This is a genomic window from Dehalococcoidia bacterium, assembly GCA_041649635.1.
Taxonomy (GTDB): domain Bacteria; phylum Chloroflexota; class Dehalococcoidia; order E44-bin15; family E44-bin15; genus JAYEHL01.
In genome coordinates this window covers 1-56,585 of record JBAZMV010000007.1, presented here as the reverse complement: position 1 = coordinate 56,585, position 56,585 = coordinate 1, and the positions used below count along the sequence as shown (strand labels likewise).

Here is a 56,585-nt window from a genome sequence, read left to right as displayed (position 1 = left end):
TATCGGTTACTTCAATCACGGCTATATCCGTAACCAGCAAGGATACACTTTCTATAGCTGTGATGGGATAGGTGCATTGTTTAACTACTCTTGGTTTGCCGTCTTTGGTGACATGGTTCATGACTACTATCAATTTCTTGGCTCCTACAGCCAGATCCATGGCACCTCCGATAGTGCCTATCTTCCTCTCGGGGACCATATAGTTTGCTAGGTCGCCCTTCTCCGAGACCTGGAAGCCTCCCATGACGCTGATGTCAAGGTGCCCGCCGCGGATCATAGTGAACGATTCGGCGTGGTCGAAGCAGCTCATGCCGGGCTGGACTCTGACGGTCTGTCCTCCGGCATTCTGCAAGTCCTGATCGCCTTCTCCAACATTGGTGATCTCGCCGAAGCCGAGTACGCCGTTCTCGCTCTGGAAGATGACTTCCCTGCCGGCGGGTATATAGTTCGCAGCCAGCACAGGTATCCCGATCCCTAGGTTGACATAGTTGCCATCCTGGAATTCCTTGGCTACGCGGAGGGCCATGGTCTCTCTATCAAGTTTGAATTTCTCTTCCATAACTTCCCTCCTTACGCGCTCTTTCTTTCCATGAACCTATCGTGGGACTCCTGGGCTTCCTTACTGATCTCTCCTCCGTCCGCTTCCACGTACTCCGCTGGCCTCTTAACCACTCGATCCACATAGATGCCGGGAGTATGTATCTCGTCCGGCTTCAGCTCGCCCAGCTCTACGATCTCGTCAACCTCCGCTATGGTGACCTTGGCCGCGCCGGCCATTGTGCCGTTGAAGGTTCGCGAGGTGTATCTATATGTCAGATTACCCCAGCGATCGCCCTTGTGCGCTTTGATTACGGCGAAGTCGGCCTTTATCGGCAGTTCCAGTACATATTTCCTGCCGTCGATTGTTTTTACTTCTTTGCCTGTCTCGACAACCGTACCTACTCCTACCGGCGTGTAAATTCCTCCGAGTCCCGCTTTGGCTGCCCTGATGCGTTCCGCCAGTGTGCCCTGCGGAACCATCTCCAACTCGACTTCCCCGGCGCGGAGTTTCTTCTCAAAGTTGTTCTGGTATACAGCGCTGACCGGGGCCGAGGCTATCGCTTTCTTTATGCAGTTGTTGCGCACAAGAACGTCGATATCCTCCGGGAACTTGTATCCCAGCAGCTTCCAGACATCCTTGCCGAAACCGCAGGAGTTGGATACGGTAGTGAGGTTCTTGACTCCCTTGCGGGCCAAAGCCTCCAGGAGCATGGTAGGAGTGCTTGATACGGTGCCGAAGCCGCCTATCATTACTGTAGCGCCGTCCGGTATATCGGCTACCGCCTTATCGAAGCTAGACACTATCTTATTTACAGGCATGTCTTACCTCTTCTACTTCTTTGCCAGGGGGCTTGTAAGCCCGGATTCTTTCGTCTTCTTAAGTACCTCCAGCCAGGTCTGGTACAGCGTATCAGCATCTTCGCCTTGCTGCCACGGTCCGGGCAGTCCGAGGTCCTTGGCTATGATCTGATAGCAGTTGTAGGACTCGGTAGCGCCTGAGTTTGCGCCCAGGTGCCACGCAGCGCCGGTGGCGTAGAGGTTCTTTATCGGGGTCCTGTGGTTGGCCAGCTCCGGTATCGGCCGCTTGTCGTCGCACTGGTGCGATACTCGGTCGATAAGGGACATGGTGCCGTTGGGTCCCGTGTTCTTCATCCTAAGGTTATCGTAAGGCGTATTCATGTCAACGCCTATTATATTGTCCCAGTTCATATTGGGGGCATGTTTCTCCCATATCTTAATCAGTTCCTCGGCGTACCACTTCTTGATATCCAGCCATTCGTCCTCGGTATGAGCGGTAGCCGGCGGGCCAAGCTGCTCGTTATTGGCGATGTGCTTGCCGGGCGCCGCGTAGAGCGGGTCCACCATGCTGTGGCTCCAGACAGTCGGACACCAGTCCTTGGTCGGCGGCCACATGCCCAGTCTTCCGTAATAAGCCTCACGCACCACGTGGTATGGATCGGGATCTTCGGCGAGACCGAGCCAGAATGAGTCGTTGATATCGGGGTTGAACGAGGCCACGTTATACTTCGGCGCCTCATGACAAGCGAATGTGTACCACATAAGACAGCCGAACTCCGTTTCAATCAGCTTGATCCGCTTCTTGAAAGCCGGGTCCAGGTATTCCTCGCCGATGAGGTCGAAGGCCAACTGCATCGGGCTCAACGTACTGACGACGAACTTGTTGGCCTTGATCTTGGTGCCGTCTACAAGCTCGATACCCTTGCACTCGGCGTTCTCTATGATGCACTTCTTGACCTCCTGTCCGAGGAAGAATTTGCATCCGTCGCGGCAGAGTATCTTATGCGCCGCGTGCGCTACCTGATGCGTGCCGCCTGGTATAAACGCAATCGACGGCTGCATGGCGGCGAATCCGAACGTCCATGCGCCGGCGCCCGGCTGGCTCGGGTCCATAGCCGCTGACAGCACGAATCTGATGTTACAGTACTGCATCTCCGGGCTCTCCCAGAGCTCCTGAACATTGTGAATATGAGGAGCAGCAAGGATCAGCGCGTCCGGGTTCACGCCCTGCCCTACTTCTATCATAAAGGGATACTGTGTCAGCTGTCTCTCAAATACCTTGGGGTCGGCGGCTCTGATCTCGGCAGGCTTGTACATCATATCGATCTGTACGGCCTGTGCCGCCGGATTCATCCAGTACTTCCTCAGTCTGAGCCACTTCTCCGCATCCTCTTTTGAGAAACGGGCGATTTGTTCGGCGGTCCTGGTCTGGTCGGGATCGTACTTCTCGCTATAAATAGCGAGACAGTTCTGATCCTTCAAGAACGATCCGCCGCTGGCCACCAGGTGTTGTTCCAGCCTGCAGCCGTACTCCCATATCTCAGGGAAGTCGCGCCACAGCGGCGTGTAGTAGAACGGCAGCTGGATTGTTGCATGTGTGTTGCCGCGGAAACCCGGCGCGGAGATCTCCTCCGTAGCCAGACACCCGCCGATCTCATGCCGCCTTTCATAGATTCCTACGCTCAGGTTAGCGTACTTGATGAGGTACATGGCGAGGAACAGCGCCTTGTTACCTCCTCCTACGATTACAACATCAAACGTCTCTTCAGCCATTATTACCTCCTTGATTTTTTATGTAGCAGGCTTAGAGTGTTAGAACTTTATTACGCTGCGAATTACCTCTCCCTTTTTCATCGCTTCAAAGGCCTCGTTGATCTGATCCAGCTTGTAGGTCTTTGTTATCAGCTTATCTATGGGGAGTTTGCCATTCATGTAAAGGTCAACATACTTTGGTATGTCGATCTGCGGGATGATATCGCCCTGAACCGCGCCGGTTATCGTCTTGCCCAGTAAGAATTCGAACGGTGCGATGGTCAGCATGCTGGTAATAGGAGCCATGCCTGAAACGACGAACACACCGCCGGGGCGGATTGAGCCGAGTGCTTTTACCATTATATCTACATTACCGATGAACTCGAGAGCGTAGTCAACTCCTCCGCCGTTGATTTCAAAAATCTTTAACTGGGGATCGTCGTTCTTTGCGTTGATAACATGGTCGGCACCGAGTTGTTTAGCCATCTCAAGTTTGTTATCCAGGGCGTCGATTGCTATTACTTTAGCTCCGGCAAGCTTGGCGCCCATGACAGCGGCGAGTCCCACACCTCCGCAGCCGAAAATAGCTATTGTCTCTCCGGCTTTCACTTTTGTGGTGTTGATCGCAGTGCCGATACCGGTGCTTGCGCCGCATCCGAGCAGACACACTACATCAAGGGGCGCATCGTCTCTGACCTTCACCGCCGATCTCTCGTGCACTACCACTTTCTCGGCGTAGCAGGCCAGTCCGAACAGGTGGTGAATCTGCTGGTCTCCCTTGCGTGCGCGCATCTGGCCGTACGGCAGTGTGGCCATCATTTGAATAGGCAGATTCTCCACGCACATCGTGGGCCGGCCCTCATAACAGAAACGACATTTGCCGCAGCTGAAAGCGACCATCATGATGACATGATCGCCCGGCTTTACGGTCGTTACGCCCGGCCCCACCTTCTCTACAACGCCTGCTCCCTCGTGTCCGGGAATCACGGGCATGGCCGCGGGCATCTCGCCCTTCATGAAGTGGAGGTCTGAATGGCAGACTCCCGTCGCTTCAAGCTTGACGAGTATCTCGTTTGCCCCGGGCTCATCGAGCGTCACATCCTCAATCTTCAATGGAGCTCCGGCCTCATACAAAACAGCAGCCTTCATTAGTTCAACTCCTTTCCTAATTTTATTTTGGTTGGATGTCTGGACTTTCCAGTACACCCTCTTTCTTGAGATTCTCTATATCACCGTCGCTCATGTGAAGAAGTTCGCGACAAATCTCATCCGTATGTTGTCCCAGCAATGGAGCGGGAGTGCTGGCTAGCGCTGGCGTCCCTGACAGCTTTAGAGCTACGTTGGGATACAACCGTTTCCCTACAATGGGATGGTCCAGCTCAACCAAGGCATTGTCGTGCAGGATTTGCGGGTCTTTCATCGTATCAGGCGCTCGTTGTACGACACCAGCCGGTACACCGGCTTTCTGCAACAATTCCTGTACATCCCACGCATCGAGAGGGGTTGTCCATTCTGCGACGAGCTTATCCAGCTCGTCGACGTTTTTAAGCCTCTCCAATAGTGTTGCGAATTTAGGGTCTTCGTCCCATTCCTGATGCCCTATCGCTTTTGTGAAACTGTGCCACTCCTCGTCGGTGAAAACGCTTATAGCAACCCAGTTGTCCATGCCGGTGCAGGGATAAGCTCCGTGAGGGGCTGCATAGGGACAGCGGTTGCCCTTCGGTTCAGGTACGCGTTTGTTGATAGTGTAGTCGAGATACGATTCGCCGATAAGGGATGCGGCTACTTCCGTCTGCGCCATATCTATATACTGTCCTTTGCCGGTGCGGCGTCTGTAATCGAGAGCCGCCATTATTCCTATGGCGCACTGCTTGCTCGCCATGTGGTCTGGCAGAGGGGAGTTGGAACCGACGGGATACGGGTCGTCGGGATGCTTCCAGATAGAGAGCATGCCTGAGCCTGCCGACAGCATAGGGCCGTATGCCGGGTAGTCGCTGTGCGGCCCGCCTCCGCCGAATCCCTGGCTGCTTAAATATATGATGTCGGGCTTTATCTTGCGTACCGATTCGTAATCGAAGCCCAGGCTCTTGGCTACCCCGCCGCGCTGGTTCTCCGCGAAGACGTCCGCCTTCTCTATCAGTTTTTTTAAAATATCCTTACCCTTCGCGGTTTGCAGGTCCAGGCCTATGCTAAGTTTGTTTCGGTTGGTTTCATTAAAGCCGGCGCTGCTGTTCTTCTCCGCCGCTATTGTCCTCACGAAATCGAGGTTCTTGCTCGATTCGATTTTAATAACTTTCGCACCGAGTTCCGCGAGTAACCTGATGCCGTCCGGGACGGCCACGCCGGTGCCGAAGTCGAGAACTAATATGTCTTGTAAAGCGGTTTGTGCCATATTCATATCCTCCCTATATCACTCCGGCACCCTTGAGTATTACCAAATCCTCTTTTGATAAGCCCAGTTCATTACAGTATATCTCCTCATTGTGCTGTCCCAGAAGAGGGGCACATGATTGTATCTTTGGTTGAGTTGCCGTCCATCTGTAGGGCGGTCCCGGGTAGAGACCTTCGCCGATAACCGGATGTGTGACCTTGGTGAAATAATTTCTGGCATTGGCATCCGGGCTGTTTATGAACGTGGGTATATCATATATCGGAGCGATAGGAACTCCCTCCTGGAATCCTTTTTCCCAGATCTCCATCTGAGTGAACTGTGTTGTAAACTCAAGCATTATGGCCAATAAGTCCTGGGAGTTACCGATACGGTAGATAAAACTTTCCCATTCAGGAAGCGACAGTACCTCGGGGCTGCCGAGCACTTTCACCAGGGCCTGCCATTGCCGCGGCGTAAGTGCGATTACTCGAATGTGCCCATCCTTGGTCGGGTATACCGGATAAATCGAGTCGCCTAATCGAGACTCCGGCATGGGCAACGGGCCTCCCGGGGTTAGAGAGTGAGAATAAATCGGAACCGACCAGGGGTAGAGGCCGGTGCGCGCGATCTCGTGTACCGAAGCATCTATCTTCTGCCCGCCGCCTATCACCGGGCGGGCGTACAGCGCTGCTATTATCTCAACAACGGCTATCAGCGATGCGGCGTCGTAGGCGGGCATGCCGGGCAGCAGTGTCGGCGCTTTGCCGGGATAGCCGCTTGTTATCATCACGCCGCTGAGAGCGAAGTCGACGATGTTCGAACCCTTATAATTTTTATACGGGCCGTCCGTGCCAAATTCCGTGAAGCTGGCCATGACGATATTTGGATTAATCTTCTTAATGTCTTCGTATCCAAGCCCAAGGTCGTCCATGTAAGCCGGGCCGAAGTTCTCTACAACCACGTCGGCTTTCTCAGCCAGCTTTTTGAAGAGATTTATACCTTGTTCGGTTTCGATATTAAGGGTGATGCCGCGTTTGCTTGCGTTGCGGTATATGTAGAAGAAGCTTTTCTCGGGATGGGGATCGTCGTTGAAAAACGGAGGGATAGAACGTCCCGTGTCTCCTTGAGGGCTCTCAATTTTAATTACGTCTGCTCCAAGGTCTCCCATTGTCCTTGCGCAGTAAGCACCTTTGCTGTCGGTCAAATCCAGTATTCGATATCCTGTCAGCGCGCCTTCCTGATGACTTGTCAATGTATCACCTCTTTCGTGACTTAGATACCGGTTTGAAATAATTGATATCGAGGATGTTGCCGGTGCGTTCATCCTCTCTGAATACCGCCTTAACCCGCATGCCTATCTTGATATTGTCCAGGTCGATCTCGCCCAACATATGCACAAAGCCGGTGTCGGCGCCGTCCAGCTTTATTATGCCGTAGGCGACGGGAAGCTGTCTCTTTAATACGTCCTTCTCGGCGTCGCGGGGAACGCGAAGAACGGTATAGGTGAGCAATTTGCCTTCACTGCCGACCTCAACCCACTTATCAAGCTGTGAGAAGCACTCTTTGCAAGTCGATCTTGGTGGAACATGGACTTTGTTACAGTTGGGGCATTTCAATCCCATTATCTTCTTACCGTCGCGCAGCTCTCTGAGAAATCTGCTCCCGGTCCTGCCAGCCTCAAACTTGTGGGTATATACCATGTGCCCCGAAAAAATAACCGGTGTAGTTGGCTTCATTGGTGTTGTAGTCATCACTTCTTCTCCTCAATAGCGCGGAAATACATGATGTCTTCATATCCACGGCCGCGTCCCTGCTCGCGCCATACAGCCTTGACCCTCATGCCGAGGTGCAGCTTCTCCATGTCCTTTTCCTCCAGCCAGTGCATGATGTAAGGTCCCGTATCGAATTGTATATTGGCCAGAGGGCGCTCGGAAAACGCGAAAGTTCCTTTGCGGATATCGAAGATGGGCATCCCAGCCTTAGTGAACTGCACTACAGTTCCTTCGTCCCCGATCTCCTCCCAGTTATCATGAGTGAACTCGGTGAAGCAGTAGCCGCACATCGCCTCGGGCGGGAACAGCAGCTTTTTGCAGTTGGGGCACCTGATGCCCCATATCCTCTTATTTTCTTTCATCTCCGTAAAGACGGTGCCGACGTACGGGCCCATGGACCAGTTATACGGTATCTTGGAGAAGAACTCTACACCGATCAATTCCTCTTTTTTCTCTTCTGCCATGCGCATTTCTCCTTGACTTAGAGTGATCTCTTGAGTAGAACCAGCGTTGTCCAGTTTGTTCCTCCAAGGCCTGAAGACAACGTGGTTTTGATATCCTTTGTGCATTGGTGCTCTCCGGCGTCTCCGCGGATCTGGAGGGCGGCCTCTCCGATGCGCAGCATGGCTGTAGCGCCGATGGCGTTAGTGGCCAGCACGCCGCCTGATGGATTCACTGGTATTGGTCCTTCCAGTTCGGTCATGCCTTTTTCTATCAGTTTCCATCCCGTGTTATGCTCGGTTATAAAGAAATGCTCGTACAGGTACATTTCTTCCCAACTGCTGGGCTCGTATACTTCAAAGCAGTCTATATCTTTAGCCGGGTTGGTGATACCGTTTCGCTTATATATATGTCTGGCCGCTATCTGCTGCGATTTCTCCTCAGCTCCGCCGAATACCACCTCGCTTTGCAGCTCGTGAACGGTCTCGTGGTCCGCAACCCAAACCGGCTTCTTGGATATCTTTTTAGCTACCTTCTCGGAGGCCACTATGAGCGCGGCTGCGCCGCATGATTGCGGGCAGAAGTCTAGAAGACGCAAAGGCCAGATAAGTATCGGCGACTTCGCTACGTCTTCTATCGACTTGAGGCCAAGACGCAGATGCGCGTACGGGTTGCGGCAGGCATTTTTATCAGCCTTCAGGCGCACCATTGCCGCGTGCTCCAGTTTGGCGTCAGTATTTTGCATATATTCAACTGCGGCCTGCGCGAACGCTCCGATGGCTCCCTGTACGTACTCGCGCACCTCGCCCGGGGCGGCGGCGCAGAGCGTGCCCATCGAGTTGCCGCGTTCCTGTTTCTGATGGCCTATGGTAAGGACTATATCGAACATACCTGAAGCTACCATGTTAAACGCAGCTATAGCGCCGGTGGAGCCGACCGTGCCTCCGGTGTGTAACTTCATGCCGGATTTCATATACGCTCCGCTTCCATCGACAAGGAGGCAGTCGCCAAGATAAAAATTATCGAAACCATCTATGCTGTTGGTAAGAACTGCCTGTACTTTCTTAATATCGATCTGAGCGTCTTCAAGCGCCGCTCTTACGGCTTCATTGATCATCTCCGCGTCGTTGACCTCAGGCCGCCTGGCCGCCTGTGTCGACCGACCTACACCTACTATCGCCACTCTATTGGCCATATCTTAAATACCTCCGATTAGCTGTTGCTCAGGATCATTACGGTCTGTAGTTGTCCGCAGATGCCCGTTGTACCGTGGGCTAATGCGACTTTAGCGTCCGGTACTTGCCTGGAGCCTGCCTCGCCGCGCAACTGGAGAACCGCCTCGACGACGCGGGTCATGCCTGCCACCTCTGTGGGATTGCCGGAAAGGCATCCGCCCGATGGGTTGACCGGCAGTTTGCCGTCCATCTTGGTCGCGCCGCTGTCTATCATCTTACCGCCGCCGCCGCGCTCGCATAAGCCGAGCCCCTCCAGCCACAGTAACTCTTCGTAGGAGTATTTCTCTGAAATCTCCGCTACGTCTATTTCTTGTAAAGGATTGTTGATACCAGCCATCTTGTAGGCTTGTTTCGCCGCTTTCGTCAGTGCTTTGCAGTCAGCCAGATCGCGGTCTCCCAGATAGTGGGCTTCGTAGCAGTTACTGACGCCGGTTATCCAGACGGGATTCTTACAGAGCTTCTTGGCCTTTTCCTCACGAGCCATAATCATAACACATGCTCCGTCGGATACCGGCTTTGCATCCAGTTCATGGATAGGGTCGGCCAGCATCCTAGAGTTCAGCACATCTTTAACAGTGAGGCTCATGGGTGCCTGCGCGTAGGGGTTGTTCTTTGCGTTGCCGCGGTTCTTGACGACAACCTTGGCGCATTGTTCCGGAGTGATCTTGTATTTGTTCATATAACGATTGGCCTGGAGCGCCGCTGCGCCGAGGAAATCCAATCCAAGTCCTCTCATTAATACCGGCTCGAAGGAGTGATTCTCGATTATACTCGGTGAAGTCTGTGATTCCTTGCAGTGGGTTGTGACGATTAGAGTATCATGTTCTCCCGAGAGTATGTGCATCATGGCATAGAACACTGCGTTTATGCCGTCCGATGCCACCTTCTCTTCGCAGCGGAAGTGCGTGCCTACGAATGATGCTACATTGAGGCTGGATATGGTTCTGCCGTCCCAGAAGTCCTGGGAACAAGTAACGGCAGCGTCGATGCCGCTGCCGTCGTTGACATACTTTAGACCTGTTTCCTGGAGAACCTGCTTGATGGCCTCATAGGCCATCTCCCCTTCCTTTACCTCGGCCCTGTTGGGATGATATTTGGTCTGCGCTACAGCCACAATCCCTATTCTTTCAGGCATGAAACATCCCCCTTCAGTCGAACAAGTGTTTTTAATTGTTAGTCTTTAGTCCAATATTCAGCGGAATTCAGTTTAGCTATTCCGTCTTCGCATAAAGACGCGAAGCGCGCCTTAATACTTTTTTCCGCGACGGAATATATTTTAATACTTTTTTCCGCAAAATGGGAGCCCGCAATTGGATAATTTTTGAAAGTCATTGCGGGCTCCCTTGGTTTATTCGTATTGTAAAAGGTTACTTTTCAAGGTAGGTTTTAGTAAACTTCTCCATTTCAGCGGTAGGCTTCCACCATTTTTTAACTCCCATGTCCTCGGCTACCCTGTTGGCCGCGAGGTAACCCGGACCGCCCAGCAGGGTGCCTCCCGGGTAGACTGAGGCGCCGCACAGGTAGAGCCCTTCTATCGGGGTCTTATGGGCCGAGCAATCCGGATGCGGGCGGTTGGTAAGCATCTGTGTTGGGATATAGTCTCCGTGCTTAATGGAGCCCTTGCGCATGTTCGGGAAGCGTATTTCGATATCCTCCGGAGTCTCTCCGTTCGTTTTTTGTATATTATTGTTCTTGGTGAAGCCCGGAGCCACCTTTTCCCACTTATCGAGTATGGCCTGGTTGAGTTCCGGCTCGCGCTTGGCCCAGCCGCCCTCGATATTATAAGGGGCGTGCATCTGGAAGAAAGACACGTGTCTGCCCGGCCATCTGGTCAGGTGGGGATCGAAGATGGTTTCGCAAGTGGCATGTCCGCAGAAGTTCTTCAGGTCGATCTTACCTGCGACCACGTTATCCCAGTGCGCCAGCAACTGGTCTTCGCCCTCGACGCCGAAGATCGTCATAAAGGCTTCGTTGACCCACGGGTCATAGCCCCTGACCGGCTTGCCGTCCTTATCCAGTTTCTTGTAGACGGGAGGCTGCATGGAAGCAACGTGCAGGGTATGGAAGCTCCACTTGTCCCAGACCCAGCCCTTGAAGGCTTCAGCCAGCGTTCCCGGCAGGTTCTTCTCTCCGACAAAGTCGAGGAAGGTGGTCTGCGGGTCGAGGCTGGAGATAACGACCTTGGCCTTGAGCGTGCGTCCTTCTTGCAGTTCTATGCCGGCAGCCTTGCCGTTTTCCATGATGATCTTGGTGGCGGCGGCGGCTTCCAGGACGAGGCCGCCGTTTTCCACTATAACGCGCTCGAAGGCGCCGGCGAGCTTATGGGAGCTGCCGTAGCAGTAGCACTTATTAATGCCCCGGGACATCTGCAGGGCTACATACCAGCCCATGCCGCTCTCGCGGGGATCGCAGCCCCACATGCAGGTCATGTACAGGAGCATTGCGCGGATCTTGTCGTTCTCGAAGTGCTCGTTGATGATATCGATCGGAGCCATCTCCATCATCTCGAGCATTTCACTGCCGACCTCGGTTTTTTCCAGGATTATCTGCGAGTCGATGGGTGAGATGGCCGGCAGGTAGGTGCAAGGGACCAGGATCTCGTTAGTGATCTTGTTCCACTTACGAATCATGTGGCCGTAGGTATTGGAGTCCTTCTGCGAGAATTTACTCATTGAGTCCTTGGTATCGGCAGCCATGTTGGACATCAGGAGAGAGGAGCCGTCATCGAAGACCATAGCGGTCTGGGAGTTTGGTTTAACCCAGCTGATGGCGTGCTTATCGAGATTGAAATCCTTGATGGCCGGCATGTAGTCGACCATCATATGATATATGATATGCACGTTGGAGTAGTAGCATGGGAAAAGGATCTCTTCGGTGCTGAGGCCGCCGCCGACTTCCCACCTGCGCTCGACGAGGCAGACCTTCATGCCCGCCTTGGCCAGGTATGCGGCGCAGATAAGGCCGTTGGGTCCGCCGCCGATGATGACGGCGTCCCATTCGCTTACATCCGGGAACTCTTGAAACGGTCCTGATATTCTAGTGTTGATATCGGTTGACATTATTTCATCCCTCCTTAATTGTTATAGGTCGGTTGATTCATTATTAAGTTGCCTTGGCCTGTCCCGGTACAGCCGATGTTTTGCCCGTTAACGATGATGATGCTAAAGCGCGCATCTTCGGCTATAAGACTTCCGTTCCATATATCCTAGAACTCCAGACCGGGCAGACTGCCCTGGATGTCCAAGAGGGTGGTCATACCTGTCATATTAGCTATCAAGGCTGTCATATCACCCTCTATGCGCATCGAGCCAAGGGCTGCAAGCATCGGCAGCTTCTTGGTGGATACTTGCACCATTACTTCATATGGTCCGACTACTTTGGCTGCGTATGCTTTGTCAAGCGTTTCAGTTCTTAGATCACTGGGGGCAGGTTTGATAACAAGGGTATTTTCCACTAGTTTTCCGTTATCGAAACCTATCTTCATTTGGCGATCTTCATTGCCGGGGCAATCGGTTACGAGTAGGATGAATTTGAGGGTTACACCTTTAAGCTTGGCCTTGATCGCGGCGTCAGTGTTGATCATCTGCTCGGTCTGGTCTGACATTTCCTTGGTGAAAAACTTTACCATAGAACCTCCCTTTAATTCTGCTTAAATTTGCCTATTTTATGACACGCTGCGAGGAAAAGTATCACATCTAGAAATGAAAATCAAGTCTTATTTTAATCCACAAAAGATATACAACTTAGGACATTATATGAATAATCAAAAATGGTGGCCGCAGAAAGCATTTTTACCACTTTCTCATGCCAAAGTCAACAGTCCAGTCGCTTCACTGTTCAAACTATGTTCTGGTTGGTGGATTATCGTTATATCCATAAATGTCGATAATGTTATTCAAAATGTATTCAGGAATCATTTGTAATGGTCTGAGTGTGATTTGTATTGAAAAAGGGCCGTATTTCTAAAATCAAAGACTATTTATGAAATATATATTTTTTGCCTTGACATCAACTAAAAATAGATGATATATTTGCTTTCTGGCAGGGCATCTAGCGGAATTAAGTCTCGATCCTCACGTAGTTTCATTTAAATGAAAGGAGAGCATGATGGCAGGTTTTGAGGGTAAAATGCTGGAAATCGATCTCAGTAAAGGTTCTATTTCAAATTCCACAGTAAGCAAGGATATCATTCGTAAATTTATCGGGGGCAGCGGGTTAGGCGCAAAGCTTATGTTCGACAGGGTTGATCCTAAGGTCGATTCACTATCTCCCCAAAATACCCTTTTCATATTAACAGGGCCAACAAGCGGACTGAGCGTGCCGGGCGGGGCTCGATTTTCAATCTGTGCCAAGTCGCCTCTCACCAATATGTTTGGGGAAAGCAACAGCGGAGGTACTTTTGCAACGGAACTTAAACAGGCCGGATGGGATGGCATTATAGTTGAAGGAGCTTCGGACAAGCCTGTATATATATTAATAGAAGACGGTAAAGTCGAGATTAAAGATGCCTCGGATTTGTGGGGCAAGAATACGCAGGAAATAGATGATATTTTAAAGAAACGGCATGAGCGGCAGGAAGCGAAAAAACCGGTTAAGGTGTTATCGATTGGTGTGGCCGGAGAGAAGCTCGTCAGATTTGCCTGCGTCTGCAACGACAAGAAGGATTTTGCCGGCAGATGCGGCATGGGTGCGGTGATGGGATCTAAGAAGCTCAAGGCCGTGGTTGTACGCGGAAGCGGCAAGATAGGCTTAGTCGATCAGGAGAAATTCAACGAGTTGCGAAAAGAAGCCCTCCAAAAGGCGAAGGATAGCATTATCTGTCAGGTCCTCGGCGCGCAGGGCACAAACGCCGCTCTTGGTATCAGCGCTATGATGGGAGACCTGCCGGCGAAGAACTGGGCTCAAGGCGATAACATGGCTATTGCCTCGCAAATCGATGGAGGAAAACTGAGCGGGCCGCCGTTCTATATTGGTAACACTTCATGCCATGGCTGTATGGTGGGCTGTAAACGGCATGTGACTATTCCTGAAGGGCCCTATCAGGGGGAAGTAGCGGAGGGACCTGAATATGAAGGGGCGGCTATATTGGGCAGCTCATTGATGATCGGGGACATGGCTGCAGTTATTAGGATGAATGATCTGTGTAATAACTATGGTATGGATGTCATATCATGTGGCAGTACTATAGCGATGGTCATGGACTGTTTTGAACAGGGCATCCTGACTGCGGCAGATACGGGAGGCGTTGAGTTCAAGTGGGGAGATCATGTAACGGTTGTCAAAGTGATAGAAATGATCGCGAATCGTCAGGGCTTTGGTGATCTGCTGGCTGAAGGTTCAAAGAGAGCTGCGGAGAAAATCGGGAAGGGTGCTTCAGAATTTGCCATTGAAGTAAAAGGCATGGAAGTTCCCGCACACGATCCCAGGGCTAATTATCTGCTTGGTCTTGCGTATGCAACGGGGTCCAGAGGCGCCTGCCATACCAGCGATCCCTCTTACAGTATCGGCACAGGGATTTTTGCCTGGCCGGATGTCGATATCAATTTCGGGGTCAACACAAAGCAGAATGAGGGCGCGGCGATTATTGTGAAGAACGGTCAGGACTTGGGCGCTATCTATAACGCAATGACCATCTGCTATATGGTGGTTGAGACGCTCAATGGAGAAAGTATAGCCGGTATCTTAAATGCCGTGACAGGGTTCGATTATGCTTTCAAGGAAATAAGGGAATGCGGAGAGCGGATCTGGCATATGAAGAGGGGATTATGCAATCTTATGGGTATTACAGCTGCTGATGATATGTTACCCAAGCGGTTACTTACTCCGAATACTGACGGTGGTGCAGCCGGCTCGGCGCCGAATCTGGAACTGATGTTAAAGGAATTCTATCCTGCTAGAGGGCTTGCTGCCGATGGGCGTCCTACTAAGGAGACGTTGAGCAGGCTGGGACTTGGTGATCTCGCGGGCAAGCTTTATCAATAGCATGGTGATTTATAGGCTTAGTAACAAATCTTGTGTTTAGGAGGGCGTTACGAAAGTGCTTATAACAGGCGGAACAGGATTGCTTGGCGGACATCTTGTCGAGCGAATGGCGCAGCAGGGACATCAGGTGCGTGCCATGGTGCGCAAGACGTCTAACATAGAGCATCTGAAGACAACTAGTGCCGAAATCGTTTACGGTGATGTGGAGGATTACGATAGTCTGGTAGCTGCAGCCGAAGGCATGGACGTAGTCATTCATGCTGCAGCCAGGGTCTTGCCGGGGTGGGGCCAGTGGAAGGATTTTCAATCATGTATCGTTGAAGGAACTGAGAACATACTTAATGCCAGCATTGCGGCAGGGGTTAAGAAGTTTGTTTACGTCAGTTCCGGCACTGTTGTGGGTGATGCTGCAATAGGTGTTGAAAAACCTGCGGATGAAAGCGCTCCTTACCTGAATATCGAAAAGCCCAGCCGCGAGATGTTCTACGATTGTGCAAAGGCCAGGGCAGAGCAAACTGTGCTTGATTACCATAAGCAGGGTAAGATAAACGCTACGGTGGTCAGGCCTTGTATGGTATACGGCCCTCGCTGCAGACTCCTTACCGACCGGATATATCGCTATGTGAAGATGTTCCCTGTATTGCCGGGCAATGCTATGGCCAAGACGGCATTAGTACACGTACACGATGTTGCGGATTGCGTCATACTGGCGGCGATAAACGAAAAGGCCGGGGGGCAAATATACAATATTTCACCTGAGGGCGTAGTAACCTATCGTGATTTTGTTAATGCTATGGCTAAGGCTGCGGGGAAATCCGAATTAAAGATAGTTATTCCGCTTGGTCTTGTGTACGCTTCGGCTGCGGTTATGGAGATGTGGGGGAGGTTGATTAGATCCGAGGATGCCCCGTTCCTTACGCGTTCCGACATTAAATTTGTCAGGGATGGCATGTATATCGACAGCACTAAAGCACGGAAAGAGCTGGGATGGCAACCCAAGATATCGATCGAGGAGGGCTGCCGGCAGTATATTGAGTGGCGGAAAGCGGAGAAGAAAAAGAAACGGCAGTAAGCAGACCGTTGGAAAATTGAAGAAAATAATGTAAACTGGATAACGGGGAAGATAATCGCCCCGTTATCTTTGTGAAAAGGGGGAAATTATGGATCCAGTAACAAAGGCCCTCTACGATTCCTATCCCATGGAGAACAAAAGTGACTTCTTTTCAGCCTATGTCTACATGAAGTACATCGATGATTTTCTTTATCACGCCATTAAAATAGCCGGGCAGGCTCCCAAGGATCGCACCGAGTTGCCGGAAGCCGGCATAGATGAGTTGATTGAGGCCGGTGTTCAGCGCATCGCAGAAACAGCTCTTTCATTGGAGACCAGCTTTTATCACGGTAAGGTGGTGAAAATTCAAGACGCGGTCAAGCTGGTTACTCAGAAAGAGCCGTTGAATATATGCCCCCCAGAACAGGTTATTCCGTACAAAGTTGCAAGGGATATAGTACTGGAAAACCCGGAGTCGATAGCGGTGGGGGTATGCGCCTGCCGCGCGGCCTCGCCCAATCCATGCCTTCCCCCTGGGAAGCAGGATGTTTGTCTCTTCATCGGCGATCCTTTCGCTTCATTCATAGGAGAGAAGAATCCGTTGTTCCGCAAGATTACGCAGGAGGAGGCGGTTAAGGTTATCGAGGATGCGCACAAACGCGGCGATGTGCATTGCGCGTATTTCAAAAAGGATGTAGGAAACAAGTTCTTTGCAATATGTAACTGCTGTGACTGCTGTTGCCTAGGGATAAAAATGTGGAACATGCTCGGCGGGATGGTTCCTATAATCGCATCCTCGGGCTATATCGCCACTGTCAGTGATGATTGTAACGGTTGTGGCAGCTGCGATGGCACTTGCCGTTTCAGCGCTATTACGCTGGGTGATCAGGTAGCTGAGATTAATGTGGAAAAGTGTATGGGCTGCGGTGTCTGTGAGGATGTTTGTCCGATCGGCGCTATTAAACTGGTGCGGGACCCGTCTAAAGGCGACCCGCTTGATCTTGATGAATTAAAGAAGCTGAATACAGCTAAATAGTATATTCGGCAGATTAGCTTAATTTTAAAGGGGAATTACGATGTCGCCTCAAGCGCTTGAAGGTATAAAGATACTCGATCTGGCATGGCTTGGCCCGGGCCCTTTCTGCTCGTTTATGCTGGGAGATCTGGGCGCCGATATCATCAAGGTTTTCGATGCCAATCCGGCGAAACGTGGCGGGCCGGTAATGATGCTCTTCGACTCCTCGCGTCCCGGCTTGAGGAATTGTCGTAATATGGGACTCGATCTTAAGTCGGATACCGGCAAACAGGTCTTCAGGGACATGGTAAAGTCCGCCGATGTGGTCATGGAAGGTTTCAGGCCCGGCGTAGTCAAGCGTCTCGGTGTCGATTACGAAACATTAAAGCAGATAAATCCTAAGATCGTCTACGCCTCGTTGTCCGGCTACGGCCAGGACGGGCCGTATCGCGATATGGTCGGGCATGATATCAATTATATATCTTACAGCGGCTTGCTCGGACTCACAGGGCAGGCAGGCGGCAAGCCGGCGCTGCCGGGGTCCGTCATCGGTGATTTCACCGGCGGTATGTCGGCGGCGATCGGCATCCTGGCTGCTCTGGTGTCGAGGGGGGTTACTGGTAAAGGCCAGTACATCGATATGTCGATGACGGATGCCGTTGTGGAGCTGACGTCCATGCAGATCAACCCGTACATATTCAGTCATAGCGGTGCGCCTAAACGCGGTGACACCATGTTCACCGGGCATTTCCCCTGGTACAACGTTTATGAGACCAAGGACGGCAAGTATATCAGCATCGGCGCGCTCGAACCGTGGTTCTTCGGCAATCTCTGTCAGTTGCTCGGATTAGATGAATTTATTCCGTACGAGTTCGATGAGGGCGAGAAGCGCAAGGAGATGTTTGAAGCCTTCCGTAAGAAGTTCCTGACCAAGACGCGTGATGAGTGGGTGTCCATCCTTAAGCAGAAGGATACGTGTGTAGCGCCCATACTTGATGTTGAGGAACTGGAGAATGATCCGCACCTCATCGCGCGTAAAATGATAATGGAAAGCGACCATCCGGTGCACGGCAAGGTGAAGCAGGTCGGCTCGATGCATAAGCTGTCGGATTCACCGATGAAAGTTCGGAATTGGAGCACAAAGTTCGGCGAGCACACCGATGAGATAATGCGCGAGCTTGGATACGATGATGCGAAGATCGCGGAGTTGCGCAAGGCGGAGGTAATCGGCTAAGGGCCGATTTTTTTATAATTGGGCACAGTGTTTATGCAGGCATGGTCGAAATGCCTCTTAAACTGAAATATGCTGTTAGTCAAATAAAAAAGGAGGTGTATTGATGGTAGGGATAATTTCATATGGCGCTTATATCCCGTATCATCGAGTGAGTCGGGAGGAATTCTACAAGGCATGGGGAGGATTCCCGATTCCCGGAGAGAAAGCGGTTGCCAGCTACGATGAGGATGCGGTAACTATGGCCTGGGACGCAGCGAATGATTGCCTGGCCGGTGCCGATCCCAAGAAGATCGACGGCTTGTTCTTAGGCACCACTTGCTCTCCGTATAAAGAGAAGCAATGCTCCACTATCATTGCTACGGCACTTGATATGAAGGAGGCTGTCCGCACCGCTGACTTCACCAACTCGCTGAGGGCCGGCACGTCGGCTCTCATGGCGGCGGCTGATGCGGTCAAGGCGGGTTCGGTAAAGAACATGCTGGTAGTGGCATCCGATTGTCGCATGGGCGCTCCCGCGGGACAGGGCGAGGCCATGTACGGCGACGGTTCCGCTTGTTTGCTGCTGGGCGATAAAGACCCGATCGCTATCATAAAAGAGAGCTACACTGTTTCGGACGAATACGCAGGCGAATGGCGGGCTGATGTCGATCATTACGTTCGCACATGGGAGGACCGCCAGGTGCTTGACGAAGGATATTCGGATCAGCTTCCGAAGGCGATCAAGGGACTCTTGCAAAAAGCAAAGCTTGAGCCTAAGGACATTACAAAGGCCGTTATCAACTCGCCCATGGACGTGAGAAGGCACGGTAAGGTCCTGGTAGAATGCGGTTTCGGCTTCGGTCAGGTACAGGACTGCTTCTTCATGACTGTCGGCACCTGCGGCGCCGCTATGGGCATGATGATGCTGGTTGCCGCACTGGAGGATGCCAAACCGGGCGACAAGATTCTGCTCGCCCAGTACGGCAACGGTGCCGATGCGTTCCTGATTGAATGCACCGAGGCAATCGGTAAGAAAAAGGCCAAAGCGCATCGCGGCATCAAGTCTAATATGGCCTCGAAGAGGATGCTTCCGTATTACAGCTATCTGCGCTGGCGCGGTATCGTGACCATCGAGCGCGCGAGACGGCCGGAGATACCTTTCGCGTCGCTGACGGCTCTGAAACGCAGTCGCAAAGAAGTGCTGTGTCTCTACGGTAAGAAGTGTCTTACCTGCGGCCATGTAATGTGGCAGCTGCCGTTCGGCATCGGCGGCATGACCCCGATACGCGTTTGCTACTATTGCCAGACGAAGGACAATTTCGAAGATTACAAGTTCTCCGATAAGAAGGCTAAGCTATTCTCATACTCGCTTGACCTGCTGGCTGATGTTATCGATCCGCCGGCAACTCCGGTATGTTTAGACTTCGATGGCGGCGGCCGCGGCATGTTCGATCTGACGGACCGCGATCCTGAGAAAGTCGAAGTCGGGATGCCTGTGGAGATGGTGTTCAGAAAACTGTACTATGACCGCGGTATCCATAACTACCACTGGAAAGCAAGACCGGTGAGGGGATAAGAAAGGAGGACGAAATGGCACAGAGTATTAAAGATAGAGTAGCCATAATTGGAATGGGCTGCACCAAGTTCGGTGAGCTATGGGGCAAGAGCGTCTCCGATCTTATGGTGGATGCCGCTTACGATGCGTATGCGGATGCCGGCATCGAGCCCAAAGATATAGATGCGGCCTGGATCGGTAACTGGCAGGAAGTCTCCGGCATGTCGGGTCTCGGCCTTGCCGGCCTCCGGCTGCAATACAAACCGATAACCAGGGTGGAGAATATGTGCTGCACAGGCACCGATGCCCTGCGCAACTGCGCGTATGCCGTTGCCTCCGGCGTGATCGATGTCGGACTGGCGATAGGCGCCGAAAAATTAAAGGACATGGGATTTGCCGGACTGGTCTCCGTATCGCCTCCAGGCACAGCCGGCGTCGGCGGAATCACTACAACCGCGCCGGCGATCTTCGCCATGCTGGCCACGAGATACTTCAATCACTATAACATCAAACCCGATGACGGCAGGAAGATGCTGGCCCATGTCTCAATGAAGAGCCACCATAATGGCAACATGAATCCGAAGGCGCATTTCCATAAGGAGATAACCATTGAGCAGGCAATCAATGCGCCAATCATCGCCTGGCCGTTAGGACTTTTCGACTGTTGCGGCGTCAGCGATGGAAGCGCTGCGGCTATCGTGGTCAGGGCTGAGGATGCCAAGAAGTTCAAGAAGAACAGAGATTACATCACCATCAAAGGTATCCAGATGTGCGTCGGCCCCGCCGAGGGCGTGGTGAAGCCGGAGTATGACTTCCTTCATACCGAGGAAACCACACGCGCGGCGATAAACGTCTACAAAGAGGCCGGGATTAAGAATGCCCGCGAGGAGATCGACATGGCTGAAGTGCACGACTGTTTCTCCATTACCGAGGCCATCGTGATGGAGGACCTCCAGTTCAGCAAGCGCGGACATATGAAAGAGGATATCGAGAGTGGCTTCTTCGATCTGGATGGAGGCTTGCCGGTTCAACCCGATGGCGGACTGAAGTGTTTCGGTCACCCGGTTGGCGCCACAGGTCTGCGTATGATGTACGAGATGTATCTGCAGCTGCTTGGCAAGGCTGGTAAACGCCAGATCAAGAACCCGAAGCTTGGTTTGACCCACAACCTTGGCTCCATGCCGATGGCGTGCGTCATTTCCTGCTCTATTGTTGGATTACCTGAGTAATCGACTAAAGCAAGTTAAAGAGCGGCCTAGCTGGAAAGCAGGCCGCTCTTTTTTGTTAACAAAAACAGCAAAACGCCACATACCTCATGGGCTATGGCGCTTTGTTGTTTGATAAAGCTGTTTTTGATGGAGTAGGAATTACTTGCCGATTCGGAATACTTTTGTGCCGCAGCTTCCGCATGTCCCCTGTGTAGCAGGACGACCGTTCTTCATCTTGATCTGTCTGGGGTTCTTGATCTCTACCTTTTTCCGGCACTTCATACAATAAGCCTGCATCTCTACCTCCTATTGGAATTTGCCAAGAGACTAGCACGTACAAATGAAACTGTCAATAGGTTTACACGCTACTTTCGGTTTTTCCGTATTTGAAGTACTCTTCAGAGGCACTATAAAAACCCGATAAATCATTATATTCTACGATTGGATTGCTTTAGGTATTGCTTTGCCATGGGCCTCCTGAAGCCTTGCGACTTTAACCTTGATCGAGTTGTTGATAACTAGTGAGTCTCCCTTGACCTCTCCGATAGCAATGCATGGTGCATGGAACTTCTTGCATATAGTTTTGATCTTCTCCTGATTCTTACGGGCGGTACTGATAACGATTCTGGACTGCGATTCACCGAAAAGAAGAGCGTCGGTTCGCATCTTGTCCTTTATTGTGATTACGGCACCGTTTCCGCCAAGGATACAGCATTCTGCCAAAGCAACGGCCAGTCCTCCGTCGGAGCAATCATGTGCGCTGGATGCCAGACGCTGTCCGATTATTTCCAGCACAGCATCCTGCGCACTCTTTTCTCTGTTCAAATCCAAGGTCGGAGGCGTGCCTTTCCGGAGATCATGTATAATGCTGAGGTATTGCGACCCGCCGATTTCCTCCTTGTTCCGACCGATAAGTAGAATTACGTCTCCCTCTTTCTTGAAATCGCTGCTGGTGACGTTCTTAACATTGTCGACGATTCCTACCATGCCGATGACGGGTGTAGGATATACGGCACCTTTTGGATTTTCATTATTGAAGCTCACATTGCCGCTAATGACGGGCAGTCCAAAATACTTGCAGGCTTTGGTGATGCCTTCTACTGACTTTACAAATTGCCAGTAAATCTCGGGATTAAAGGGGTCGCCGAAATTCAAACCATCCGTCACCGCCAGCGGCCGCGCTCCACAGCAGACGAGATTGCGAGACGCTTCCGCGACGGCGATCTGGGCACCCATAAAGGGATCGAGGTAACAATATAGCCCATTGCAGTCGATGGTGGCCGCGATAGCCTTGTTCATTTGCTTACAGTAGTAGACGCCGGCATCATTGCCGCCTTTTACACATAGTGACGAAGTCAGTTTTGGATCCACCTTCTCTGCGATGTATTTTTTGGAAGCTAGGGTTGGTGAAGAGAGCAGCGTCAGGAGGGTCTTATTGTAGTCCTTAGGTTCCTTTATTTTAGATAGAGACAGCGTTCTGATTTGTTTCAAGTACCTGGGTTCGCTTGATTCCCTGTCGTATCTGGGCCCGTTGGCCAGGGCTTCGGCCGGCACCTCAGCTACAACCTTGCCATCCTCTTTTACTCTCAGGACACCGCCTTTTATCACTTTGCCTATCACACTGAACTCAACGTTCCACTTTTTAAAAACAGCCTTGACAGCATTTAGTTTCTTTGGCGCTACGATGAGCAGCATTCTTTCCTGGGATTCGGAAAGCATGATCTCGTACGGATTCATTCCCTTTTCTTTGCGGGGGACAAGCGCTATGTCTATCTCAATGCCGGTACCTGCCTTATAAGCGGTCTCAGCCGTTGAACATACGATGCCTGCCGCACCCATGTCCTGCATGCCGACGACAAGTTTCTTTTCGGCGATCTCAAGGCATGCCTCACGTATCTTCTTGCCTATCTTGGGGTCACCGATTGCTACGGCGCCCTTCCTCTCTTTTGCGCTCTCATCCAGACCCGATGATGCAAAGCTGGCTCCTTCGACGCCGTCCCGCCCGGTACGGCCGCCGGCGATGATAACCAGATTGCCAATGCCTGACGCTCGTGCTTTTACGATGTTTTCCTTCTTCAGCAGGCCGACAACCATAGCATTTACCAGAGGATTTCCCTGGTACGATGGATCGAAATATACCTCGCCTGCTATGGCGGGCAGGTCGACCGCGTTGGCATAATCGGTAAAACCGCGGGCTATCTCCTTAAACAGATACTTAGTTCGCTTATCGCTCAGCATGCCGAATCGCAGAGAACTTAAAAGAAACAGTGGGCGGGCGCCGACGGTAAAGATATCCCGTATGCATCCGCCTCCGCCCGTGGCGCTGGCTTCATAAGGTTCAACCGCTGAGGGATGATTATGAGACTCAACCTTGAACACCACGGCATAATCGTCGTCGATAGATACTCCGCCCGAGTTTTCACCTGCGGTGAGAAATACGCCCTTGCCGGTGGTGGGGAGCTTCTTCAGTACCTTGATTGAATTCTTATATGAACAATGCTCGGACCACATCGCAGAGAACATGCCGAGTTCCGTATAGTTGGGATTCCGACCCAATAGCGTCTGAATCTGCTTATACTCATCAGCACTAAGGCCCAGTTCTTTTGCCAGTTTCAAGTTCATTTTTTTCTCTGCCACTCTTTTCTCCTTATCTTAGCTTCTTTCCCGATCATCCTCGTTTCGCGGTTACTCTATATCATAAGATGATACAGCAGGCCGAGGACACTAGCAATACGGAAAGGCGCAAGGGGGATTTTGCCTATGCTGACTTTATTATTCTATCGCGATACCCAGGGCCATTATCGCAGTATATATTTGTCATATGGAGGGCGCGGCTGTTTTTATCGAGGCAGGTGTTTTGTCGACTCCAGCAGCCGTTTTCATTGTGATGTTCGTATTCAACATACAGCATACTTGTGCTATTATTTAGGGGAGGAATATGGCTGTTTCGATTCTTGAAGGATAAGTTATGAAAATCTCGACCGGACTATTAAGAGCTATGGCGGTTTTTGCTGTCGCTGGGCTGCTTCAGGGCCTCGTTGCCTTGAGGTACATCGGCAGGATGTCCGATGACCGCTCTGTGATTATATGGTACTTTATCGTATTAATTTTATATGCGGTTGTAGCAGTATTTTTCTACGTTAAATGGGTTAAGGAGAGACGGAAGGAAGCAGGGGAATGTACAGAGAAAAAATAAAGGTGCTTGATTGCACGATACGTGACGGCGGGCTTATAAATGATCATGACTTTGATGTAGAGTTCGTGCGCGGGGTTTACAAGGCGGTCTCCGATGCGGGGGTCGATTACATGGAGATAGGGTATAAGAATTCCAAGGAGCTTTTCTCGACAGAGAAATTCGGACTGTGGAAGTTCTGCGATGATGATGTTATCAAGCGCGCCGTCGATGGGATAGAATCCAAGACCAAGATCGCGACGATGGTGGATGTCGGCCGGGTGAATCCGGATGAGGTGACGCCGGCTGCCGAGTCGCCGGTGGACATGATCAGGGTAGCTACGTACGTGAAGGATATCGACAAGGCGATATATCTGGTTAATCATTTCGCCGATAAAGGCTATGAGACCACTATGAATATTATGGCGATTTCAAGGGATCGCGGCCCGGAGCTGGACGAGGCGTTGCAACAGGTTGAGGAGGAGAGCAAGGTTCAGGTGGTCTATATCGTTGACAGCTTCGGCTCGCTGTATCAGGAAACAGTGGAGGAGCTGGTCAAGCGATGTAAGAAGTATCTGAAAAACAAGGAGGTCGGGTTTCACGGCCACAATAACCAGCAGCTTGCCTTCGGCAACACCATCGAAGCGATAATCCACGATGCCAATTTCCTGGACGCCACGGTGTACGGTATCGGCAGGGCTGCGGGCAACTGCCCGCTGGAACTACTTCTGGGGTTTCTAAACAATCCTAAATTCGATATACGTCCTGTGCTGGATCTTATCTCTACGCAGTTCATCCCATTAAGGCAAAAGATCGAGTGGGGGTATATCATTCCTCATGCCATAGCAGGCATGCTTAACGAGCATCCCCGGGCGGCTATCGCGCTACGAAACAGCGATGAGAAAGAAAACTATCGTCAGTTCTACGACAGCTTGACCAGCAGCCTGCAGGTTGAATAGGCGGTAAGAAATGATGGACCTCGACAGATTCCGCGCTCTGCCCTTGATGGGGATATTGCGCGGCGTGCAGCCTGACTCCATTGATTCGATTGTGGAAACGGCTGTATCGTCAGGTTTACAGACCATCGAGGTCACCATGAACACACCGGGCGCCCCCGATCTGATAAGGTGTGCCGTTAAGTGTGCCCATGGTCGATTGATGATAGGCGCGGGAACAGTCGTCACTTCCGAGCATATGAAACTAGCCCTCGATGCAGGCGCCGGATTCATCGTTTCACCCATGCTTATATACGATGTCGTAGAATACTGCCGCGATAATGAGATACCGGTGTTCCCCGGCGCGCTAACTCCGCAGGAGATATACAACGCGTGGGTTGCCGGGGCTACCATGGTCAAGGTCTTCCCGTCGAATCTGCTCGGTCCCGAGTATATAAGAGAGATCAAGGGGCCATTCAACAGCATCGAATTAATGGCGTGCGGCGGCGTCACGCCGGAAAACATCCGCTCTTACTTCGATTGCGGCGTCTCGGCTGTGGCCTTCGGCGGCAGCGTGTTCCGCGAGGAATGGCTCAAGGCGGGTGATTTTGATTCCATCGGCAGGAGTATCAAGGCCCTTATCTCCGCATATCACGGAGGCCGCTGAACGGCCTCGTTCGTTTCTTAATCGGGTTTGTGGTATCGAACCGGAGACTGTATGAAGAATCTGCGGACCTACGGCGCAGCCCCTTACGGTATAGCCGTCATCCACGGCGGCCCCGGCGCGCCCGGGCAGATGGCGCCGGTGGCCCGCGAGCTCTCGCGCGACCGCGGCGTGCTCGAGCCGCTCCAGACCGCGGCTACGCTCAACGGGCAGGTCGCGGAGCTGCATGACATAATCGAAACGCATGGAAATCCTCCCATCGTTCTCATCGGCTCGTCATGGGGCGCTATGCTCAGCTATATCTTCACCGCTCGGTATCCGGCGCTGGTGAAAAAGCTAATCATGGTGGGCAGCGCTGTGTTCGATGACCGCTATGCCGCCGGCATACAGAAGACACGACTGAGCCGTCTGGATGCGGAAGCCAAGCGTGAGGTGTATTCGCTGGTGAAAGAGTTAAACGATGACACTGTTGGTGACAAGGACAGATTGCTGAAACGTCTAGGCGAGTTGTTTACCAGAGGCGATGCGTATGACCCGATAACGCTCGATACTGAGATTCTGGAGGTGCGGTTCGATATTCACGAAGGCGTGTGGCGCGATGCCTTGAACCTCCGGAGGAGCGGCGAGCTTCTGAAGATGGGAAAGAGGATCAAATGCCCCGTCATCGCCATCCACGGCGACCATGATCCCCACCCCGCCCAGGGCGTGCGCGAGCCCCTCTCAAAGGTGCTCAGGGATTTCCGCTTCATCATGCTTGAGCATTGCGGTCACCTGCCGTGGATCGAGCGAGAGGCCATGGGGAGGTTCTACGAGCTGGTGAGGGGGGAGCTAGGGTAATCTAACTTTGTATTCAATCGTTATTGGTATTCTTAATTCTAACACCAAATAACTCTAGCCATGAATTTATGGAATATATTAAAAACCAAGCAAACCCAATGTATACGATAATAGCTCTTCCGGTTGAGTTGATGTCAGTCAATATTAAAAACCAAGATGCAATAAAAAGGGCTCCGTAGATGATTTTCAAAGAGGGAGAAGTCAAATGGTGTATATAGTCATTCCATTTTCCTACCATTTCTCGGAACTTTATAATGAAGCTTTGAGGATTTAATTTATTAGGAAAGAACCTGCCTATACAGTGTAGTCCTTTGTCTATGTAGTTCAGTCCTACCGTAACTAGTAAGCAAAGCGATAATCCTAGGGTTAGTCCCTCCATTGGTCGAATCCACCAAGAAGCTTGATCACCTATACTAATTATCGTTATTGAGAAAAGGAAAAAACTCATACCAGTTTCAAGTGGTTCAAATGGGCCTATGTCATTTTGTTTTTTGTCTGGCTGTCTAATTTGTCGTGGCACCAGCGCTGATGTCTTCTTCATATGCTCCGCGTACTCCGGCCTTCGCTCAAGGCTGCGCTTGTCCATCATGGGTATGCTGATGAACAGGAACAGCATAGTTATCGCGACCGGCCCCGCTATGGTCCACCAGTAGGATGGGTTGGCGGCCAGACCGAAGAAGTAGAGCCCCCACCAGAATGATATCTCGCCGAAGTAGTTGGGATGGCGGGAGTATCTCCACAGCCCTTTATCCATAATCTGGCCGGGCTTCCTGGTTTTAACAAATCGCAGCATCTGCTCGTCGGCCATGGTCTCAATTAGTATAGCGGCAGCGGTGACTATAGCTGCGATGTAGTCCGGCCACCATAGCGTTCTCGTCGCATCGGCGAGTACGGGATATAGGGAAAGGCATCCGAGAAAAACTACCAGCGTTGGCACTAGCTCAATGCCTACCAACTCGACCATCCAGAAGCGTTTTTTCGGGCTGTATTTAGCCCGCATGTCGGCGTAGCGCCAGTCCTCGTGCTGCAGGCCGCGCCAGCCGCGCGCCCAGTTCCAGGTGAGGCGCAGGCTCCATAAAACTACAAGTGCGATTACTATCCATGGGCGGCAGGAGGATACCGTCGCGGCAGAGGTTGTTACCCAGAACACCGCTATAGCTACCGGCGCGACGCTCCAGTACGGGTCGTAGAAGCTGGCGTTGCGGAAGAGCCGGGCCAATGCATAGATAGTTAGTGTAGCCGCGATATCGGCGGTGAAGGCGATGAGGATGGGATGCCTGTCGCCTGTAGCCCATCCGATGAGGAAGGCGGCGATGGCGGCATCAATGTAGGCCAGCGTTACCAGGAGAAAGGCGATTCCAAGGTTCTTATTTTTTATTAGCGGGTTATCCATATGCTTGTTGGCGTATATTATCAGCAAAACCGGGATCAGTCAATAAAAGAAGGGGCAGTTTGCACAACTGCCCCTCTATCGTTTGTAGATGAATCGTTACATCGTCGACGACGTAACGGATTCGCTTACTAGGGTTTCCACACCTTCCAGACCTTACCTACCAGGTCCGGCCCCGGTTTCAGAGTCTTCTGACCGGGCTCCCATCCTGAAGGCATCACCTCGCCGGTGGCGCGCACGTGCTGAAACGCTTTTATCTGCCTTATCTGCTCCTTGGGATTGCGTCCCACCTCGGGCGTGAGCACCTCCATGGCCTTTATCTTAAAATCCGGATCTATTATGAAACGGCCCCTGATATTCACACCGGCGGACTCATCGTAGACCCCGTATATTGTGCCGACTCTGCCGCCCGCATCAGTCAGCATGGGGAAGGGCACGCCGCCCTTAACCATCTTCGACAGCTCCTCCTCCTGCCACATCTTGTGCACGAAGCGGCTGTCCGTGCTCATCGAAAGGACTTCTACATCGAGCTTCTTAAGCTCCTTGTACATGGCGGCGACCGCCGCCAGTTCCGTCGGTCAAACAAAGGTGAAATCTCCCGGGTAGAAACAGAGGATTATCCACTTGCCCTTATAATCGGAGAGTTTGACCGGTTTGAAGCCCTTGCCCTCGATAAAGGCGCTGGCCTCGAAATCAATGGCTTCTCCGCCAACACGTACCTGCATCTTGTTAACCTCCTTCACCGGTGCTGCTTGCGCTCCACTTGTGGATTCGGCTGAGGGCAGGAGCGGCCCCTTCACAGGTTTGACACAGCCGTCTTTTTCTGCCATAATCTCCTCCTTTCGTTATTTTTGTTCTAGTGCCATTATATTCTACTTATAACGATAACGACGCTGTCCTAATATCTTCGGATTTATTGCGATCAGGAGAGATCGAAGCGGTCAAGGTTCATCAACTTATTCCAGGCCGCTACAAAGTCGTGCAGGAACTTCTCCTGAGAGTCCTTGCACGCATAGACCTCGGCTATGGCCCGGAGTTGTGAGTTAGAACCGAAGATCAGATCGACGCGGGTGCCGGTCCACTTGACCTTATCCGTCTTGCGATCGCGCCCCTCGAATACGTCAGCTTCCTTGGAGACCGGCTTCCACTCCGTACCCATATCGAGCAGGTTCACGAAGAAGTCGTTGGTAAGCGTTCCCGGCTTCCTGGTGAATACGCCATGCTTGGACTGTTTAAAGTTGGCGTTCAGCACACGTATGCCGCCGATGAGCGCCGTCATCTCCGGCGCAGTCAGCGTCAGCAGTTGCGCCCTGTCAACCAGCAACTCCTCCGCCGATACGGCGTATTTAGCCTTGAGATAGTTGCGGAAGCCGTCCGCCTTAGGCTCGAGCACTGAGAAGGAGGCCGCATCGGTCTGCTTTTGCGAGGCATCCATGCGCCCCGGCGTGAAGGGAACCGTCACCTTGTGGCCGGCTTTCTTGGCAGCCTGCTCGATAGCCGCGCATCCGCCTAAGACGATCAGATCGGCGAGCGAGACCTTCTTGCCGCCGGAGGCCGTGCTATTGAACTCCTTCCGGATACCTTCGAGAGTTTTCAGCACCTTCGCCAGCTGGGCCGGCTGGTTTACTTCCCAGTCCTTCTGCGGCGCGAGGCGGATACGAGCCCCGTTGGCGCCGCCGCGCATGTCGGAGCCGCGGAAGGTGGACGCCGACGCCCAGGCTGTCGAAACTAGATCCGACACAGACAGCCCCGAAGCCAGTATCTTGCCCTTGAGGGAGGCGATGTCTTGCTTGCCGATCAACTTGTGATTGACCGCGGGGATGGGGTCTTGCCATATAAGCTCTTCGGTAGGGACCTCCGGACCGAGATAGCGCGAGCGGGGGCCCATGTCGCGGTGGGTCAGCTTGAACCAGGCGCGGGCGAATGCGTCGGCAAATTCGTCTGGATTTGCCAGATAGCGTCGAGCAATTTTTTTGTAAACAGGATCAAACTTGAGAGAAAGGTCCGCCGTGGTCATCATCGGCCGGTGCTTCTTTGACGGATCGTGCGCGTCAACCACCATATCTTTTTCGGCGACGTCCTTGGCCAGCCACTGATGCGCGCCGGCCGGGCTCTTGACCAACTCCCACTCGTATTTGAACAGCACTCTCAGATAGCCCATGTCCCATTTGGTCGGACGCGGCTTCCAGGCTCCTTCGAGGCCGCTGCTGATCGTGTCGCCGCCCTTGCCTTTGCGGAAGCTGCTCTTCCAGCCGAGGCCCTGCTCCTCGATGGGGGTGGCCTCGGGCTCCGGGCCCACATGGGACGCGGGGCCGGCGCCATGACATTTGCCGAAGGTGTGCCCGCCAGCGACGAGCGCGACGGTCTCTTCATCGTTCATGGCCATGCGGGCAAATGTTTCTCGAACGTCGCGTCCGGAGGCGACCGGGTCCGGTTTGCCGTTGGGCCCTTCCGGATTGACGTAGATCAGGCCCATCTGTACGGCGGCGAGCGGATTTTCGAGATCGCGCTTGCCGGAATAGCGCTTGTCGCCGAGCCATTTGTCCTCGCTGCCCCAGTAGATGTCCTCTTGCGGCTCCCAGACATCCACGCGCCCGCCGGCGAAGCCGAAGGTCTTGAGTCCCATAGATTCAATGGCGACGTTGCCGGCAAGGATCATCAGATCGGCCCAGGAGATTTTTCGACCATACTTCTGCTTGATCGGCCAGAGCAGGCGGCGCGCCTTGTCCAGGTTCACGTTGTCGGGCCAGCTGTTGAGGGGCGCCAGGCGCTGGGAGCCGGACCCCGCGCCGCCGCGGCCGTCGCCCATGCGGTAGGTGCCGGCGCTGTGCCAGGCCATCCGTATAAATAGCGGTCCGTAGTGACCCCAGTCGGCCGGCCACCAGTCCTGCGAGTCGGTCATCAGCGCCTTCAGGTCCTTCTTCACGGCCGCAAGGTCAAGTTTCTTGAATTCCTCGGCGTAGTTGAAATCCTCGCCCATCGGATTGCTCTTGTGAGAGTGCTGATGAAGAATCTTGAGGTTCAACTGGTTCGGCCACCAGTCACGGTTGGACGTACCGCCGCCGGAGATGGGTTTACTCATCCTGCCCGTTACCGGACACTTGCTGTTTTCCGTCATCGACTTACCTCCTATTCTGGTCTGATTTTTCTATCGTCTTTATGTACTAAATGCTCCTGTAGGGCTTGTATTGTACTATACAAATGTGGGGGTATCAAGTATGTGACTTTTATCTCAGTTACTAAGTTATGTCGTTAGAATATTGTAGCTGCTGCTTGGTGTCGGGTATGATTAGCATAGCGTAGGAAGCCATATGATACAGACGAATGCCGATCAGATAATACACTCAAAGCGAAATACGTTTTGCGTCGAGATAAAGCGGGATGGCAGTCTGGTGGTGCGGGTGCCGCAAGGGTCTTCGATTGAGGCGATACAGAGCGCCATCGACAGCAAGACGCGCTGGATTCTGAAGAAGAGGGCGGAGATATATAAGATGGATATCCCCGCCGAGCCCAAGAAGTTCGTGGATGGAGAGAAGTTCCTGTATCTTGGAGTGATCTATCCGCTATCCGTCGATGGAATCGAGAGTGCACGGCTCCTTTTCGATGGAAGCAAGTTCGTATTGTCGAAGGAACACCGATCGAACGCGAGGTATGTTTTTGTGGAGTGGTACCGGGAGTACGCACGTAGATATATATCGAAGAGGGTGCGGGAATATTCGTCGCTTTACAATATTCCGTACAGCAAGATATGCATAACCAATGCGGAAAAACGCTGGGGCTCGTGCAACAACAGAGGCAGCCTGCGTTTCAGTTGGCGTCTGGCGATGGCGCCCCGGGACGTCATCGACTACGTCGTCGTACACGAGATGGCTCATATAAAGCACCTGAACCACTCGCGCGCTTACTGGCAGGAGGTCATCTCCATGATGCCCGATTTCAAGGAGAAAAAGCGCTGGCTGTACAGGAACGGGAACAGGCTCGTCATCTAATGTCGCTAAACCCTCCTGGCTTTATACTGACACTACCTCTTTGACCTCTGGCAGTCTCCTTCTTATGAATCTTTCAACGCCGTTCTTGAGCGTTACCGCAGACAGTGGACAATGACCGCAAGCACCAACCAACCTCACGGAGACGACGCCGTCATTTACGCCTATGAATTCAATGTCGCCGCCGTCAGCCTGTAATCCCGGCCTTATCTCATCTATCAGCAATCTTAGTTCCTCTTCCATGTCGCACCTCCTGATGTAACGACGGTCTGCTTTCACTTATATATGTTAAATGTGATTAGAGATTATGTATGCGACTTAAGTCTCTAATCGTCAATTGTCAGGATGCAATGCTGTTGAAGGTGTTCTTCACCTTCAACAACCAATATCGGTACCGGCGCGGTGAAGAACACCACGCCAAGCGAGTAAACAGGGGACACCTCTTTTAGAATCGGTGTAGGGGCGGTTCGCGAACCGCCCCTACGGGAGTCGATGGATTAGGGCGCATACGTCCAATGGCATAAAAACAAAAGGCGTGTCCCCGGGGACACGCCTTTATCGTTTGCGATTGTTAAGAGATTACATGCCCAGGTCGCGGGCGATGATCATGCGCTGGATCTGGGTTGTGCCGCCGCCGATGCAGAACATCTTAGACAGCCTCCAGTGGCGCTCGATGTCAGACTCGGGAAGGAATGAGTATCCGCCGAAGGTCTGCATCGATGCCGTTGTCACCGCATAGAAAACCTCTCCGGCCATCATCTTGGCCATGGAAACCTCTTTGCGGCATGGTATCTTCTGGTCTATCATCCACGCCGCGCGGTAGGTGAGCAGGCGCACGGCGTCGAGCTGGGCCTGGAGATCGGCCAGCATATGGCTGATACCCTGGTTCTTGCAGATGGGTTTGCCGAACTGCACACGCTCCTTGGCGTAGTTGATGGCATCGTCGAGACAGCACTGCGCCTCGCCTACGTTGGGCGCGGCGCCGGCAAGACGCTCAAGCTCCAGGTGGCCGACGAGAACTTGCCATCCTCCATTTAACTCGCCAACAAGATTCTTCTTAGGAATCTTGGCGTCGCCGCAGAATATAGAGCAGGTGCCGATAGCACGCCTGACGATTAGAGGCAATCTTTTTACTTCTATGCCCGGGGCGTCATTGGGTACCAGCAGCACGCTGATGCCGTTTCGGGCGGGCTTGGCGTTCTTATCGGTCTTCACTGCCATGAAGACGATGTTGCCTGGCAGGTGCGCCGCGGTGGAGAACTGTTTTTGGCCATTGAGTACGAAGTGGTCGCCCTTATCATCAGCCTGACATGCAACGGCTGAGGCATCGGAGCCGGCCTCGGGCTCGGTTATCGCTACGGAAAACCTCTGCTCGCCCTTGACGAATGGCGGCAGGTATTGATCCTGCTGCTCCTTTGTGCCGTGCTCCACTAGGTTCATGGCGCAGAACATGGGGACGCTGAACAGCGATGCCATCTCGTAGCTGTATTTCGCCAGGCACTCCATGAATATGGCGTACATAATGGCGCCGGAGCCCATGCCGCCCCACTCTTTAGGAATGAGCAATCCGAGGAATCCCTCTTTGTTACCGGCCTCCCACAGCTCTTGCGGGTAGTGCTTTTCCTGGTCGCACATGCGGGTATATTCCCGTCCGGCTTCCTTCTCGGTGAAGTCCATCATCATAGTGCGCCACATTTCTTGTTCTTCTGTGAAACTAAAATCCATGCATCCTCCTTCCCTTCAATCGGGGTAAATATAGTATTTGCTACCGGCCCTTCCAGACCGGCTTTCTCTTCTCCGCGAAAGCGCGAGGCCCCTCTTTTGCATCCTCGCTGCTGTAAACCTTCTCGTAAATTATCTTGGCCGCATCGATCCCGGCTTTGCGCCCGACGTCCATGGCTTTGTACATCGCTTCCTTGGCACATCGCACCGAGAGCGGGGCGTTCTCCGCCAGCGTCTCGGCCAGCTCCATCGCAGTCGGCATCAGCTGGTCCAGCGGCACTACGCGGTTGATCCAGCCGACGTCGTACAGGCGCTTAGCCGGTATCAGGTTGCCGGTGAGGAGTATCTCAAAGGCGATAGGGAGCGGCATCTGCCAGAGTAGCGGGACCGCCCACGGTGTGCCGCGACCCACCTTGACCTCGCCCGTGCCGAAGCGCGCCGTATCGGCGGCCACCTTAAGGTCGCACATCATGCTGAACTGGAAGCCGCCGGCCGTGGCCACGCCGTTAATCGCGCCGATGACCGGCTTGGTAACGTTGTGCCCGAAGGGGGTGCCGTACGTTCCGTCGACAACCCCCGGGCGTAACTTCACTATGTCGTAAGCGGGGTCCTTGGCCACCCGCTCCGCTTGGTCCTTCATATCCATGCCGGAGCAGAAGGCCTGCTTGCCCGCCTCGATGGCCGGATCGTTGGCCGCGGTCAGTATGGCTACGAACGCGTTATCGTCCTCGCTGAATTCCTTCCATGTCTTGTCCAGCAAATCGTACAGGTCAAGATTCATGGAGTTCCTGCGCTCAGGTCGATTGATCGTAATTATCGTTATGTGGCCCTTCTTCTCAACCAGAAGGACGTCCGGCCCTGTTAAAGGCATAAAACTCTCCTAGATTATGCTTCGGGATTGGCCATCGTGTCGTACGGAGGGCCCGTCAAAGCCTTGATGTCGCTCTCTTCTACTTCTACTTCCATGCGCGCCAGCCCGACGCACATGGCCTTCCCTGTCTGATCCAGCCTGAGCGTCTTTGTAGCGCCGCCGCCGAGGGATTCGAACATGTTGATCTCAAGGGCGCAGAAGTTATCCATCGGGTAGATGATGACATCGCCCTTGCACCAGTCCTTGAAGTGCGCCTTGATCCTTTCCGGCGTTACTTCCTTCTTTATGACCTCGTATCCCTTCTGTGTCTTGGCTATGAGTCCTATATTAGCTATATCGCCCTTGTCGCCGGAGCGATACCAGCAAAAGTCCATCAGCTTAATCTTCTTCTTAGCCATTATTTAACCTCCACCATGTCCAGCTTCAGCGGCACTTCTTCCCTGGGTATAAGCGTAGGCCATAGGGCGAAAATGGGGCGGATGTCGGGCGGGCTGGTGAAGCCTGTGCCCACTCCGGTCGATGCCCAGCACATATGTCCCAGCTCGGTGCGGCATTCGCGCGCCTGTTCCTTGGTGTCGCACTTGATGGCGATTCGTATACCCAGCTCGGGCGGCTCATGCTCCAGGTCGGGGCGCGGCTTGGAGGCGGGTCCGGTGAGTGAATCCCAGCCGATGAGTGACCATAGTACCTCTCTCGGTTTCAATCCGAGGTAATCCATGCGCTTCATTACGAAGTCATGCGCCTTGTCCGCCATCTTGAACACTTTGGGCCCGCTGATGACCGTGATCTCCTCGGCGATGAACCCGTCGTTATAGGCCACGCACAGCTTGAGGTTCTCGGGCCGCGCTTTGCCGCGGGGAGCCTCTCCTGCCCGGGTTATCTTGATCTTGTCCTTCTCTACTTGTGCAATATTTATAGCGGTAATATCCGATATGCCGTCGGGCATGATGTAGTTGTGGGGATCGTGCACCTCATAAACAAGATGCTCCATCGCGGTGAGTACCTTTATCATGCCGCCGGATGTCTTTGTCTTAGTCACGTAGCAGTCGCCGTTCTCGTACATCTCGACGATGGGGAATCCCGGGTTGCCCTTGGGGTACTCTATCTCCTCCCATAGGTTGGAGCAAGTGCCCGCGCTCCAGCTTGAGCACTCGATGATGTGTCCGACGGTGACGCCGGAGCCGATCCTGTCCCAGTGATCGTCGTCGAACTTCCATCCCAGTCCGTGCATGAAAGGACCGATGAACAGCGAGTTGTCCGACAGGCGTCCGCCTATGACAAGGTTCGCGCCCTGATCGAAGGCTTCGATAACCTTGTCCGCCCCTACATAGACGTAGGCGGCGAGCAGTTTATCGCGCACCTTGTCCAATCCGACCTCTCCTGTATCGAGGTTCTTGAACTTCCAGCCACCCTTCGCAAGCGTATCCAGTTTCTCCAGAGGAATAGTATCGCCGGTGATGACGCCGATCTTCATCCCGCCAAGGTCAAGGTCCTTGACGATTTGCAGCACCTGATTGGCGCACTCCGGCGGGTTGGCGCCGCCGCCGTTTGAGACCATCTTGAAATGCTTGTCCTTGGACTTCCAGATGGGCAGCAGTTTTTTCATTAGTGGTGCAACTTCAGGTATATAGCCTCGCTTGGGATCCTTCTTGTACTGGTTCTGCATAATGGCCATGGTCAACTCGGCCAGATGGTCGAAGCCTATGTAATCTATATCACCATTCTGAGCTACATCGAGGGCGCCGTCCTTATAGTCGGGCCAACCCGATGACCCCGCCCCTACTCGAACCTTCTTCATCCTTAACCTCCTGTAATGTTTCTAATGATGCAGCAAACTATTGCTAAAGCTATGGACGGCCGACTATGCAAATGCCCGGCACGAAGCGTCCCGGATGTCCGCCCTGGTTATGTGCTAAACCTAACTCGAAGTTCTTTATCTGACGTGAAGGTTCCTGCACCTTGCCCTGAAGCTGTTTCACGCACTCTTCGATCTCACGCGCTCCGCTGGCTCCGATGGGATGACCGAATGATTTCAGCCCGCCACTGACGTCCACCGGCATCTCGCCGTCGTGGTAGTATGCGCGCTTCTCGGTGAACTCTTCTCTGAAGTGGCCCGGTTCGCAGAGGAACATGGACTCGCAGGCGATGAGCTCTGCGATGGAGAAGCAGTCATGCAGCTCCACCAGGCTCAGCTCCTTGCGCGGGTCCTTGATCCCGGCCTCGGCATAAGCCGCCTTGGCTCCCTCCTGGGTTTCCTTCCAGTAGGTGAAGTCATATCTCTCATCCTCTTTAAGCCAGCCCGGTCCGCAGGCTATGGAGAATGCCTTGATATTGACGTAGTCGTCGCGATAGGCCTTGGCCTCTGAGGAAGGCACCAGCACCGCAGCCGACGCGCCGTCGGTCACGCCGCAGCAGTCGTAAAGTCCCAGCGGCCAGCAGATCATCGGGGCGTTTATCGCTTCTTCTACCGTTATTTCACGTTGCAGGTGAGCCTTAGGGTTGCGTTTTCCGTAGTAGTGGCTCTTTACCGAGATCTCCGCCAGCAGCCTCTTACCCTCCTGAGGATCAAGACCGTACTTGGAAAAGTAGGCGGTAGCCGCCATGGCGTACCTGCCCGGAGGCGTGCCGAGAGCGCCATATACCGGCTGCCAGGGGCCGGGGAACATCTCTCCCAGTCCGCCGTACCCGGTGTCCTTCAGCTTCTCAACGCCGATAGCAAGCACAAGGTCGTAACTCTTAGATGCGATGCCGAATGCCGCGGCTCTGACCGCCTCCTGTCCGGCGCAGCACAGGTTCTCTACGCGCGTGAACGGAATATACTGCGTCTGCAGCGATGAGGTGGCAATTATGGCGCTTGGGGGTCCCATGGGCACCTGCTGCGAACCGCGTCCGGTTCCGACCCATCCCGCCTGTATGTCTTTGAGCTCTACACCGGCATCGGCCAGCGCCTCGTCGACGGCCTCTTTGATAAGGTCTTCTACATCGGCATCCCAGCGCTCTGCGAATTTGGTGCAGCCCGTTCCAATAATTGATACTTTATCTTTAATGCTTTCTCTCATTTTGCGCTCCTTTACTCCCCTCTCACCGGCCGGCACTTCCAGAAGTAGTTGTGGATATGAAGCGCGTCGTGAATTCTGCGGAAGGTGAGTTCCATTTCCATGCCGACCTTAAGGTTGTCCGGGTCACGGTCGGTCATCTGGCTGAAGAAGCGGCCTCCTCCGTGGAAATTGACCGCGGCCAGCACGTTCGGTGGATCAATGGCTCTCGATCGAATATCCAGACTGAATGTAACCAGCGAGCCTCTCTTATCGGCCAGAGGTATCTCTTCGAAGTACTTCTCGTCGGCTTGGCAGTAGATGCAGGTGTTGGGCGCCGGGACGATGATGTGTCCGCACTTGCCGCACTTCACTCCGTAGAAGCGGAAGTAGAAGTTGCGATGGCGCCAAACCTCGGCCAGAGCCATTCTGCGTTCCATGAACAGGTCGTGTTCCCATTCCATGAGGTCGCGGAAGTGCATATACTTACCGTAGTTGGGTAACGCGACCCTGGATTTTAAATAGCCTTTAATACCCCTGCGGTCGGCCATCTTGCTTATCTTGTCAGTTACTTTGAATACCATGGCATCGGCACCGTCGGCATAGTTGGCGGCGAGTATCTTATCCCCGGCCTTGGCGTTCTGCAGTGCCGCGACGAGCATCATGGGCACCTGCGCGCATCCGGTGTGGCCGATGTTGTCGTACATCAGGTCCTGCACCTGCGCCTTGGGGTCGAATTTAAATTTCTTTACTATATCTCCCTGCATTGATTTGTCCGGCGATGAGATCACCGCTTTGGAGATGTCCTTTACCTCAACCTTTGCTGTCTTAAAGACTGCGTCGATGGCGTTGCTCATATAAGGAACGTAGCCCATCTCGCGGCAAAGACGTTCTTCCCACCATCGTATGATCTTGTCGTCCTCCAGCCTCCAGAAGTCTACGAACGGGGCGGTTGTGGAGCTGATCCCCTCGATTTCGACAACCACATTATCGTTGCCGATAAGGAACGCAGCCGCACCGTCTCCGAAGATAGATTCGTAGAGCGTGTCCGGCGGAGCGAGCCTGGTATCGGCTACAACCACGAGGGCTGTCCTTGCCGATCCGGCCTTGACGGCATCTAATGCCATCATTATGGCGACTGTCCCTGACCGCAAAGAATCGGTCATATCGACAGTGCGGATTTCCTCCCTGAGATCGCAGGCCGCAGCTATTATGCTGGCGGACTGCTTCTCTTTGTAGGGTGCCGTTGTCGTGGCAAAATAAAGGGCGTCGACCTTGCTCTTGTCGAAGCCCTTTAAGCAATCCCTTGCAGCCTCTACGCCTAATGTCAAGCTGTCTTCATCGGCGTTTGCGACTGCTTTTTCCCCTTTACCTTTTCCTCCCCAGACCTGGGCCAGGATTTCTCTATTGAGACGGTAGATGGGGACATATGCACCGAAAGACGTTATTCCTACCATGCAAATCCCTCCTTTATGGTGCTTATATCTTAACATAGACAGGAGCCGAATCGCAACTGTTTTACGTTCGGAAGGGCAGAGGTTGCGGACTATTGGTGGGAGCGGTCATTTCTTATTTGAGGGCGAGAGCACCTCGCCCCTACGACTGGACGGTTGCATGTAGCATCTGCCGTCATTCCGGCGGAAGCCGGAATCCATGGGTGGGGAGGGCACGGCACGCCGTGTCCCTACGACGAAGATTTGTCGCTGTAGAAATCGGCCGCTTTTCGCAGCGCTCTGGCCCCGCTCTCGAAGCTTGCGAAGCATGGGATATCCTGGGCTACCAGCTTCTTTTTTACCTCCAGCGCTTCCTGCTCGGCGTGGGCCGGAACCAGTATCGTGATAAAGGACTTGGCGCAGCGTTTCTTGAAATCCGACACCGCTTTGATCATAGTGTCGAACAGGTTCGTATTTATCCACGACAGGTCTTTCATAAACGGTACGGATATCTCGAGTACGACGGTGTCGATGTTCTCGTCCTCGCTGAGCACATCGAGAGACTTGATAATCCGGTCGAGATGCGGGAAGTTGAGGCTGATATCGAGCGGGTTGCGGTAGCTTGCGCCAAGCGTCTGGAAGAAAGCGTCGAACTTCCTGTATGAAGCTTCGCTGAGCAATGGAACCTTAAAACCTTCCCTGGTGAAGGCATCGGTGATTACCACTGACTGGCCGCCCGTCATCGCTGCCAGGCCTACCCTGTCTCCGGCGACCGGTTTGGAGTGCAGCAGCAGCTTGATCGCGTCGATTACTTCGTTAAGGTTATCGGCTTTTATAGCGCCGCATTGTCTGATGAGTGCGTCCCATATCGCCGGCGAACCCGCCATGGAAGACGTGTGCGAGGCTGTAGCTCTGCCTCCCTCGTCGCTGACGCCACCCTTCCAGATGACCACTGGCTTGCGTCGGGCTATATCCTTCAAAATGGAGAAGAATCTCCTGCCGTCGTTCACGCCTTCTATATATATGCCGATGAGGTCAGTTTCTATGTCGTTGCCGAAATATTCCAGGTAGTCGGTGGAGTCCAGCACCGCGGCGTTGCCGTAGCTCACAGATTTCGATATATGTATGCCGTTCTGCGGGCCGACGAGGGAGAAGAAGGTGGCGTGTGTTCCGCTCTGGGATATGAAGGCCACGTTGCCGCCGCGTCCGTATATTTGATCGATGGAATGCCTTACCCCGAGGCGCGGGTTATATATGCCCATGCAGTTCGGGCCTATCAGGTTGAAGCCGGCGTCGCGTGCGATTTTCGCTATCGAATCCTGGAGCCTGCGCCCATCTTCGGTGCCGGATTCGGCGAAGCCCGAGGTGAAAAGCGAGGCCGCGCCGACGTTCTTGTCGATGCAGTCGCGGATAATCCTGGGCGTTACCGTGTTGGGCACGGCGATTACGGCGTAGTCGATTTCGTCTTGTATGTCGCTTAGTTTGAGGTAGTTCTTGATGCCTAGCGAAGCGATGCCGGGGAATTCCCTTTCATCGATCTGTACCGAGTACAGCCTGCCCTGTAAGTGTGACATGGACTTGAGCCACATATAGCCCAGAGCCATCTTGTCGCCGATCACCGCTACCGAGCGGGGGTTGAACGCCCGGTCGAGTCGCTTTATGGCATCTCCCAAATCGTTACCTCAGGATTCGAGGATAACGCGGGCGTCGAGGGCCAGCGCGCCGTCTTTGTAGGCGAATATGGGGTTGATATCGAGTTCCTTAATGTCGGGCAGCTTCTCAACAAATTCGGAGACTTTGAGCAGGATATCCTCAAGCATCTCTATGTTGGCGGGCTCATGTCCGCGGTAGCCCTGCAGGATGGGGTAGCCCTTTATTTCCTTTATCATTTCCCTGGCGTCGCGCTTCGTCAGCGGAACGATCCTAAAAGACACATCCTTGAGCACTTCAACCAGTATGCCGCCCAGCCCGAACATGAGGACGGGACCGAACTGCTGATCCTTGCTCATTCCGATGATGACCTCTATGCCCGGCTTCGCCATTGGCTGAACCGAGACGCCGTCTATCTTGGCCTTAGGCTTGTGCTTCTTGGCGGATTTGACAATCTCGTCGAAGGCTTTGCTTACTTCCCCTTCGTTATTAAGGTTGAGTTTCACGCCGCCGACGTCCGTTTTATGTAATATCTGTGGAGAGACTATCTTAAGAGCCACGGGGTACCCCATTTTTTTGGCCTCAGTGACTGCCTCTTTGGCGGTCTTGGCCAGCTTTATATCCGTGCAGGATATTCCGGCTTCGGTGAGGAGTTTTTTCGCTTCGATCTCCGTGAGAGCGGTCCGACCTTCTTTCTTAGCAGTACTTATTATCTTGTTCGTGGCCATATGAGGGGACCCTCCTGTTTTTAATGGCGGCCCCGAAGGGATTCGGACCCTCGATCTCCGCCTTGACAGGGCGGCGTGTTAGACCGCTACACTACGGGGCCTTAAAAACAAAAAATTTGGAACTGCTTCCAATCGTGGATTGTAACAATACGGCTTCGCCTTGTCAAGTTTATTCCTCGTATGGTAACCTTTTAGCAGGAGGTCGCATATGGGAAGCAGAGATAAGAGTCGCAAGGAAGCAAAGAAACCGAAAAAGGATAGTATCAAAAAAGCTCCTCCTGCTATTATAAGTCCTGTTTACACTCCGCCCGTAAATGTCGAGGTCATAAAGAAGGGCAAGAAAGAAAAATTCGAGCAATAGCGCCGTCATACCTGATGCTTTATCGCAGTGGAGCATGTTACTGAGATGCCGGACGGCATGGTTGTTCGCTCGATGTCAAAGCAGGTAAGGTGATGACGAATCGCTCCGCTTTTCACGCCGTGGTTTACGGCCTGGTTCAGGGTGTGAACTACCGCTATTTCGTTCAGCGCAACGCCGAGTCTCTCGAAATCGTCGGCTACGTAAGAAATCTCGACGACGGAAATGTCGAGGTCGCGGCGGAAGGTGATAAGGAGAAGCTGGCACAGCTCTTAGCCAAGCTGAGAGAGGGGCCGCGGTCGGCGCGCGTCGCGGGGGTGGATGTGGAGTGGGGGGAATACAGCGGGAAGTATCGCGGGTTCGATGTCGTTTTTTAGCCGACCTTCTTCCTGAAGGCGACCTCGATTCTCTTCACCTCGCCGATGCCTTTGAGGGTGGAGACCATTCCCAGTATCGACCCGGCGACTATATCCTGTGCGAAGCGGTTAAGCGTTACCGGCTCGCCGTTAATAAATAATGTCGTCTCGTCTTTGCGCTTGCCCACGAGTTTGCCCTCGATAAAGTCGGCTATACCGGACGCGTCGTCCAGCTTGAACTGCGGCAGTTCGATATCGATATTTTCATCGGTAACTATCGCTCTCAGTTCCTCCGGTTTGCATCTCAGCTCTTTGCCTGTCTCCTTGCGGTGTACTTCTATCTTGGGCACATGCGCATCGTGGAAGCCCTCGACGATAAGCAGATCGAAATCGGCGCCCATCAGTCGCGCGATGTCCTTTATCGAAGCGTTTTGCTCCAGCGATTCTATGAGGGCCAGATTCTTAGGTGTGCTGATGAAGACGGCGTCGCTGCCGGCCTGCGCGTAGCGCCAGCTGTCCTTGCCCGGCGTGTCCAACTCTAGATCCTGGTGCGTGTGCTTGACGGCGGCTACGCGGTAGCCGCGGGATTTGAACTCCGGTATGAGCTTTTCGATAAGGGTCGTCTTGCCGGATTTGCCCTGGCCTACTATTGAAACAACTGGTAACATGTTACACACTCCTTGTATGTTATCGGGTCGAAACCTTTTGTCATTGCGAGTCCTTTTACGGCAGTTACCCTATGGAAGGACGAAGCAATCTCATCAGGTTAGTATTGAGGCATAGATGATTAGATTGCCACGTCATCCTTCCACGATAATATTACGTAGAATGACTCCTCGCAATGACATTTAGAATACATGCACCTTTTCTATTCTTCCCAGTCAAGCATTATAGCTTTTACTATATCGCCCTCTTTAATAGCGTCGACATCCTCCGGGACAATAGCCAGAGCGTTGGCCATCGACATCGATGTGAGAATGCCGGAGCCCTGCGGTCCTGTAGTGCTGGCGTAATATCTGTCGCCCTCTTTGCGCACTATCGCCCTGGTGTACACGCGACGGCCGTCGGTGTTCTTGATGTAGCTCTCTGATATAGCTTCCACCGCCGGCTTCTGCGTGACGGGCTTGCCCATCATCTTAAGTATTGCCGGACGCGCGAACAGTTCGAACGTTATCATGGAGCTTACCGGATTCCCCGGCAAGCCGAGGTGCGGTACGCCCTTTATCGTGCCGAAGGCCAGCGGCTTGCCCGGCTTCATGCGCACCTTCCAGAACGATATTTCGCCCTGCGCCGCGAGGACTTCTTTAACCAGGTCGTAATCGCCCATGGAGACGCCGCCGGTGGTGAGCAGCATGTCGGCTGATAGAGCCTCTATGATTTTAGGTTCGAGGTCCTCGGTCATATCTCTGGCGATGCCCAGCAGGCGCGGTATGCCGCCGTAGCGCAGGACCTGCGCCGCCGCGCTGTAGCTGTTGCTGTTGTAAATCCGCCCTTCCGAAAGCGGTTGCCCCAGTTCGACCAGTTCGTCACCGGTGGCCAGTATCGCCACGGTCGGCCGTCGTGTTACCTTCGCCCTATCGATACCCAGAGATGCGAGAACGCCGATCTCCGATGGGCGCAGTATGGTCCCGCGCTTAAATACGAGCTGTCCGGTTCCGACATCCTCGCCGGCGTATCGAACGTTCTGGCCCTTCTCAATGGACTTCATGACGCCGATCTGCTTGAGCGGTTGTCCGGTGCGTTGCGTCTCATCGGTATCTTCGAACTTCACTACGGTATCGGCTCCGTCCGGCATGAAGGCGCCGGTCATGATGCGCACAGCCGTATGAGCGCTGACCTTCATGTTCGATGTTCCGCCCGCCCTGGCCTCGCCGATGACATTGAGGTAAACGGGATTGGAACTCGAAGCTTCAGCCACGTCGGCTGAGCGCACTGCGTATCCGTCCATAGCGGAGTTGTCGCGGGGAGGGATATCGAATGAGGAATAGACGTCGTCGGAAAGCGCCTGCCCCAGGCATTCCAGTATCGGAGCCTCAATGCTGTCGAGAACTTTGATATAGTTCAAGACTTTTTCTAACGCTTCTTCGACGCTGATCATTTACGCACCTTATACATTAAATCTCTCGCCTTTTTTAGATCGTGTTCGTAGTTCACGTTCAAAAAGCTTAGATGCTGCGGGTCGAAACGATTGAGCTCGTCTTCTTCAATGAATCTTACGTTCACTTTTTTAACTAGAGGGAATATTTTTAGGTCTCCGCTCTCGATCTGAGCCCGCAATGGTTCGAGACAGTTCTTGGAATACACGGCATGTAGCGGCTCAATGAAGTTTTTTATTCTCGGTATAGCTGCGTCGAAGCCTTCAGCTGCGCTGATTATATATCGCAACAAGTCTGTGTTTAGGTAAGGCATATCGCAGGCTACAACTAGGCTGCGGAACGAACTGGCTTCTTTCAATCCTGTGTATAAACCGACCAGCGCTGCGCTGCCCGGGTTGCAGCAGTCGCTTACTATCTTTATGCTGGGTGCGAGAGCGGGTAACTGATCGCGGTACGCGGTTACAACTATTATATCGTTATCAATCTGTGAGACGGTATCGATGACATGCTGAATAAGAGGCTTGTCGCCGAACTGCTCAATGGCTTTGTTGCGTCCCAGTCTCAGGCTTTTGCCGCCTGCAAGCACTATCGCTGTCATGATGTAATTTTAACACTATCGTGAGGCAAAAGGAATTGAGTGGTAGCTATGGGGGTTCTATCCGTCGCGGTCCGGAGGAAGTGTTTTACGAGATTCCTCCATTATCTTCTTAGCCGATTTTCTCACGAGCTTCCGCGGCACCCATCTGACGATTAAAGTGGATAGGATATATCTCTTGCCGGGGATCACCACCGTCTTGCCTTTCATGAGACCATGATATCCGATCGCCGCCACGTCTTTCGCTTCCCAGACCTTGTTGAATAGGCCGCTGATCATCACCTTTGTTCTCTCCGTTTTTGCTCTCTTGGCAAAGCCGGTGCTGACAGGGCCCGGACAGAGGGCTGTTACAGTCACTCCGGTGCCGCTCAGTTCCTCGGCCAGGGCCTCGGAAAAAGACAGAACGTAGCTCTTGCTGGCACAGTAGACCGCGACTAGGGGCCCCGGCTGGAAGGCTGCCATAGAAGATACGTTCATGATGCGTCCGTATCCTTTTGATATCATGCCGGGCAGAAAGATCTTCGTCAGGTGCGTTGAGGAAACCATGTTGACCTGCATCATCTCAAGCTCGTCTTTAAGGTTGGTATCGCGGAAACTTCCGTATGCGCCGAAGCCGGCGTTGTTGATCAGGATGTCGATGGAGATTCCATCCGCTTGTATCTCGTCGAATATCTCACGAGGGGAATCCGGTGATGCAAGGTCCTTTGGGATGATTTTAACGGAGATGCCGTATTCCGATTTTAGTTGCTCTGCTATTTTCTGAAGCTCGCCGGCGTTCCTGGCTACCAGCACCAGATTGTATCCGTCGCGGGCGAAGAGTTTTGTCAGTTCATAGCCGATACCTCCGGAGGCCCCGGTAACGAGCGCCGTCTTTTCATCATCTGGTTGCGACATAACTCATCTCCCTGCGAGAATCGGACGAGCCCCTGGACGTACATTCATTGAATGTACGTAATAACGTTTTCATTCCTCGGAGGCGCGACGGGATTGGCTCCTTCTTTATATCCCAGCGCCACAGAGCAGATATGGCTGTAGCCGCTGGGAATACCGAGCTTCTTCTTCAGCTCTTCGCCCTTTTGCGAGGCGAAGAGGTAGGCCGATGAGGTCATGATGCACGAGCCTAAGAAAAGTGATTCCGCGGCCAGCGCGATGTTCTGCGCCGCCGCTCCGCAGTCTATCTGAACGAATCTTGCCTTTTCATCCGCTGAGATCAGTATGACCGTCGGGGCATTGTAGAAGGTGTTATAGCCGGGCACGCTGACCCTGTTAGCTAACATCTCATTGCCGGAGTTGATCATATTTTCTTTGATGACGGCTACCATTCTTTCCAGCATGACTTTGTCCTGCACTACGGTGAAATGCCATTTCTGCTGGTTCATGGCGTTGGGAGCGGACAGCGCCGCATCCAGTATCTGGGTTAAATCCGTGTCGGATATCTGTTTAGCTTTGTACTGCCTTACGCTTCTTCTATTGCAGATGATCCTTACAAGTTCGTTCATGATATAACCCCTTTTTTAAGATGTTAAAAATAGAACCTATAGTCGAACATTATACCATTCATAGACGGTATCTCTAAATTCCGCTACAATCGCTCGAAGCGTGCCTGGAAGAAGCGCAGGTATTTCGGCTCATACACCATCCTCAGGCCGCGAGTGAGTTCGCGACCGTCGTACACCGCGCGCACCGACTCGGCTGCTACGTCCATGTGCGCCTGCGTGTAAACGCGCCGCGGTATGGTCAGGCGCGTCAGCTCCAGTTTGGGGTAGTAGTGGTCGCCGGTGTTGGGGTCGCGCCCGGCGCTGGCGATACCGCGCTCCATTGAGCGCACGCCGGAATCGACGTACAGCTCGGCGGCCAGCGTCTGTGCCGGGAACTGGTCCTGCGTCAAATGCGAGTAGAAGCGCCGCGCGTCAAGGAAGATGGCATGTCCGCCAACCGGCTGCACGATCGGTATGTCCCACTCGGTAAGCAGCGTGCCCAGATAGCGTACCTGCTCCACGCGCGAGCGCACGTGGTCGTCCTGTACTGATTCCACGATGCCGATGGCCATCGCCTCCATGTCGCGCCCGGACAGACCGCCGTAGGTGTGCAGCCCCTCGTATACCACGACCAGGTTGCGCAGCTCTTCGAACAGCGTGAGGTCGTTCACCGCCAGCCATCCGCCGATATTGACCAGGCTGTCCTTCTTGGCGCTCATCCACGCGCCGTCGGTGTAGCCACAGAACTCCTTGAGTATCTCGGCTATGCTCTTGCCCGCGTAGCCCTCCTCTCGCTCCTGGATGAAGAAGGCGTTCTCCACCATGCGTGTCACGTCCAGGTACACCTTGATGCCGTAGCGGTCGCACATCTTGCGCAGGGCTTTCACGTTGGCCATGCTCACCGGCTGGCCTCCGGCCATATTCACCGTGCCGGCGAGGCTGACGTAGGCTATCTTCTCCGCTCCTTCGCGCTCGATCAGCGCCTCGAGCTTATCCAGATCGACATTGCCTTTGAACGGGTGCGGGCTCTGAGGGTCGTGCGCCTCATCGATGATGACGTCCACGAATACGCCGCCGGCCAGTTCTTGATGCAGCCTTGTGGTCGTAAAATACATGTTTCCCGGAACGAACTGCCCGGGCTTGATGGCAGTGCGGCTGATGAGGTGCTCCGCGCCGCGGCCCTGGTGCGTGGGCACGATATGTTCGTAGCCGTAGTATTTCTTTATGGCGGCTTCAAGGTTATAGAAATTGCGGCTGCCGGCATAGGCCTCGTCGCCGAGCATCATGCCGGCCCACTGCCGGTCGCTCATGGCGCTGGTGCCGCTGTCGGTGAGCAGGTCGATGTATACATCCTCGGACCTGAGCAGGAAGGTATTAAATCCGGCATCGACCAGCGCCCTCTCGCGTTCCTCGCGGCTGATCATGCGCAATGGCTCGACCATCTTGATCTTCCACGGCTCGGCCCATGATCTCCGCCCGAGTTGCTGGCCCATTGTCCTGAGAGTTTCGTGATGCGGCATGTTGCTCCCTTCCCTGGTTGCTGTCGACCGTACATCGCTGAATATCGGCTGACATTATCGATTGGATATACTTTAGCAGCGTCTGTGCGAATTATAACTGATTGAGGGGACGCTTACCAAATGCGGGGGGTTATTTTACCGGGCTACCCAGTATGTCTGTTTGTGACCTTTCTCCTCGTATTCCTTGACGACTCGTAGCGCATCTTTCTTTGTGAGTCCGCTCTTGATCAACGCGACGTTGCCGTTGTCGTCCTGCCGCATGACCGACCATGTTCTATCTGCGGCAGCTTTCATCATGGTAAGCCGCTTAGTTCCTTTTATCTCCCGGAACGTTGCGCCCCGCCCCACGCAGTCGAGCGCCGCCTCCGCGTCGATAACCTTCGTACCGCAGATGGCATCGACTCCGTACTTAAAGAGAACGGGAGAGAGGGGAGTTGTTCCGCCAAGGACTACCACGAAGGCTTCCGGATTACAAAGCTCCAGCAGCTGCTCGATGGTGTGGTTGGTGAATGCCGTTCCCGTGATTCCCACCACGTCCGCCTGCGGAATGATGCGTTCGGCATCGCTCGCCGGGAGGTCCCCTTCCCTGGGCCGCAACTCAATAATCCACAGCTCTTTCACACGTTTTCGCAGATTAGGAGTGAAGGGAAAATGGCCTACGATAGCGACATTTTTACCTTGGCCCTTTTCAGCGATCAGTTCTCCGGCATTGAGGTCGACGCAAATCTTGTCATCGATATCGAGGAGGGAGTTGATGGCACCCATGCCTATAGCGGCTTCGTGCTGATCATGTGAAAGTGACATTTTGGCAACCTCGAAGGCGTTGTTGCCGATAAGTTGAGACCAATCGCGCAGCGTTGTCTTGGAAGGATCGAAATCATGGGAGGTGTGCGGTGTAGATGTCAGACCGCAGTTGCGTGTCAGAACGGCCGTCTGGAAGGGATTCTGACGGATATCCTTTACCTTTGCATCGTTTGTTAGAGTAGAAATTAGCTCATCAAGTATTTTCATCGATAGACCTTACAACAATCGTTGAAATGTTGGTCGATATAAATCAGTTTTAACGCGTGCCTTCCTTATGAACTTATTTTAAGGGGAGGATAATGTCGGCGGGACCAAATATGTCGTCGGCTTCTTTTTCCTGAAGGCATTATATAGCATGTAGCCAAGGCTGACCATGACGATTATCGAAGCGATTATGTGGAAGAACATCGCGATGCCTTTACAGTGTTCCAGCACACCCATGTGCGAGAATATCCAGTGCCAGTCGTGTTCTCCGTTCCCCAGCAGCGGCAGTGCTTGAACTCGGGCGTCGCCCATATAATCCGCCGTGTACATTAAGCTTTCCCCGAACCAGAAGCCGCAGAAAGCCGATTCATATTTCTGCCGGTGGTAAAGGAAATAAATCGCTATGCCGATCGGGACAAAAAGCTGAAAAAGCGTGCCGCCCAGTACATGCAGCCACTCCCCGAAGAAAGTGAAGAGGAAGTGCCCGCCTTCGTGTATGAACAGGTTCAGCCAGTCTATGAAGTGAAAGTCGTAGGCGAAGACCAGCCAGAAGGCGTAGGGCACGAGCAGGAGCGCGAATATCTTCTTAAATACGGACATTGTTACCTTCGCTGCTTCTTATAGAGATACCCTTGTATTCGCGCGACATATGCCTGTATCCGCTCAGTCTATACCCGTCAACTTGCTTCGCCGTTCCACCAGGATAACGTCTCGCCATGTTCCGGCAAGGTCGCCGTGAGTCATCTTGCCTATCTTTTTACGTCTTCCGATCTCTCTAAACCCGTGTTTTCTGACCATGCGGATGCTAGCCTCGTTTTCGGGGAAGATACCGCCTTGCAGGGTCCATATCCCTGCTTTTTCCGATGAGTCTATTAAGGCCTCAAGGAGGGTTGACCCTATGCCTTTGCCCCTATGTCCGACTGCTACATACAGACTGACTTCCGCTACACCTGAGTATGCGCGGCGGCTGGATACGGGACTGAGTGCGGCCCATGCCAGAATGCTATTATCTGCCCTGATGACCAATCTATGCCCGGGCAGGTGAGCGGAATCCCATTTGTCCCAATCGGGAGCGTCGGCCTCGAATGTGGAGTCGCCCGTGCTAATTCCTTCAAGATAGATCGAACGGACTTGTTCCCAGTCTTCCGTCCTCATTCTATCAGTTACGTATTTCGTTTCTCTTTTGCTCATAACATTGCTTTTTAAACTGATTCTATGGATGGCGGCATTTTACAACTATCAATAATACTTCTCAATGCCGCCGAATCCGAATTGCTTATTCTTCTCAGTCATCTCGATGAAGTACCCCAGACGCTTGGTGAACTCCTGGGGCCTGTTGCGGGCGCCGTCTATAAACGCAACACGGATCCGTATGTATGGCTGTGAGAATGTTTGAAAGTTCTTCCAGGATTTCTCGTTTGCCTTGATGGCCTTCAAGATGTCGGGCGGTATTTCGAGCTGTTCCTCCGTAAGATTTCCCAATGTTGCAAGCACTTCATCGACGACCTTGCCCTGCTTGACCATCTCCCTCAGTCGTTCCTTATTCGCTTGTGAGTATGGAGCCCCGGGGTTTCTCAAAGAGAACCTTTGTGCGTATCTGTCCTCGTCAATGCCCTTGACGATGCTATCGATCCAGCCAAAGCAGAGCGCTTCTTCAACTGCGTCGTTGTAAAGAATGCGCGGTTTTCCGGTACGCTTCTTGTAGTACACGAGCCAGACTTCTTTCTCGGACTTGTAATTCCTCTGGAGCCAATCACGCCATTCCCTCCGATTCGTCACATACAGAAGTTTGGCTTCGTCCAGGCTGCGTTTGCCGCTCATTCTAGCCTTTTTCCGCTATCACCAGCATCTCGAAATCTTCGGTTGTCAGTTTATCGTTCCGGCTGAAGGCGCCGAGCTTCGCGCTGTATATATCGACGGTCTTGAACTTCAGAGTTTTTAACAGCCATGTTATCTCCGACGGCACGTAGTATCTCTCGTCGCTTTTCAGCTCCTTTTTGTTGCCGTCGTCGTCTTCAAAGATTGTGGTGTTATGGTCGCGGAAGGTCATAAGGTCGAATTTACTGTTATGGTATGTTGCATTCCCTTCGTTTAAATCCGAGTTGAGGAATTCGTCGAGTTTGTGGTACAGAGGGAACAGGCCGTTCAGCGTGGTGAAGATGAATTTACCTTTCGGCTTCAGGGCCTTCGCGGCGTTCCTCAGTATCTTGTAGTTCATCTCATCCGTCTCCATGAGCGGGAAAGAGCCCTCGCACATCATGACGGCCAGATCAAACTCGCTTTTGAACGGCAGCTTCCTCGCGTCGTGTTTACGAAAATCGATTTTCAGTTTCTGTTCCGCCGCTTTCTCCTGCGCCCTTTTAAGCTGCGATTCCGATAGGTCGATGCCGACGACCTTGTATCCTCTTATCGCCAGTTCGATGGCGTGCCTGCCGGTGCCGCACCCGATGTCGAGTATCTTCGTCGATTTATCGTATCCTATCTCCTTTTCGATGAAGTCGCATTCGCCGATGGTTCCCTGGGTGAAACTCTCGTTATCGTATTTCACCCCGTAGTTCTCAAATAGCTCTTCGTACCATTGTTTCATGTTAGTTTTCCCTTTATTTTATCTGCTTCTCCCCGGTTCTCAAGGCTAACAGGCGTTGAATATCCCTGAGGTCTTTTTCCGATTCAACGCTGACGAAAAGCCATCGCCCTTCCGGATAAGGGTTGGCCTGTGCAATCGCCTGCTGAACGTTTTTACCCGGTTTCAGACTTTGAGCTTTCTCAACAGCTTCTGAACTGAGATTGATCTGGGCGGTGAAGCCGTCTTTTACAGGATAAAGCGATGTCAGGAGCTGTCCTTTGATACGAAACCGTAATGCCCATCCATAGTTCTTGCCATATAAGAACTTGAAATCTTCCTGTACTGGGTATTTCCCACGAATGTAACCAATCAATTCCTGCCAGAGCGGCAGTTTGGCGTCGATGGCATCAAGCACTTCCGCATCCGTCGGTCGATGTTCTTTGTCGGTAAATATCCCTATACCCATCCGCTCTTTCGCCTATTTTATCAGCTTTCCCAGCTCCCCGCCCCACGCCCGCGCTCGCTCCATCTCTCCATCTTTCAGCGGCCCGTACGTGCCCTTCACTATGAATTTCTGCGGATTGGCCGCTTTCTGGTATCCCGCTCGCGCCAGCCCCTTCATTATCGCGCCCGTTGCGCTGGGCGACCACTTGAACTGCGTATCGAAAGCGGCGGCTTTTCCCTTGCCTTTTGGCAGCGCGGCGAGCCACGAACGCAGGGACTGAGCAGAAAGATCGGGAGGCTTCGGCGCTTTCTTGTCCTCCTTATCGGCCAGGGTTTGTCGTATCTTGTCGGAAGGAAGACGGAAGGCCATTACGGGAGCCCCCGCTACTATCAGGTCGGCGTCCGCGATGACAGAAGCGGTGGCTTCGGTGGTGGAGAGCGCCCGCGCCCCGGGACCGATGCCTTCCGCTATTGCCCGGGCTATGGCCGCGGTGTTGCCCCACATGGATTCGTAAACAACGATGGCTTTCATGATGTTCTCCTTTCAGGGCTGCAAAATCAGGCTAGTGTACCTTTTCTTCCATTTCCCATGATGTGAGTTTATCCTGGATAAAACTTACAGCCAGGTCGTGTTCTTTCTTTCCGGTACCATTGATATAAAGCGGCTCACCAAAGCTTATCCGAACCGTCTTTGCCGGATCGATTTTGCCAAAATAGGGAATAGGGAATCCGTCATTACCCCAGGCATCGGACTTTATTGCTATCGGAACAACAGGTACTTGAGCGTGTTTCGCGAGTTTTACACCGATACTGCTAAAATCTTCCGCTCTGAATTCGGTCATCCTTGCTCCCTGGGGAAAAACTATTACTGAAGCATCCTGTTTCAGAGCCGTGTGTCCTTTAGAGAGAACATGGATTAAATCTTCTCTGGGGCTTGTTTTTGAGACGACTATCGGATTCTGGCTTGGCAGAATATCTTTAAAGATAGGCCACCTGAGTATTCCCTTGTATACCACACAAATGACGTTCCTATGAGGTAAAAGAATTGCCGGCAGGATCATTGTTTCCAGGCTGCTCATATGGTTACCTATGAATACACAGGGGGTTTTGAGGTTTTTAAAAGCTGTCATGTTCTCGATTTCGAAGCGTACGCCTACGTCTTCCAGACAACGGAAGATATGGTGGGTGTCCCGGCTGCACGTTGTATTGTCATATAGTCCCTTTTTGGCTAGTCTTGATGCGCTCCAGAAGATCCGGAGCAATCTGGTATAGAAAATATTGGATGGGAATAAACGAGCAATAAATGATGTGCGGCCGTTACGAGAGCGATAACTATCTCCGGCTAGTGCTTGCTGGAGGTCGCCTAAGTTAATAGAACTGTTATCGGTAGACATAACTGTATCAAAGTATATATTAAAGACTTGGTCTGCGGCAACAATAGCACACCTACGGCGCTGAACGCGCCGGGTTTTCCTCGTCCTCCGACCATCGTGACTGGTTTTCCACTATGTATTGGCGGATGAGATTCAGGGAAGCGTCGTCGCGGATGACGTGTTCATAATAATTGCGTTGCCAGACATTGTAAACTGGTGTGTTTTGACGCATCCATTTGGTCACGCCGATTTTGAAACCGCGTATCACGGAACCTATCGTCTTTGACGGGCCGTGCCCTTGTTTCGAATGTAGGGGCGAAAAATTTTTCGCCCCTACGGATGCGGTTATCGATAAAATCCCGTGTATATGGTTCGGCATGATGACAAATTCATCCAATTCGATGTGGGGAAAATTTGCGGGGATGTCATGCCAATGTTTTTCCGCCATCATGCCTGCATCGTTCAGAACCATGTTCCCGTCCGAAATATCTCCAAACAGGCACGCGCGGTCCTTTAGGCAAACGGTCACGAAATATGCGCCATCCTGCATATAATCGTACCCTTGCAGGCGCAGCGAACGGCGATGGTGGTTTTCCGAATCGTGGCATGTGCTCATTATCTTTTTTTACCCCATGTCCCCCGCCACAGTGCGGGCGATGGCTGAGGAGCTTCACCGCGTCATCAGCGCGAACACGCCCCAGCCCAGGTATTCACGCGTGTAAGCGGCGTGGCGCTCGGGTTCCGAGGTCAGCTTGGCTCGAACCTCCTTCGCGAGCTCGTCGCCGGGATTGGCTTCAAGCCATCGGCGCATGGTGAGCCACTTGGCCGCCTCGTATCTGTCCCAGCCGTCCTGGTCTGCCAAAACCATTTCCACGACATCGTAGCCGAGGCGGCCGAAAGACGCGAGAAGTTCCGGAAGCATGAGAAATTCGGAGATCGAGTCGGCAAGACACCCCTTGGCCACGTCTTCCGTCGGCGGTAACTGCCGCCAGTAGGGCTCGCCGATGAGGATGATCCCTCCGGTGCGCAGGCTCCGCGCCAGAAGCTCGATAGTGCCGGCGACTCCCCCGCCGATCCAAGTGGCGCCGACACAGGCTGCCACACTGACCTTATCGTCAGAGACATAGCCGGTAGCATCGCCATGGATGAACTTGACTTGATCGGCGATGCCGAGTTCTTCAGCACGGAGTTTTGCTTGCTGGGTGTACAACTGGCTCATGTCGATGCCGGTGCCGATGATGCCGTAATCGCGCGCCCATGTGCACAGCATCTCCCCCGAACCGCTGCCAAGGTCGAGCACCCGGGCCCCCGGTTCCAGACGCAACGCCGCGCCGAGAGTGGCGAGCTTTTCGGGTGTGAACGGGTTATGGATGCGGTGAGCACTTTCGGTGATGTTGAAGATCCGTGGAATGTCCATTGCAGAAAATCTCCTTACGGGTGTGAATAGATTCGGTCACTGCCTAGCAGTAATTTTTACACTGATTCTACTAATGGTGTCATTTTACAGCCGTCTGTAATGTGAGTCAAACGTCAATATTAGATGTGATTTTAGAAAGAGTTAGAGCCCCCCCGCCCCCTCTGCCCCCATGTCCCCCGCCACAGCGCGGATGACGGCCGCTGTGTTGAGAACAGTGGTATTTCTGATATGTGTCTTAGATCGAGCGGTATACTTCGCGGCGGTGCCGGACGTAGTGTATCAGCACTTGTCTGTCTTTTATATCAACTTCGTAAACAATGCGGTAATCGCCTACTCGAATTCGATATAAATGTTCTGCGTTTGATAGCTTGAGGGCTTTTCGAGGAAGGGGAGCGGTTTTCAGACCTTCGATTTGCTCTATTACACGAATGACGGTTGACTTGGGCAAAGAGCGCAAGTCTTTTTCGACAGATGGTTTAAGGGAGATGTTATAGGATGGCATCTTTCTTGAGCCGTCGTTTCATCTCTTCAAGGCTGACAGGCTTTTCTTCGCGGCGCTCGGCTACTATCGCCAGGTCGTGCAGGTCTTCCATCAATTGTTGATAACGCTTGAGTGAAAGGATGACGCCGGTCTTCTTGCCCTTGGTGTCTATGACGTATTGTTCCATCACAGTGCTCATTTGATTTTCCTTCTCCCTGTCTCGCAACGGCGCTGCTATTGGGTAGTGTCCATTATAGCATGATGTGTTGCCAGATGCTCGTCGGTCACTTCACCACCTTAACCGGTCCCCCCGCCATAGCGCGGACGACGGCCGCGGTATGCCCCACAGGGATTCGTAAACGGTGATAATGTGTAGTTGGTTATTTCTACAAGTCTTTAGGGGTGAGACCAGTGTGTTTAGCGATCCGCGCCAGCATTTTGGGCCCTATTTCGTCACTGTCGCGAAACGAGAAAACATAATCGGGCCAACCGGGGCGGGCGAGAACACGATGAGAAGTGCCGGCTTGCCGTTTGATTGTCCAACCGATACGAAGCAAGGCGGTGAGCACTTTTGGGGCTCTGGTTGAAGACCATCGGCTCATGCTGAGATTGCGAACACTTCCTTTAGCTCGGGGATTTCCTCTCCATACTCAAGCCGGTCGGCCATGACTCGCAGGGCCAGCGCTTCAGCATTTGAGATAGCTTTTTTGCGAGTCTTGCCATAAGCCATGACTCCAGGAAGTTCCCGGATTTCAGCAATCCAACGGCCGTCTTCTTCCCTCTCGATTTCAATTCGCATGCCGTCACCTACGCCGATATCATATCTTACTCAGATAGAGGAGTGCAACCCAGTAACCGTTTGCTTCAGCGCTTTCTCCCGCTCCCCGCCCCCTCTGCTCCCATGTCCCCCGCCACAGCGCGGGCGCTGGCTGCTGTGTTGCCCCACAGGGATTCATAGACGACGATGGCTTTTATGGGACTATGTTTATCCTAATGTTACGCATAAAATCACTAGAATTATCACTAGCACGAGAGGGATAAGAATCCATCCCACAATCCACCATTTGAGTTTTTCTATTTTCTTATATTCTCGTTCCTCTCGTTCGGCTTGCCATTTATTAAAAGCGTCCAATCGTGCTTTTTCATCTGGCCATCCTCCCGGCGGGGGCTGCAATGCCTTAGAGACTCGCCGAGACATTATTGGCATCATTATTGATACAGGGAGAACCCATGCTAAACCAATTACAGCAGAAAGCCAAACGTTATGGGAAAAGACATAGACTGACCATGATACTGTTCCTGCAAATATGTACATGTATAAACAAATTATGATATTTAATTTTCTACGTTCACTACTAGTTATAGGGCGAGGACCCCTAAAGGCATCTTTGCTTGTTCGTTTGATCCAAATTGCCCAGATAAATGACATTATCCAAGGGAGTAATAAAAACGTTGCTACTGGGACTAGTACTGCTGCAAGTTTCATTTATTTCTCACATTCATCTGACTAGTTAAATAAGCCCCCCGCTCCCCGCCC

60 protein-coding genes and 1 tRNA gene (1 of these 61 running past the window's edge) are annotated in these 56,585 nt (G+C 52.9%); 13 read left to right on the top strand and 48 right to left on the bottom strand.

Annotation, left to right across the window (positions count from 1 at the left end; translation table 11 throughout):
* The 12 genes from WC562_09365 to WC562_09310 form a co-directional block, all read right to left on the bottom strand.
* Positions 1–559: the 5' portion of a 3-oxoacid CoA-transferase subunit B gene (locus WC562_09365; GenBank protein MFA5056355.1), read on the bottom strand. Its footprint begins 113 nt before the window's first position; only the first 559 of its 672 coding nucleotides appear in the window; its start codon is at positions 557–559; its stop codon lies off the left edge, out of view.
* An 11-nt stretch (positions 560–570) separates the two neighbouring features.
* On the bottom strand, positions 571–1,359 hold the full coding sequence (locus WC562_09360; protein ID MFA5056354.1) for a CoA transferase subunit A: 789 nt from the start codon (positions 1,357–1,359) through the stop codon (positions 571–573).
* A 12-nt stretch (positions 1,360–1,371) separates the two neighbouring features.
* Positions 1,372–3,111: an NAD(P)-binding protein gene (locus tag WC562_09355; GenBank protein ID MFA5056353.1), complete on the bottom strand. Its 1,740-nt coding sequence runs from the start codon at positions 3,109–3,111 to the stop codon at positions 1,372–1,374.
* Between the two features lie 39 nt (positions 3,112–3,150).
* A complete protein-coding gene (locus WC562_09350; GenBank protein ID MFA5056352.1) occupies positions 3,151–4,239 on the bottom strand; it encodes a Zn-dependent alcohol dehydrogenase in 1,089 nt (362 codons plus the stop codon).
* Between the two features lie 22 nt (positions 4,240–4,261).
* A complete protein-coding gene (locus WC562_09345; GenBank protein ID MFA5056351.1) occupies positions 4,262–5,482 on the bottom strand; it encodes a CoA transferase in 1,221 nt (406 codons plus the stop codon).
* 13 nt (positions 5,483–5,495) lie between these two features.
* Positions 5,496–6,713, bottom strand: coding sequence for a CoA transferase (locus WC562_09340; protein ID MFA5056350.1), 1,218 nt, complete (start codon positions 6,711–6,713; stop codon positions 5,496–5,498).
* Positions 6,714–6,717: 4 nt separating this feature from the next.
* On the bottom strand, positions 6,718–7,212 hold the full coding sequence (locus tag WC562_09335) for a Zn-ribbon domain-containing OB-fold protein (GenBank protein MFA5056349.1): 495 nt from the start codon (positions 7,210–7,212) through the stop codon (positions 6,718–6,720).
* A complete protein-coding gene (locus WC562_09330) occupies positions 7,212–7,697 on the bottom strand; it encodes an OB-fold domain-containing protein (protein MFA5056348.1) in 486 nt (161 codons plus the stop codon). The genes WC562_09335 and WC562_09330 overlap by 1 nt, the downstream gene beginning before the upstream one ends.
* Positions 7,698–7,714: 17 nt before the next feature.
* Positions 7,715–8,869: a hypothetical protein gene (locus WC562_09325; protein ID MFA5056347.1), complete on the bottom strand. Its 1,155-nt coding sequence runs from the start codon at positions 8,867–8,869 to the stop codon at positions 7,715–7,717.
* 17 nt (positions 8,870–8,886) lie between these two features.
* Positions 8,887–10,044, bottom strand: coding sequence for a thiolase family protein (locus WC562_09320; protein ID MFA5056346.1), 1,158 nt, complete (start codon positions 10,042–10,044; stop codon positions 8,887–8,889).
* A gap of 232 nt (positions 10,045–10,276) precedes the next feature.
* Entirely contained in the window at positions 10,277–11,968 is a 1,692-nt protein-coding gene (locus tag WC562_09315) for an NAD(P)/FAD-dependent oxidoreductase (GenBank protein MFA5056345.1), read from the bottom strand.
* Between the two features lie 146 nt (positions 11,969–12,114).
* On the bottom strand, positions 12,115–12,537 hold the full coding sequence (locus WC562_09310) for a hypothetical protein (GenBank protein MFA5056344.1): 423 nt from the start codon (positions 12,535–12,537) through the stop codon (positions 12,115–12,117).
* Positions 12,538–13,016: 479 nt separating this feature from the next.
* Here WC562_09310 and WC562_09305 point away from each other — a divergent pair, with 479 nt between their 5' ends.
* The 6 genes from WC562_09305 (at position 13,017) to WC562_09280 (ending at position 20,954) form a co-directional block, all read left to right on the top strand.
* Positions 13,017–14,891 (top strand): aldehyde ferredoxin oxidoreductase family protein, encoded by a 1,875-nt coding sequence (locus tag WC562_09305; GenBank protein ID MFA5056343.1) that lies wholly within the window; start codon positions 13,017–13,019, stop codon positions 14,889–14,891.
* Between the two features lie 55 nt (positions 14,892–14,946).
* Positions 14,947–15,963, top strand: a complete 1,017-nt coding sequence (locus tag WC562_09300; protein ID MFA5056342.1) for an NAD-dependent epimerase/dehydratase family protein — start codon at positions 14,947–14,949, stop codon at positions 15,961–15,963.
* 88 nt (positions 15,964–16,051) lie between these two features.
* Positions 16,052–16,978 carry a 4Fe-4S binding protein gene (locus WC562_09295; GenBank protein ID MFA5056341.1) on the top strand — a complete coding sequence of 309 codons (927 nt, stop codon included), beginning with the start codon at positions 16,052–16,054 and terminating at the stop codon, positions 16,976–16,978.
* 40 nt (positions 16,979–17,018) lie between these two features.
* A complete protein-coding gene (locus tag WC562_09290; GenBank protein ID MFA5056340.1) occupies positions 17,019–18,191 on the top strand; it encodes a CaiB/BaiF CoA-transferase family protein in 1,173 nt (390 codons plus the stop codon).
* Positions 18,192–18,294: 103 nt separating this feature from the next.
* The gene (locus WC562_09285; protein MFA5056339.1) at positions 18,295–19,746 is read left to right on the top strand and encodes an OB-fold domain-containing protein; all 1,452 of its coding nucleotides are present in this window, start codon (positions 18,295–18,297) and stop codon (positions 19,744–19,746) included.
* Between the two features lie 14 nt (positions 19,747–19,760).
* Positions 19,761–20,954: an acetyl-CoA acetyltransferase gene (locus WC562_09280; GenBank protein MFA5056338.1), complete on the top strand. Its 1,194-nt coding sequence runs from the start codon at positions 19,761–19,763 to the stop codon at positions 20,952–20,954.
* 138 nt (positions 20,955–21,092) lie between these two features.
* On the opposite strand, the gene WC562_09275 is transcribed toward WC562_09280, so the two are convergent.
* The gene (locus tag WC562_09275) at positions 21,093–21,230 is read right to left on the bottom strand and encodes a DUF5679 domain-containing protein (GenBank protein MFA5056337.1); all 138 of its coding nucleotides are present in this window, start codon (positions 21,228–21,230) and stop codon (positions 21,093–21,095) included.
* Positions 21,231–21,368: 138 nt separating this feature from the next.
* The gene (gene purL, locus WC562_09270; protein ID MFA5056336.1) at positions 21,369–23,570 is read right to left on the bottom strand and encodes a phosphoribosylformylglycinamidine synthase subunit PurL; all 2,202 of its coding nucleotides are present in this window, start codon (positions 23,568–23,570) and stop codon (positions 21,369–21,371) included.
* 331 nt (positions 23,571–23,901) lie between these two features.
* On the opposite strand from purL, the gene WC562_09265 reads away from it, so the two are divergent.
* From WC562_09265 to WC562_09250, 4 genes are read left to right on the top strand one after another with little or no spacing between them, the layout of a single operon-like run.
* Positions 23,902–24,129, top strand: a complete 228-nt coding sequence (locus tag WC562_09265) for a hypothetical protein (GenBank protein MFA5056335.1) — start codon at positions 23,902–23,904, stop codon at positions 24,127–24,129.
* Positions 24,111–25,064 carry an aldolase catalytic domain-containing protein gene (locus tag WC562_09260; GenBank protein MFA5056334.1) on the top strand — a complete coding sequence of 318 codons (954 nt, stop codon included), beginning with the start codon at positions 24,111–24,113 and terminating at the stop codon, positions 25,062–25,064. Before WC562_09265 ends, WC562_09260 begins: the two co-directional genes overlap by 19 nt.
* A gap of 10 nt (positions 25,065–25,074) precedes the next feature.
* A complete protein-coding gene (locus WC562_09255; protein MFA5056333.1) occupies positions 25,075–25,707 on the top strand; it encodes a bifunctional 4-hydroxy-2-oxoglutarate aldolase/2-dehydro-3-deoxy-phosphogluconate aldolase in 633 nt (210 codons plus the stop codon).
* A 51-nt stretch (positions 25,708–25,758) separates the two neighbouring features.
* Entirely contained in the window at positions 25,759–26,541 is a 783-nt protein-coding gene (locus WC562_09250) for an alpha/beta hydrolase (GenBank protein ID MFA5056332.1), read from the top strand.
* 13 nt (positions 26,542–26,554) lie between these two features.
* Here WC562_09250 and WC562_09245 read toward each other — a convergent pair whose 3' ends face one another.
* From WC562_09245 to katG, 3 genes are all read right to left on the bottom strand, one after another.
* The gene (locus WC562_09245; GenBank protein ID MFA5056331.1) at positions 26,555–27,961 is read right to left on the bottom strand and encodes a DUF1295 domain-containing protein; all 1,407 of its coding nucleotides are present in this window, start codon (positions 27,959–27,961) and stop codon (positions 26,555–26,557) included.
* Positions 27,962–28,062: 101 nt separating this feature from the next.
* Positions 28,063–28,761: a thioredoxin-dependent peroxiredoxin gene (gene prxU / locus WC562_09240; GenBank protein MFA5056330.1), complete on the bottom strand. Its 699-nt coding sequence runs from the start codon at positions 28,759–28,761 to the stop codon at positions 28,063–28,065.
* A 92-nt stretch (positions 28,762–28,853) separates the two neighbouring features.
* On the bottom strand, positions 28,854–31,049 hold the full coding sequence (gene katG / locus WC562_09235; protein ID MFA5056329.1) for a catalase/peroxidase HPI: 2,196 nt from the start codon (positions 31,047–31,049) through the stop codon (positions 28,854–28,856).
* 193 nt (positions 31,050–31,242) lie between these two features.
* On the opposite strand from katG, the gene WC562_09230 reads away from it, so the two are divergent.
* A complete protein-coding gene (locus WC562_09230) occupies positions 31,243–31,920 on the top strand; it encodes a SprT family zinc-dependent metalloprotease (protein MFA5056328.1) in 678 nt (225 codons plus the stop codon).
* A 21-nt stretch (positions 31,921–31,941) separates the two neighbouring features.
* Here WC562_09230 and WC562_09225 read toward each other — a convergent pair whose 3' ends face one another.
* From WC562_09225 to WC562_09180, 10 genes are all read right to left on the bottom strand, one after another.
* On the bottom strand, positions 31,942–32,160 hold the full coding sequence (locus tag WC562_09225) for a NifU family protein (protein MFA5056327.1): 219 nt from the start codon (positions 32,158–32,160) through the stop codon (positions 31,942–31,944).
* 336 nt (positions 32,161–32,496) lie between these two features.
* The gene (locus tag WC562_09220) at positions 32,497–33,642 is read right to left on the bottom strand and encodes an acyl-CoA dehydrogenase family protein (GenBank protein MFA5056326.1); all 1,146 of its coding nucleotides are present in this window, start codon (positions 33,640–33,642) and stop codon (positions 32,497–32,499) included.
* Positions 33,643–33,682: 40 nt separating this feature from the next.
* Positions 33,683–34,510 (bottom strand): enoyl-CoA hydratase-related protein, encoded by an 828-nt coding sequence (locus WC562_09215; GenBank protein ID MFA5056325.1) that lies wholly within the window; start codon positions 34,508–34,510, stop codon positions 33,683–33,685.
* A 14-nt stretch (positions 34,511–34,524) separates the two neighbouring features.
* Complete coding sequence (locus WC562_09210; protein ID MFA5056324.1) at positions 34,525–34,908, bottom strand: hypothetical protein; 384 nt, start codon at positions 34,906–34,908, stop codon at positions 34,525–34,527.
* Positions 34,908–36,308 (bottom strand): acyclic terpene utilization AtuA family protein, encoded by a 1,401-nt coding sequence (locus WC562_09205; GenBank protein MFA5056323.1) that lies wholly within the window; start codon positions 36,306–36,308, stop codon positions 34,908–34,910. The genes WC562_09210 and WC562_09205 overlap by 1 nt, the downstream gene beginning before the upstream one ends.
* Positions 36,309–36,357: 49 nt before the next feature.
* Positions 36,358–37,569 carry an acetyl-CoA acetyltransferase gene (locus WC562_09200; protein MFA5056322.1) on the bottom strand — a complete coding sequence of 404 codons (1,212 nt, stop codon included), beginning with the start codon at positions 37,567–37,569 and terminating at the stop codon, positions 36,358–36,360.
* 11 nt (positions 37,570–37,580) lie between these two features.
* A complete protein-coding gene (locus WC562_09195; GenBank protein MFA5056321.1) occupies positions 37,581–39,002 on the bottom strand; it encodes an OB-fold domain-containing protein in 1,422 nt (473 codons plus the stop codon).
* A 227-nt stretch (positions 39,003–39,229) separates the two neighbouring features.
* Positions 39,230–40,651: a CoA-binding protein gene (locus WC562_09190; protein MFA5056320.1), complete on the bottom strand. Its 1,422-nt coding sequence runs from the start codon at positions 40,649–40,651 to the stop codon at positions 39,230–39,232.
* A 9-nt stretch (positions 40,652–40,660) separates the two neighbouring features.
* A complete protein-coding gene (locus tag WC562_09185) occupies positions 40,661–41,356 on the bottom strand; it encodes an acetate--CoA ligase family protein (GenBank protein ID MFA5056319.1) in 696 nt (231 codons plus the stop codon).
* 24 nt (positions 41,357–41,380) lie between these two features.
* A tRNA-Asp gene (locus WC562_09180) sits at positions 41,381–41,457 on the bottom strand.
* Positions 41,458–41,564: 107 nt separating this feature from the next.
* Here WC562_09180 and WC562_09175 point away from each other — a divergent pair.
* Together WC562_09175 and WC562_09170 are read left to right on the top strand one after the other, a co-directional pair.
* Positions 41,565–41,717 carry a hypothetical protein gene (locus tag WC562_09175; protein MFA5056318.1) on the top strand — a complete coding sequence of 51 codons (153 nt, stop codon included), beginning with the start codon at positions 41,565–41,567 and terminating at the stop codon, positions 41,715–41,717.
* Positions 41,718–41,809: 92 nt separating this feature from the next.
* On the top strand, positions 41,810–42,091 hold the full coding sequence (locus WC562_09170) for an acylphosphatase (protein ID MFA5056317.1): 282 nt from the start codon (positions 41,810–41,812) through the stop codon (positions 42,089–42,091).
* Here the strand turns inward: WC562_09170 and mobB are convergent.
* The 21 genes from mobB to WC562_09065 form a co-directional block, all read right to left on the bottom strand.
* Positions 42,088–42,738: a molybdopterin-guanine dinucleotide biosynthesis protein B gene (mobB, locus tag WC562_09165; GenBank protein MFA5056316.1), complete on the bottom strand. Its 651-nt coding sequence runs from the start codon at positions 42,736–42,738 to the stop codon at positions 42,088–42,090. The genes WC562_09170 and mobB overlap by 4 nt on opposite strands.
* 200 nt (positions 42,739–42,938) lie before the next feature.
* Positions 42,939–44,168 carry a gephyrin-like molybdotransferase Glp gene (gene glp, locus WC562_09160; GenBank protein MFA5056315.1) on the bottom strand — a complete coding sequence of 410 codons (1,230 nt, stop codon included), beginning with the start codon at positions 44,166–44,168 and terminating at the stop codon, positions 42,939–42,941.
* Entirely contained in the window at positions 44,165–44,764 is a 600-nt protein-coding gene (locus WC562_09155) for a molybdenum cofactor guanylyltransferase (GenBank protein MFA5056314.1), read from the bottom strand. Before WC562_09155 ends, glp begins: the two co-directional genes overlap by 4 nt.
* Positions 44,765–44,821: 57 nt before the next feature.
* A complete protein-coding gene (locus WC562_09150; protein MFA5056313.1) occupies positions 44,822–45,655 on the bottom strand; it encodes an SDR family oxidoreductase in 834 nt (277 codons plus the stop codon).
* A 44-nt stretch (positions 45,656–45,699) separates the two neighbouring features.
* Positions 45,700–46,260, bottom strand: a complete 561-nt coding sequence (locus WC562_09145) for a nitroreductase family protein (protein ID MFA5056312.1) — start codon at positions 46,258–46,260, stop codon at positions 45,700–45,702.
* Between the two features lie 83 nt (positions 46,261–46,343).
* Positions 46,344–47,759 (bottom strand): tyrosine phenol-lyase, encoded by a 1,416-nt coding sequence (locus WC562_09140; GenBank protein MFA5056311.1) that lies wholly within the window; start codon positions 47,757–47,759, stop codon positions 46,344–46,346.
* A 135-nt stretch (positions 47,760–47,894) separates the two neighbouring features.
* Positions 47,895–48,770: a DUF364 domain-containing protein gene (locus WC562_09135; GenBank protein ID MFA5056310.1), complete on the bottom strand. Its 876-nt coding sequence runs from the start codon at positions 48,768–48,770 to the stop codon at positions 47,895–47,897.
* Positions 48,771–48,848: 78 nt separating this feature from the next.
* Positions 48,849–49,367 (bottom strand): hypothetical protein, encoded by a 519-nt coding sequence (locus WC562_09130; protein ID MFA5056309.1) that lies wholly within the window; start codon positions 49,365–49,367, stop codon positions 48,849–48,851.
* 63 nt (positions 49,368–49,430) lie between these two features.
* Positions 49,431–49,958 carry an N-acetyltransferase family protein gene (locus WC562_09125; GenBank protein MFA5056308.1) on the bottom strand — a complete coding sequence of 176 codons (528 nt, stop codon included), beginning with the start codon at positions 49,956–49,958 and terminating at the stop codon, positions 49,431–49,433.
* Between the two features lie 48 nt (positions 49,959–50,006).
* Positions 50,007–50,588 (bottom strand): YdeI/OmpD-associated family protein, encoded by a 582-nt coding sequence (locus WC562_09120; GenBank protein MFA5056307.1) that lies wholly within the window; start codon positions 50,586–50,588, stop codon positions 50,007–50,009.
* A 1-nt stretch (position 50,589) separates the two neighbouring features.
* Positions 50,590–51,354: a class I SAM-dependent methyltransferase gene (locus WC562_09115; protein ID MFA5056306.1), complete on the bottom strand. Its 765-nt coding sequence runs from the start codon at positions 51,352–51,354 to the stop codon at positions 50,590–50,592.
* Positions 51,355–51,367: 13 nt separating this feature from the next.
* Entirely contained in the window at positions 51,368–51,799 is a 432-nt protein-coding gene (locus WC562_09110) for a DUF3788 family protein (GenBank protein MFA5056305.1), read from the bottom strand.
* Positions 51,800–51,811: 12 nt separating this feature from the next.
* Complete coding sequence (locus WC562_09105; protein MFA5056304.1) at positions 51,812–52,309, bottom strand: flavodoxin; 498 nt, start codon at positions 52,307–52,309, stop codon at positions 51,812–51,814.
* Between the two features lie 31 nt (positions 52,310–52,340).
* The gene (locus WC562_09100) at positions 52,341–52,907 is read right to left on the bottom strand and encodes a lysophospholipid acyltransferase family protein (protein MFA5056303.1); all 567 of its coding nucleotides are present in this window, start codon (positions 52,905–52,907) and stop codon (positions 52,341–52,343) included.
* Positions 52,908–53,223: 316 nt separating this feature from the next.
* Positions 53,224–53,766 (bottom strand): transposase, encoded by a 543-nt coding sequence (locus WC562_09095; GenBank protein MFA5056302.1) that lies wholly within the window; start codon positions 53,764–53,766, stop codon positions 53,224–53,226.
* Positions 53,767–53,820: 54 nt separating this feature from the next.
* On the bottom strand, positions 53,821–54,567 hold the full coding sequence (locus WC562_09090; GenBank protein ID MFA5056301.1) for a class I SAM-dependent methyltransferase: 747 nt from the start codon (positions 54,565–54,567) through the stop codon (positions 53,821–53,823).
* A gap of 235 nt (positions 54,568–54,802) precedes the next feature.
* Entirely contained in the window at positions 54,803–55,069 is a 267-nt protein-coding gene (locus WC562_09085; protein ID MFA5056300.1) for a type II toxin-antitoxin system RelE/ParE family toxin, read from the bottom strand.
* Positions 55,056–55,247 carry a type II toxin-antitoxin system Phd/YefM family antitoxin gene (locus tag WC562_09080; protein MFA5056299.1) on the bottom strand — a complete coding sequence of 64 codons (192 nt, stop codon included), beginning with the start codon at positions 55,245–55,247 and terminating at the stop codon, positions 55,056–55,058. Before WC562_09080 ends, WC562_09085 begins: the two co-directional genes overlap by 14 nt.
* A gap of 187 nt (positions 55,248–55,434) precedes the next feature.
* Positions 55,435–55,650: a type II toxin-antitoxin system HicA family toxin gene (locus WC562_09075; GenBank protein ID MFA5056298.1), complete on the bottom strand. Its 216-nt coding sequence runs from the start codon at positions 55,648–55,650 to the stop codon at positions 55,435–55,437.
* Positions 55,647–55,847 (bottom strand): type II toxin-antitoxin system HicB family antitoxin, encoded by a 201-nt coding sequence (locus WC562_09070; protein ID MFA5056297.1) that lies wholly within the window; start codon positions 55,845–55,847, stop codon positions 55,647–55,649. Before WC562_09070 ends, WC562_09075 begins: the two co-directional genes overlap by 4 nt.
* 186 nt (positions 55,848–56,033) lie before the next feature.
* Complete coding sequence (locus WC562_09065; GenBank protein MFA5056296.1) at positions 56,034–56,534, bottom strand: hypothetical protein; 501 nt, start codon at positions 56,532–56,534, stop codon at positions 56,034–56,036.
* Positions 56,535–56,585 lie beyond the last annotated feature (51 nt).

Bases quoted from the DNA above. Each gene is read 5' to 3' on its own strand.
- WC562_09215 (MFA5056325.1), bottom strand. From the start codon at position 34,510: ATGCCTTTAACAGGGCCGGACGTCCTTCTGGTTGAGAAGAAGGGCCAC.
- WC562_09310 (MFA5056344.1), bottom strand. From the start codon at position 12,537: ATGGTAAAGTTTTTCACCAAGGAAATGTCAGACCAGACCGAGCAGATG.
- WC562_09115 (MFA5056306.1), bottom strand. From the start codon at position 51,354: ATGAAACAATGGTACGAAGAGCTATTTGAGAACTACGGGGTGAAATAC.
- WC562_09100 (MFA5056303.1), bottom strand. From the start codon at position 52,907: ATGACAGCTTTTAAAAACCTCAAAACCCCCTGTGTATTCATAGGTAAC.
- mobB (MFA5056316.1), bottom strand. From the start codon at position 42,738: ATGTTACCAGTTGTTTCAATAGTAGGCCAGGGCAAATCCGGCAAGACG.
- WC562_09155 (MFA5056314.1), bottom strand. From the start codon at position 44,764: ATGACAGCGATAGTGCTTGCAGGCGGCAAAAGCCTGAGACTGGGACGC.
- WC562_09350 (MFA5056352.1), bottom strand. From the start codon at position 4,239: ATGAAGGCTGCTGTTTTGTATGAGGCCGGAGCTCCATTGAAGATTGAG.
- WC562_09275 (MFA5056337.1), bottom strand. From the start codon at position 21,230: ATGCAGGCTTATTGTATGAAGTGCCGGAAAAAGGTAGAGATCAAGAAC.
- WC562_09335 (MFA5056349.1), bottom strand. From the start codon at position 7,212: ATGACTACAACACCAATGAAGCCAACTACACCGGTTATTTTTTCGGGG.
- WC562_09065 (MFA5056296.1), bottom strand. From the start codon at position 56,534: ATGAAACTTGCAGCAGTACTAGTCCCAGTAGCAACGTTTTTATTACTC.
- WC562_09330 (MFA5056348.1), bottom strand. From the start codon at position 7,697: ATGGCAGAAGAGAAAAAAGAGGAATTGATCGGTGTAGAGTTCTTCTCC.
- WC562_09230 (MFA5056328.1), top strand. From the start codon at position 31,243: ATGATACAGACGAATGCCGATCAGATAATACACTCAAAGCGAAATACG.
- WC562_09200 (MFA5056322.1), bottom strand. From the start codon at position 37,569: ATGAGAGAAAGCATTAAAGATAAAGTATCAATTATTGGAACGGGCTGC.
- WC562_09175 (MFA5056318.1), top strand. From the start codon at position 41,565: ATGGGAAGCAGAGATAAGAGTCGCAAGGAAGCAAAGAAACCGAAAAAG.
- WC562_09210 (MFA5056324.1), bottom strand. From the start codon at position 34,908: ATGGCTAAGAAGAAGATTAAGCTGATGGACTTTTGCTGGTATCGCTCC.
- WC562_09355 (MFA5056353.1), bottom strand. From the start codon at position 3,111: ATGGCTGAAGAGACGTTTGATGTTGTAATCGTAGGAGGAGGTAACAAG.
- WC562_09250 (MFA5056332.1), top strand. From the start codon at position 25,759: ATGAAGAATCTGCGGACCTACGGCGCAGCCCCTTACGGTATAGCCGTC.
- WC562_09305 (MFA5056343.1), top strand. From the start codon at position 13,017: ATGGCAGGTTTTGAGGGTAAAATGCTGGAAATCGATCTCAGTAAAGGT.
- WC562_09110 (MFA5056305.1), bottom strand. From the start codon at position 51,799: ATGGGTATAGGGATATTTACCGACAAAGAACATCGACCGACGGATGCG.
- WC562_09130 (MFA5056309.1), bottom strand. From the start codon at position 49,367: ATGTCCGTATTTAAGAAGATATTCGCGCTCCTGCTCGTGCCCTACGCC.
- WC562_09295 (MFA5056341.1), top strand. From the start codon at position 16,052: ATGGATCCAGTAACAAAGGCCCTCTACGATTCCTATCCCATGGAGAAC.
- WC562_09085 (MFA5056300.1), bottom strand. From the start codon at position 55,069: ATGCCATCCTATAACATCTCCCTTAAACCATCTGTCGAAAAAGACTTG.
- WC562_09225 (MFA5056327.1), bottom strand. From the start codon at position 32,160: ATGGAAGAGGAACTAAGATTGCTGATAGATGAGATAAGGCCGGGATTA.
- WC562_09205 (MFA5056323.1), bottom strand. From the start codon at position 36,308: ATGAAGAAGGTTCGAGTAGGGGCGGGGTCATCGGGTTGGCCCGACTAT.
- WC562_09120 (MFA5056307.1), bottom strand. From the start codon at position 50,588: ATGAGCGGCAAACGCAGCCTGGACGAAGCCAAACTTCTGTATGTGACG.
- WC562_09220 (MFA5056326.1), bottom strand. From the start codon at position 33,642: ATGGATTTTAGTTTCACAGAAGAACAAGAAATGTGGCGCACTATGATG.
- WC562_09135 (MFA5056310.1), bottom strand. From the start codon at position 48,770: ATGAAAATACTTGATGAGCTAATTTCTACTCTAACAAACGATGCAAAG.
- WC562_09070 (MFA5056297.1), bottom strand. From the start codon at position 55,847: ATGCGAATTGAAATCGAGAGGGAAGAAGACGGCCGTTGGATTGCTGAA.
- WC562_09150 (MFA5056313.1), bottom strand. From the start codon at position 45,655: ATGTCGCAACCAGATGATGAAAAGACGGCGCTCGTTACCGGGGCCTCC.
- glp (MFA5056315.1), bottom strand. From the start codon at position 44,168: ATGATCAGCGTCGAAGAAGCGTTAGAAAAAGTCTTGAACTATATCAAA.
- WC562_09265 (MFA5056335.1), top strand. From the start codon at position 23,902: ATGAAAATCTCGACCGGACTATTAAGAGCTATGGCGGTTTTTGCTGTC.
- WC562_09075 (MFA5056298.1), bottom strand. From the start codon at position 55,650: ATGAGCCGATGGTCTTCAACCAGAGCCCCAAAAGTGCTCACCGCCTTG.
- WC562_09095 (MFA5056302.1), bottom strand. From the start codon at position 53,766: ATGAGCACATGCCACGATTCGGAAAACCACCATCGCCGTTCGCTGCGC.
- WC562_09285 (MFA5056339.1), top strand. From the start codon at position 18,295: ATGGTAGGGATAATTTCATATGGCGCTTATATCCCGTATCATCGAGTG.
- WC562_09080 (MFA5056299.1), bottom strand. From the start codon at position 55,247: ATGAGCACTGTGATGGAACAATACGTCATAGACACCAAGGGCAAGAAG.
- WC562_09140 (MFA5056311.1), bottom strand. From the start codon at position 47,759: ATGCCGCATCACGAAACTCTCAGGACAATGGGCCAGCAACTCGGGCGG.
- WC562_09145 (MFA5056312.1), bottom strand. From the start codon at position 46,260: ATGAACGAACTTGTAAGGATCATCTGCAATAGAAGAAGCGTAAGGCAG.
- WC562_09105 (MFA5056304.1), bottom strand. From the start codon at position 52,309: ATGAAAGCCATCGTTGTTTACGAATCCATGTGGGGCAACACCGCGGCC.
- WC562_09280 (MFA5056338.1), top strand. From the start codon at position 19,761: ATGGCACAGAGTATTAAAGATAGAGTAGCCATAATTGGAATGGGCTGC.
- WC562_09290 (MFA5056340.1), top strand. From the start codon at position 17,019: ATGTCGCCTCAAGCGCTTGAAGGTATAAAGATACTCGATCTGGCATGG.
- katG (MFA5056329.1), bottom strand. From the start codon at position 31,049: ATGACGGAAAACAGCAAGTGTCCGGTAACGGGCAGGATGAGTAAACCC.
- WC562_09185 (MFA5056319.1), bottom strand. From the start codon at position 41,356: ATGGCCACGAACAAGATAATAAGTACTGCTAAGAAAGAAGGTCGGACC.
- WC562_09125 (MFA5056308.1), bottom strand. From the start codon at position 49,958: ATGAGCAAAAGAGAAACGAAATACGTAACTGATAGAATGAGGACGGAA.
- WC562_09255 (MFA5056333.1), top strand. From the start codon at position 25,075: ATGATGGACCTCGACAGATTCCGCGCTCTGCCCTTGATGGGGATATTG.
- WC562_09325 (MFA5056347.1), bottom strand. From the start codon at position 8,869: ATGGCCAATAGAGTGGCGATAGTAGGTGTAGGTCGGTCGACACAGGCG.
- WC562_09315 (MFA5056345.1), bottom strand. From the start codon at position 11,968: ATGTCAACCGATATCAACACTAGAATATCAGGACCGTTTCAAGAGTTC.
- WC562_09170 (MFA5056317.1), top strand. From the start codon at position 41,810: ATGACGAATCGCTCCGCTTTTCACGCCGTGGTTTACGGCCTGGTTCAG.
- WC562_09345 (MFA5056351.1), bottom strand. From the start codon at position 5,482: ATGGCACAAACCGCTTTACAAGACATATTAGTTCTCGACTTCGGCACC.
- WC562_09320 (MFA5056346.1), bottom strand. From the start codon at position 10,044: ATGCCTGAAAGAATAGGGATTGTGGCTGTAGCGCAGACCAAATATCAT.
- WC562_09090 (MFA5056301.1), bottom strand. From the start codon at position 54,567: ATGGACATTCCACGGATCTTCAACATCACCGAAAGTGCTCACCGCATC.
- WC562_09260 (MFA5056334.1), top strand. From the start codon at position 24,111: ATGTACAGAGAAAAAATAAAGGTGCTTGATTGCACGATACGTGACGGC.
- WC562_09360 (MFA5056354.1), bottom strand. From the start codon at position 1,359: ATGCCTGTAAATAAGATAGTGTCTAGCTTCGATAAGGCGGTAGCCGAT.
- WC562_09195 (MFA5056321.1), bottom strand. From the start codon at position 39,002: ATGGTAGGAATAACGTCTTTCGGTGCATATGTCCCCATCTACCGTCTC.